Annotated in this window: 46 protein-coding genes and 2 pseudogenes (2 of these 48 cut by a window edge); 28 read left to right on the forward strand and 20 right to left on the reverse strand. The window is 73.5% G+C overall.

Features of this window, described 5'->3' with window-relative positions:
• From KBX06_RS15645 to KBX06_RS15665, 5 genes are all read right to left on the reverse strand, one after another.
• Window positions 1-562, reverse strand: partial view of an osmoprotectant NAGGN system M42 family peptidase gene (locus KBX06_RS15645; RefSeq protein WP_210835408.1) — the 5' end (the start) only. Its footprint begins 632 nt before the window's first position; 562 of the gene's 1,194 nt are visible here — the first part of the coding sequence; it begins with the start codon at window positions 560-562; its stop codon lies beyond the left edge, outside the window.
• Window positions 559-2,388, reverse strand: a complete 1,830-nt coding sequence (ngg, locus tag KBX06_RS15650) for an N-acetylglutaminylglutamine synthetase (RefSeq protein ID WP_210835409.1) — start codon at window positions 2,386-2,388, stop codon at window positions 559-561. The genes KBX06_RS15645 and ngg overlap by 4 nt, the downstream gene beginning before the upstream one ends.
• A 2-nt stretch (window positions 2,389-2,390) precedes the next feature.
• Complete coding sequence (locus KBX06_RS15655) at window positions 2,391-4,175, reverse strand: N-acetylglutaminylglutamine amidotransferase (protein WP_210835413.1); 1,785 nt, start codon at window positions 4,173-4,175, stop codon at window positions 2,391-2,393.
• A gap of 247 nt (window positions 4,176-4,422) precedes the next feature.
• Window positions 4,423-5,085 carry a peptide-methionine (S)-S-oxide reductase MsrA gene (msrA, locus tag KBX06_RS15660; RefSeq protein ID WP_210835415.1) on the reverse strand — a complete coding sequence of 221 codons (663 nt, stop codon included), beginning with the start codon at window positions 5,083-5,085 and terminating at the stop codon, window positions 4,423-4,425.
• 434 nt (window positions 5,086-5,519) lie between these two features.
• Window positions 5,520-5,930, reverse strand: a complete 411-nt coding sequence (locus KBX06_RS15665; RefSeq protein WP_210835417.1) for an HIT family protein — start codon at window positions 5,928-5,930, stop codon at window positions 5,520-5,522.
• Window positions 5,931-6,000: 70 nt separating this feature from the next.
• Between KBX06_RS15665 and KBX06_RS15670 the strand changes: the two genes are divergently transcribed.
• From KBX06_RS15670 to ilvA, 3 genes are read left to right on the forward strand one after another with little or no spacing between them, the layout of a single operon-like run.
• Entirely contained in the window at window positions 6,001-7,143 is a 1,143-nt protein-coding gene (locus tag KBX06_RS15670; RefSeq protein WP_210835419.1) for a cystathionine gamma-synthase, read from the forward strand.
• Between the two features lie 16 nt (window positions 7,144-7,159).
• Entirely contained in the window at window positions 7,160-8,557 is a 1,398-nt protein-coding gene (locus tag KBX06_RS15675) for an amidase (RefSeq protein WP_210835420.1), read from the forward strand.
• A 50-nt stretch (window positions 8,558-8,607) separates the two neighbouring features.
• Window positions 8,608-9,828, forward strand: a complete 1,221-nt coding sequence (gene ilvA, locus KBX06_RS15680; RefSeq protein ID WP_210835421.1) for a threonine ammonia-lyase — start codon at window positions 8,608-8,610, stop codon at window positions 9,826-9,828.
• Between the two features lie 110 nt (window positions 9,829-9,938).
• Here ilvA and greA read toward each other — a convergent pair whose 3' ends face one another.
• Window positions 9,939-10,436 (reverse strand): transcription elongation factor GreA, encoded by a 498-nt coding sequence (gene greA, locus KBX06_RS15685; protein ID WP_210835422.1) that lies wholly within the window; start codon window positions 10,434-10,436, stop codon window positions 9,939-9,941.
• 156 nt (window positions 10,437-10,592) lie between these two features.
• Complete coding sequence (locus KBX06_RS15690; RefSeq protein ID WP_210835423.1) at window positions 10,593-11,027, reverse strand: DUF4307 domain-containing protein; 435 nt, start codon at window positions 11,025-11,027, stop codon at window positions 10,593-10,595.
• Between the two features lie 191 nt (window positions 11,028-11,218).
• Between KBX06_RS15690 and mca the strand changes: the two genes are divergently transcribed.
• From mca to purE, 7 genes and pseudogenes are all read left to right on the forward strand, one after another.
• Window positions 11,219-12,100, forward strand: a complete 882-nt coding sequence (gene mca / locus KBX06_RS15695) for a mycothiol conjugate amidase Mca (protein ID WP_210835424.1) — start codon at window positions 11,219-11,221, stop codon at window positions 12,098-12,100.
• A gap of 48 nt (window positions 12,101-12,148) precedes the next feature.
• Window positions 12,149-12,442 (forward strand): hypothetical protein, encoded by a 294-nt coding sequence (locus tag KBX06_RS15700; RefSeq protein ID WP_210835426.1) that lies wholly within the window; start codon window positions 12,149-12,151, stop codon window positions 12,440-12,442.
• 179 nt (window positions 12,443-12,621) lie between these two features.
• Entirely contained in the window at window positions 12,622-15,153 is a 2,532-nt protein-coding gene (locus tag KBX06_RS15705) for a bifunctional diguanylate cyclase/phosphodiesterase (RefSeq protein WP_210835428.1), read from the forward strand.
• Window positions 15,154-15,229: 76 nt separating this feature from the next.
• Window positions 15,230-16,484: pseudogene (locus KBX06_RS28710) on the forward strand (thioredoxin domain-containing protein); the annotation flags it as partial.
• Window positions 16,485-16,549: 65 nt separating this feature from the next.
• Window positions 16,550-17,275: pseudogene (locus KBX06_RS28715) on the forward strand (hypothetical protein); the annotation flags it as partial.
• 87 nt (window positions 17,276-17,362) lie between these two features.
• Window positions 17,363-18,544 (forward strand): 5-(carboxyamino)imidazole ribonucleotide synthase, encoded by a 1,182-nt coding sequence (locus KBX06_RS15715; RefSeq protein ID WP_210835431.1) that lies wholly within the window; start codon window positions 17,363-17,365, stop codon window positions 18,542-18,544.
• Between the two features lie 105 nt (window positions 18,545-18,649).
• Window positions 18,650-19,141: a 5-(carboxyamino)imidazole ribonucleotide mutase gene (purE, locus tag KBX06_RS15720; RefSeq protein ID WP_089001934.1), complete on the forward strand. Its 492-nt coding sequence runs from the start codon at window positions 18,650-18,652 to the stop codon at window positions 19,139-19,141.
• Window positions 19,142-20,028: 887 nt separating this feature from the next.
• Here purE and KBX06_RS15725 read toward each other — a convergent pair.
• Window positions 20,029-24,936, reverse strand: a complete 4,908-nt coding sequence (locus KBX06_RS15725; RefSeq protein ID WP_210835432.1) for an SCO7613 C-terminal domain-containing membrane protein — start codon at window positions 24,934-24,936, stop codon at window positions 20,029-20,031.
• Between the two features lie 162 nt (window positions 24,937-25,098).
• Window positions 25,099-26,526: a UDP-glucose/GDP-mannose dehydrogenase family protein gene (locus KBX06_RS15730; protein WP_210835433.1), complete on the reverse strand. Its 1,428-nt coding sequence runs from the start codon at window positions 26,524-26,526 to the stop codon at window positions 25,099-25,101.
• Window positions 26,527-26,774: 248 nt separating this feature from the next.
• Between KBX06_RS15730 and KBX06_RS15735 the strand changes: the two genes are divergently transcribed.
• Window positions 26,775-27,938 carry an acyl-CoA dehydrogenase family protein gene (locus tag KBX06_RS15735; protein ID WP_210835434.1) on the forward strand — a complete coding sequence of 388 codons (1,164 nt, stop codon included), beginning with the start codon at window positions 26,775-26,777 and terminating at the stop codon, window positions 27,936-27,938.
• Between the two features lie 87 nt (window positions 27,939-28,025).
• On the opposite strand, the gene KBX06_RS15740 is transcribed toward KBX06_RS15735, so the two are convergent.
• Window positions 28,026-28,688 carry a hypothetical protein gene (locus KBX06_RS15740; RefSeq protein ID WP_210835435.1) on the reverse strand — a complete coding sequence of 221 codons (663 nt, stop codon included), beginning with the start codon at window positions 28,686-28,688 and terminating at the stop codon, window positions 28,026-28,028.
• A 23-nt stretch (window positions 28,689-28,711) separates the two neighbouring features.
• Between KBX06_RS15740 and KBX06_RS15745 the strand changes: the two genes are divergently transcribed.
• Window positions 28,712-29,230, forward strand: coding sequence for an acyl-CoA thioesterase (locus KBX06_RS15745; RefSeq protein WP_210835437.1), 519 nt, complete (start codon window positions 28,712-28,714; stop codon window positions 29,228-29,230).
• Window positions 29,231-29,437: 207 nt separating this feature from the next.
• Window positions 29,438-31,456: an acetoacetate--CoA ligase gene (locus tag KBX06_RS15750; RefSeq protein WP_210835438.1), complete on the forward strand. Its 2,019-nt coding sequence runs from the start codon at window positions 29,438-29,440 to the stop codon at window positions 31,454-31,456.
• Here the strand turns inward: KBX06_RS15750 and heR are convergent.
• On the reverse strand, window positions 31,432-32,199 hold the full coding sequence (gene heR, locus KBX06_RS15755) for a heliorhodopsin HeR (protein ID WP_210835439.1): 768 nt from the start codon (window positions 32,197-32,199) through the stop codon (window positions 31,432-31,434). The genes KBX06_RS15750 and heR overlap by 25 nt on opposite strands.
• Window positions 32,200-32,283: 84 nt before the next feature.
• Window positions 32,284-32,973: a TIGR03089 family protein gene (locus KBX06_RS15760; protein ID WP_210835441.1), complete on the reverse strand. Its 690-nt coding sequence runs from the start codon at window positions 32,971-32,973 to the stop codon at window positions 32,284-32,286.
• A 150-nt stretch (window positions 32,974-33,123) separates the two neighbouring features.
• On the opposite strand from KBX06_RS15760, the gene KBX06_RS15765 reads away from it, so the two are divergent.
• On the forward strand, window positions 33,124-34,269 hold the full coding sequence (locus KBX06_RS15765) for a glycosyltransferase family 1 protein (protein ID WP_210835443.1): 1,146 nt from the start codon (window positions 33,124-33,126) through the stop codon (window positions 34,267-34,269).
• A gap of 61 nt (window positions 34,270-34,330) precedes the next feature.
• Complete coding sequence (locus KBX06_RS15770; RefSeq protein WP_210835445.1) at window positions 34,331-35,422, forward strand: sugar phosphate nucleotidyltransferase; 1,092 nt, start codon at window positions 34,331-34,333, stop codon at window positions 35,420-35,422.
• Here KBX06_RS15770 and KBX06_RS15775 read toward each other — a convergent pair.
• Window positions 35,391-35,981, reverse strand: coding sequence for an NUDIX hydrolase (locus tag KBX06_RS15775; RefSeq protein WP_374225644.1), 591 nt, complete (start codon window positions 35,979-35,981; stop codon window positions 35,391-35,393). The two genes, KBX06_RS15770 and KBX06_RS15775, sit on opposite strands and share 32 nt — an antisense overlap.
• Before the next feature lie 159 nt (window positions 35,982-36,140).
• Between KBX06_RS15775 and KBX06_RS15780 the strand changes: the two genes are divergently transcribed.
• A complete protein-coding gene (locus KBX06_RS15780) occupies window positions 36,141-37,175 on the forward strand; it encodes a hypothetical protein (RefSeq protein WP_210835448.1) in 1,035 nt (344 codons plus the stop codon).
• Between the two features lie 277 nt (window positions 37,176-37,452).
• Window positions 37,453-38,457, forward strand: coding sequence for a helix-turn-helix transcriptional regulator (locus tag KBX06_RS28375; protein WP_210835450.1), 1,005 nt, complete (start codon window positions 37,453-37,455; stop codon window positions 38,455-38,457).
• A 105-nt stretch (window positions 38,458-38,562) separates the two neighbouring features.
• Here the strand turns inward: KBX06_RS28375 and KBX06_RS15790 are convergent, their stop codons facing one another.
• On the reverse strand, window positions 38,563-39,651 hold the full coding sequence (locus KBX06_RS15790; protein WP_210835452.1) for a coenzyme F420-0:L-glutamate ligase: 1,089 nt from the start codon (window positions 39,649-39,651) through the stop codon (window positions 38,563-38,565).
• Entirely contained in the window at window positions 39,648-40,595 is a 948-nt protein-coding gene (cofD, locus tag KBX06_RS15795) for a 2-phospho-L-lactate transferase (protein ID WP_210835453.1), read from the reverse strand. The genes KBX06_RS15790 and cofD overlap by 4 nt, the downstream gene beginning before the upstream one ends.
• Before the next feature lie 100 nt (window positions 40,596-40,695).
• Here cofD and KBX06_RS15800 point away from each other — a divergent pair, with 100 nt between their 5' ends.
• The 3 genes from KBX06_RS15800 to KBX06_RS15810 all read left to right on the forward strand — a co-directional run bounded on the left by KBX06_RS15800 (window position 40,696) and on the right by KBX06_RS15810 (window position 45,637).
• The gene (locus KBX06_RS15800; RefSeq protein WP_210835455.1) at window positions 40,696-41,745 is read left to right on the forward strand and encodes a hypothetical protein; all 1,050 of its coding nucleotides are present in this window, start codon (window positions 40,696-40,698) and stop codon (window positions 41,743-41,745) included.
• A gap of 419 nt (window positions 41,746-42,164) precedes the next feature.
• Complete coding sequence (locus tag KBX06_RS15805) at window positions 42,165-44,672, forward strand: bifunctional FO biosynthesis protein CofGH (protein WP_210835456.1); 2,508 nt, start codon at window positions 42,165-42,167, stop codon at window positions 44,670-44,672.
• Window positions 44,673-45,379: 707 nt separating this feature from the next.
• Window positions 45,380-45,637 (forward strand): WhiB family transcriptional regulator, encoded by a 258-nt coding sequence (locus tag KBX06_RS15810; protein WP_088980572.1) that lies wholly within the window; start codon window positions 45,380-45,382, stop codon window positions 45,635-45,637.
• A gap of 61 nt (window positions 45,638-45,698) precedes the next feature.
• On the opposite strand, the gene KBX06_RS15815 is transcribed toward KBX06_RS15810, so the two are convergent.
• Window positions 45,699-46,148, reverse strand: coding sequence for a metallopeptidase family protein (locus tag KBX06_RS15815; protein WP_089001916.1), 450 nt, complete (start codon window positions 46,146-46,148; stop codon window positions 45,699-45,701).
• A 152-nt stretch (window positions 46,149-46,300) separates the two neighbouring features.
• On the opposite strand from KBX06_RS15815, the gene KBX06_RS15820 reads away from it, so the two are divergent.
• From KBX06_RS15820 to KBX06_RS15850, 7 genes are all read left to right on the forward strand, one after another.
• Window positions 46,301-46,669, forward strand: a complete 369-nt coding sequence (locus tag KBX06_RS15820; protein ID WP_210835458.1) for a DUF3499 domain-containing protein — start codon at window positions 46,301-46,303, stop codon at window positions 46,667-46,669.
• A gap of 285 nt (window positions 46,670-46,954) precedes the next feature.
• Window positions 46,955-47,722: a helix-turn-helix transcriptional regulator gene (locus KBX06_RS15825; RefSeq protein WP_210835460.1), complete on the forward strand. Its 768-nt coding sequence runs from the start codon at window positions 46,955-46,957 to the stop codon at window positions 47,720-47,722.
• Window positions 47,713-47,913 (forward strand): DUF397 domain-containing protein, encoded by a 201-nt coding sequence (locus KBX06_RS15830; protein WP_210835462.1) that lies wholly within the window; start codon window positions 47,713-47,715, stop codon window positions 47,911-47,913. The genes KBX06_RS15825 and KBX06_RS15830 overlap by 10 nt, the downstream gene beginning before the upstream one ends.
• 395 nt (window positions 47,914-48,308) lie before the next feature.
• Window positions 48,309-49,493, forward strand: coding sequence for a spermidine/putrescine ABC transporter substrate-binding protein (locus KBX06_RS15835; RefSeq protein ID WP_210835464.1), 1,185 nt, complete (start codon window positions 48,309-48,311; stop codon window positions 49,491-49,493).
• On the forward strand, window positions 49,490-50,665 hold the full coding sequence (locus tag KBX06_RS15840) for an ABC transporter ATP-binding protein (RefSeq protein WP_210835469.1): 1,176 nt from the start codon (window positions 49,490-49,492) through the stop codon (window positions 50,663-50,665). The genes KBX06_RS15835 and KBX06_RS15840 overlap by 4 nt, the downstream gene beginning before the upstream one ends.
• Before the next feature lie 35 nt (window positions 50,666-50,700).
• Complete coding sequence (locus KBX06_RS15845) at window positions 50,701-51,618, forward strand: ABC transporter permease (RefSeq protein WP_210835635.1); 918 nt, start codon at window positions 50,701-50,703, stop codon at window positions 51,616-51,618.
• Window positions 51,615-52,409: an ABC transporter permease gene (locus KBX06_RS15850; protein ID WP_307854644.1), complete on the forward strand. Its 795-nt coding sequence runs from the start codon at window positions 51,615-51,617 to the stop codon at window positions 52,407-52,409. Before KBX06_RS15845 ends, KBX06_RS15850 begins: the two co-directional genes overlap by 4 nt.
• Before the next feature lie 114 nt (window positions 52,410-52,523).
• Here the strand turns inward: KBX06_RS15850 and KBX06_RS15855 are convergent, their stop codons facing one another.
• The 4 genes from KBX06_RS15855 to KBX06_RS15870 all read right to left on the reverse strand — a co-directional run bounded on the left by KBX06_RS15855 (window position 52,524) and on the right by KBX06_RS15870 (window position 56,648).
• The gene (locus KBX06_RS15855; RefSeq protein ID WP_210835471.1) at window positions 52,524-53,087 is read right to left on the reverse strand and encodes a TetR/AcrR family transcriptional regulator; all 564 of its coding nucleotides are present in this window, start codon (window positions 53,085-53,087) and stop codon (window positions 52,524-52,526) included.
• Between the two features lie 44 nt (window positions 53,088-53,131).
• Window positions 53,132-54,010: an NmrA family NAD(P)-binding protein gene (locus KBX06_RS15860; protein WP_210835478.1), complete on the reverse strand. Its 879-nt coding sequence runs from the start codon at window positions 54,008-54,010 to the stop codon at window positions 53,132-53,134.
• Entirely contained in the window at window positions 54,007-54,513 is a 507-nt protein-coding gene (locus tag KBX06_RS15865; protein WP_210835479.1) for a nitroreductase family deazaflavin-dependent oxidoreductase, read from the reverse strand. Before KBX06_RS15865 ends, KBX06_RS15860 begins: the two co-directional genes overlap by 4 nt.
• 191 nt (window positions 54,514-54,704) lie before the next feature.
• Complete coding sequence (locus KBX06_RS15870; RefSeq protein ID WP_210835480.1) at window positions 54,705-56,648, reverse strand: S8 family peptidase; 1,944 nt, start codon at window positions 56,646-56,648, stop codon at window positions 54,705-54,707.
• Between the two features lie 187 nt (window positions 56,649-56,835).
• Between KBX06_RS15870 and KBX06_RS15875 the strand changes: the two genes are divergently transcribed.
• Window positions 56,836-57,671 carry the 5' portion of an aldehyde dehydrogenase family protein gene (locus KBX06_RS15875; protein ID WP_210835484.1) on the forward strand. 604 nt of this gene lie beyond the right edge of the window, so 836 of the gene's 1,440 nt are visible here — the first part of the coding sequence; its start codon is at window positions 56,836-56,838; its stop codon lies beyond the right edge, outside the window.

Consider the following 57,671-nt stretch of genomic DNA (forward strand, 5'->3'; position numbering starts at 1 on the left):
TGGGGGTGATCGTCGGGTTCGGCAGGAACGCCACGAAGTCGCCCGCGTCGATGCCGAGGGCACGCAGCCCGGCGATGTCCTCGACCTGCTCGTCGACCCGCACCTCGACGTGCTGCCAGCCGACGCCCTGAAGGTCCACGTCGTCGTTGTAGCGGTGGCCGCTGGCCTTCAGCGGCAGCACCTGCCCGGTGATCACCCGCTCCAGGTCGTCGGTGAAGATCCGTACGTGGGCGCCCTCGGCGAACCGGGCGCTGTGCGTACCGATCGTCTTCAGCTCCAGCCGGCCGTTCTCCTTCAGCCGCTTCACCATGCCGCCGATGGTGTCGGTGTGCACCACGATCGCCCGGTCGGCGCCGGTGGAGCGGGGGCCGGGCAGACAGGCGCTGAGCGCGCCGCGCCGGGTCAGCGTGGAGGGGATGCCGAGCGCGGAGAGCCGCTCGCCGACGTACTGCTGCACGTGGTCCGTACGCCCCGACGGGCTCGGGATCTCCAGCAGCTCCAGCAGCACCTGGCGTAGATAGTCCATGTCGAGCGTGAGCGGAACGGGCTTGCGTGCGGTCATGTCCCTGAGCTTGCCGCACCGGGCGGGGACCACAGTCGCTGAGGTGCCCGGGTGCCCGGGAAGAGCAGGTCGACGAAGCGCTCGGCGGTCGGCTGCGGTTCGTGGTTGGCCAGACCGGGCCGCTCGTTCGCCTCGATGAAGACGTGCTCGGGCCGGTCCGGTGCGGGCACCAGCAGGTCCAGTCCGGTGATCGGGATGTCCAGCGCCCGGCTCGCCGTCACGCACGCCTCGGCGATGGTCGGGTGCAGCTCCGCGGTGACGTCGTGAATGGTGCCGCCGGTATGCAGGTTGGCGGTCCGGCGGACGACGAGCACCTGGCCCTCGGGGAGCACGTCGTCCATCCCGTACCCGGCCTCGGCGACCACCTCGCGGGTCATGTCGTCGACGGGGATGCGGGACTCGCCCCCGGTGGCGGCGGCGCGACGGCGGCTCTGCCGCTCGATCAGCTCGGCGACGTCGTGTACCCCGTCGCCGGTGATGGCGGCCGGCCGGCGGACCGCCGCGGCCACCACCTCGTGGTCGATGACGACGACCCGCAGGTCCTCGCCGGTGCACAGCTCCTCCAGCAGGACCTCCGGGCAGAACCGGGCGGCCAGGGCCACGGCGGCGGTCAGCGCCTCGGGCGTACGCACACCCACCGTGATGCCGTTGCCCTGCTCGCCCCGGGCCGGCTTGACCACCAGGTGGCCAACCTCGGCGAGGAACGCCGGGTCGGCACCGTCCCCCGTCGCGGTCCGGCCCCGCGGCACGCGCAGGCCCGCCTCGGCGAGGATCCGCCGGGTGACCCGCTTGTCGTCGCAGCGGCTCATCGCCACGGCCGAGGTCAGCTCGGACAGCGACTCGCGGGTGAGGATGGTCCGCCCGCCGCTGGTGAGCCGCAGCTCGCCCCAGGCCGGGTCGGTCACCTCGACGCGGATGCCGCGCCGCATCGCCTCGTCGGCGACGATCTTCGCGTACGGGTTGAGAAGGTCGTACCCCTCCGGCATGGCGGGCAGGAAGAGCCGTTCGTTGATCGGGTTCTTCCGCTTCACGCACAACGTGGAGGTGCGGTAGAAGCCCAGCCGCTCGTAGAGCCGGATCGCCCCGACGTTCTCGGCCAGCACGGACAGGTCCACGAAGGCCCGCCCCCGGTCGACCAGCCGGGCCGCCAGCTCGGTGATCAGGGCCTGGCCGGTGCCGGGCGGAGCGGCGTTGAAGTCCACGGTGAGGCACCAGAGGCTGGCGCCGCGGTTCGGGTCCTCGAAGACGGCGACGTGGTCCACGCCGGTGATGGTGCCGACGATCTCACCGGCGACGTTCTCCGCCACCAGGTGCAGGAAGCGGTCGGTGCCGGCGTTGTCGACGAGCACCTCGACCGGCGCGGTGACCATGCCGTTGGCCGCGTAGATCCGGTTGACGGCCTCCGCGTCGGCCGCGTCCCGCAGCGGCCGGATCGTCAGGCCCGGAACAGCGACGTTCTCGGGCAGCGCACCGTCCAGCGGCAGCCGGTACGTCAGCGACGGGTCGATGAACAACTCGTCGGGCAGCCGGGACACGAGCACGTGCGGGTCACGCAGGTAGATGCAGATGTCCCGGGCGCCGGCGGCCTCGGAGCGCAGCACGTCGGCGACGGCGGCCTGGTCGGCGAAGGTCTGGCCGAAGACCAGCCGGCCCCAGCCGCAGTCCAGCACCACGCCGGCGCTACCGCCGACCGCGCCGTCGGCTTCGGTGGTGGTGCCGACGGCCGCCGCGATCGGGTCGCCGCCCGGGCCGACGCGCTCGTAGCGCCGGGTCCGGCCGCGCACCTGATCCGCCCGGGCCACCCCGGTCGCGAGGGTGTCGCTCACGCTCAGTCGATTCCGTGGCTCTGGAGCCACATTTCCAGAAGTCCGAGTTGCCACAGCTTGTTTCCGTTCAACGGGGTCAGTTCGGCATTCGGGTCGGCGAGCAGGGCGTCGACGTAGTCGGCGCGGAACAGGTCACGGCGGCGGGCCTCGGGCGCGGAGAGCGCGTCGCGTACCCGGTCGAGGAGCTTGCCCTCCAGGTGGGTGAGGCCCGGCACGGGGAAGTAGCCCTTCGGTCGGTCGATGACCTCGTGCGGCAGCACCCGGCGGCCGATCTCCTTGAGCACCCCCTTGCCGCCCTGCGCCAGCTTCAGCTCCGGCGGGCAGCTCGCGGCCAGCTCGACGAACTCGTGGTCGAGGAACGGCACCCGGGCCTCCAGCCCGTGCGCCATCGTCATGTTGTCCACCCGCTTGACCGGGTCGTCGGTCAGCATGACCTGGGTGTCGATCCGCAGGCCGGCGTCGACCGCGGTCTGCGCGCCCGCGCGGCCCAGGTGGGCCGCCACGAACTCCCGCGCCGGGTCGCCGCCGGTCAGCCAGGCCGGGTTCAGCACCCGGGCCAGCCCGGCCGCGTCCCGGTCGAAGAAGGCCCCGGCGTACGTGTCGAGGGCCTGGTCGCGGCCGACGCGGGCGAGCGGCGGGTACCAGTGGTAGCCGCCGAGGATCTCGTCCGCGCCCTGGCCGGACTGGACCACCTTGACGTGCTGCGCGACCACCTCGCTGAGCAGGTAGAAGGCCACGCAGTCGTGGCTGACCATCGGCTCGGACATGGCGGCGACGGCCGCCTCCAGTGGCGGCACCAGGTCGGCGGCGGCCACCCGGATCTGGTGGTGGTCGGTGTCGAACGTCTTCGCCACGAGGTCGGAGTAGCGGAACTCGTCGCCCTCCCGGCCACCGACGGCGTCGAAGCCGATGGAGAAGGTGGACAGCCCGCGCTGGCCCTCGCCGGCGAGCAGGGCGACCACCAGGCTGGAGTCCAGGCCGCCGGAGAGGAGCACGCCGACCGGCACGTCGGCCACCATCCGCCGGCGTACGGCGGTGGTCAGCGACTCCAGCAGGGCGTCCTGCCAGTCCTTCTCGGACCAGCCGGCCCGCTCGGCGGAGCGGGTGAAGGCCGGGTCCCAGTAGACCCGCTCCGAGGTGCGGCCGTCCGCCTCGTAGACCCGTACGGTCGCGGGGGGCAGCTTCTTGACGCCGCGCAGGATGGTGCGTGGCGGCGGCACGATGCTGTGGAAGCTCAGGTAGTGCGCGAGCGCGACGGGGTCGATGTCCGTGTCGACGCCGCCCCCGGCCAGCAGCGCGGGCAGGGTGCTGGCGAAGCGCACCGCGCCGGGCGTCTCGGCCAGGTAGAGCGGTTTGATGCCGAGCCGGTCCCGGGCCAGCACCAGTCGGCCCGTGTCCCGCTCGCTGATCGCCACGGCGAACATGCCGATCAGGTGGTCGACGAAGTCGAGCCCCCACTCGGCGTACGCCTTGAGCACTACCTCGCTGTCGCCCGAGGAGAAGAACCGGTGGCCCTTTGCCTGGAGCTCCGCACGCAGTTCGCGGTAGTTGTAGATGCAGCCGTTGAAAACGCCCGTCAGCCCAGCGCCGGGGTCGACCAGCGGTTGCCCGCTCGCGGCCGAGAGGTCGATGATCTTCAGGCGTCGGTGCCCGAGGGCCGTCGGGCCCTGGGCCCAGACGCCGCTGTCGTCGGGCCCCCGGTCGCTCATCGTGGCCGCCATGCGCTCCACCGTCGCCACGTCGGCGCGTGAGCCGTCACGGCGGAACTCTCCCGCAAGTCCGCACATGCCAGGCAATGCTGCCAGAGGGCAGCGAGCATTGCCCGTTGGGATGATAACGGTTTCTTGAAGATTTGCTACACTGCCTGATTTGGCCACGGCACGTGTTGCTCATGGTGGCAGACGACGTCAAGAGTGGCCACCGGGGCGGTTTTGGTGTCGAGCAGATGTGATCGACCGCTCAGTTCGGGTGACCCGGGGCCGGCGCGGCTGACGCCGCGCCGGCCCCGTGGTGTGCCGACGGCCAGCCCCGGGCTCAGCCCGAGGTGCGGGCGACGCCCACCGGGCAGCTCAGCCCGTTCGGGCCGTGGTTGCAGTACCCGTTCGGGTTCTTCGTGGGTGCCAGGTACTGCTGGTGGTGGTCCTCGGCGAAGTGGTACTCGCCGAGCCGCTCGATCTCGGTGGTGATCTCGCCCTTGCCGGCCCGCGCCACGATCGGCGCGAACGCGTCCCGGGACGCCTGGGCGGTGGCGAGCTGCTCGTCCGTGGTGACGTAGATCGTCGACCGGTACTGGGTGCCCACGTCGTTGCCCTGGCGCATGCCCTGGGTCGGGTCGTGGTTCTCCCAGAAGACCTTCAGCAGGTCCTCGTAGCTGATCCTGGTCGGGTCGTAGACCACCTGGACGACCTCGGCGTGCCCCGTCATGCCGGAGCACACCTCCTCGTACGTCGGGTTCGGCGTGATGCCGCCCGCGTAGCCGACGGACGTGGTGATCACGCCCGGCAGGGTCCAGAACAGCCGCTCGGCGCCCCAGAAACAACCCATGCCGAACACGGCCACCTGCGAGCCCTCCGGGAAGGGCCCCTTCAGCGGGGCGCCCAGGACCTCGTGCCGGTCCGCGATCGGCATCGCGATCGGGCGACCTGGCAGGGCCTGGTCGGGGGTGGGTAGCTCGGCCTTCACACGGCGCAGGAACACGGTGGGACTCCTCTCGTACCTCTCCCAGCCTGCAACACCGCCGGACCCGCCTTCCTTACCCGCTCCGCCCGCACTCAGGCGGGTCGCCGCCGAGACCGGCACGAGGCGCCGGGCGGGTCACGATACCAATACTGTCCGTGACCTCACCTATCGGCGGGCCCGACCCCTCCGCGCGCTTTGCTCTGCATCTTCATACGCACCGGTCACGCTCGGTGGCGGTGGGCTGCACCGCAGCCGCGTTCTCACTTCGTGTCGCCGCAGGTCAGGGGCGTGGTGCGGATGTGGATGCAGAGCAAAGGGGAAGCAGCGGCATCGCGGCTGCCACGCACGGCGGTCGCAGAGCGTGAGGGAGTGCGATCGTTGCTCTCGGTGACGGCGGCGGGTGTCAGGAGGCGGCGCGGACAAGGCTCGGCCGCGCCCGCTCCCACCGCCCGTCAGAGGACCGCGGTGATGCGGGCGGCGTACGTCTCGGCCTCGACGTCGTCGGCGTAGCGGGTGCGCGGCCAGAAGAAGCCGCGCAGGCCGTCGCCCTTCGTCCGCGGCACCACGTGGGTGTGCAGGTGCGGGACGGACTGGGACACCCTGTTGTTCATCGCCACGAACGTCCCACCGGCCTGGGTGCCACGCTCCACGGCGACCGCGAGCCGCCGAACCAGGCCGAAGTAGCCGGCCAGCGCCTCGGCGGGCAGGTCGGCCAGGGTGACCAGGTGCGTGTGCGGCACCACCAGCACGTGCCCCTTGAAGACCGGCCGGGTGTCCAGGAACGCCACCCCGTCGGGCTCGTCGGCGACCCGGAAGGCTGGGACCTCGCCCGCCACGATCCCGCAGAACACACACCCGCTCATCCGCCCAGGCTATGCCGGCAGCCCCGACCGTTCCGTTCCAGCCTTCGGGACGGGGCATTAGCCTCACGGGATGAGTCACGGCTTCGACACGCTCGCCATCCACGCCGGCCAGGACCCCGAGGCCCGCACCGGCGCGGTGATCCCACCGATCTACCAGACCAGCACCTACGCCCAGGACGCCGTTGGCGCGCCCCGGCTCGGCTACGAGTACAGCCGCTCCGGTAACCCGACCCGCGACGCCCTCCAGGAGTGCCTCGCCGCGCTGGAGGGCGGCCCGGTCGGGCTCGCCTTCGCCAGCGGTCTGGCCGCCGAGGACGCCCTGCTGCGTGCCGTCTGCAAGCCGGGCGACCACGTGGTGATCCCCGACGACGCGTACGGCGGCACCTACCGGCTCTTCGCCCGGGTGGCCGAGCGCTGGGGGCTGGACTACACCCCGGCGAAGGTGTCGGACCCCGACGCGGTCCGGGCCGCCGTCGAGCCGGGCCGGACCCGGATCGTCTGGGTGGAGACGCCCACCAACCCGCTGCTCGGCATCGCCGACATCGCCGCGCTCGCCGGCGTCGCGCACGACGCGGGCGCCCTGCTGGTCGTCGACAACACGTTCGCCTCGCCGTACCTGCAGCAGCCGATCGCACACGGCGCCGACGTGGTCGTGCACTCCACCACCAAGTACATCGGCGGCCACTCCGACGTGGTCGGCGGCGCGCTGGTCGCCGCCGACGCCGCGCTCGGCGAGGAACTGCGCTACCACCAGAACGCCATGGGCGCGATCAACGGCCCCTTCGACGCTTGGCTCACCCTGCGCGGCATCAAGACCCTGGGCGTACGCATGGACCGGCACTGCGACAACGCCGAGCGGATCGCGGCCTACCTGGACGGGCACGCCAAGGTCGGTCAGGTCATCTACCCGGGCCTGCCCGCGCACCCGGGCCACGAGGTGGCCGCGAAGCAGATGAGCCGCTTCGGCGGGATGATCTCGTTCCGGGCGGCCGGCGGCGAGGAGCACGCCGTCGAGATCTGCAACCGGAGCAAGCTGTTCATCCTCGCCGAGTCGCTCGGCGGCGTGGAATCCCTGATCGAGCACCCGGGCCGGATGACACACGCAAGTGCTGCCGGCTCGCCGCTTGAAGTTCCCGGCGATCTCGTGCGACTGTCTGTCGGCATCGAGACGGTCGACGACCTGCTCGCCGATCTGGAGCAGGCGCTGGGCTGACCGCTGGTGAGGGAGGGTGGCCGTGCAGGACATCATGCCGACCTGGGTGGGGGCGACCGCCAAGCAGATCGCCCGGGGCGTACGCCGGGGCGACGTCACGGCCACCCAGGTCGTCGCGGACCACCTGGACCACATCGCCCGGGTCGACGCCGACCTCGCCGCGTTCCGCACGGTACGCGGCGGGGAGGCGATCACCGAGGCGGAGAAGGTCGACGAGCAGGAGGACCTGGCCAACCTGCCACTGGCCGGGGTGCCGGTGGCGGTCAAGGAGAACACCGCCGTCGCCGGGCTGCCCACCTGGAACGGGTCGGCCGCGGTGCGTACGCCGGTGGCAGAGGCCGACCACGAGGTGGTCCGCCGGCTGCGCGGGGCCGGCGCGGTGATCCTCGGGGTGACCCGGATGCCGGAACTCGGCCTGTGGGCCATCACCGACGACGAGACGGCCGTGACCCGCAACCCCTGGGACATCCGGCGTACCCCCGGCGGCTCCTCCGGTGGGGCCGCCGCCGCCGTCGCCGCCGGCCTGGTGCCGATCGCCCACGGCAACGACGGCCTCGGCTCGATCCGCATCCCGGCGGCCTGCTGCGGCCTGGTCGGGCTCAAGCCGGGCCGGGGGGTGGTCCCGTGCCAGCTCGGCGCGGACGACTGGCTGGGCCTCACCGAGCACGGCATGCTGACCAGCACCGTCGCCGACGCGGCCGTGGGCTTCTCGGTGCTGGCCGGCCGCCGGCCGGACAAGCTGGTGCCGCCGCAGCGGCTGCGGGTGGGCGTCTCGCTGCGCTCGCCGGTGCGGGGGGTGTACGCGGACGCGCCCAACCGGGACGCGGTCGCCGCCGCCGGCCGGCTGCTCGCGGGCGCGGGCCACGACACCGTGCCGGCCGATCCGGTCTACCCGACGGCGCTGGGCCTGCAGGGCATCGCCACCTGGTTCGCCGCGGCGGCCGCCGACGTCCGCGCCGCCGGGCTGGACCGGCGCGGCCTCCAACGGCGCAGCCGCCGCCACGTCGCCCTCGGCGAGTGGGCGCAGCGGCGCGGATTCGTCCGGGAGGCCGACCGGGCCGCCTGGCGCGAGCGCTCGATCGGCTTCTTCGCCGACCACTCGGTCGACCTGCTGCTCACCCCGGCCCTGTCGACCGTGCCGCCGGAGGCCACGGGCTGGTCCGGCCGGTCCTGGCGGGCCAACATGCTGGCCAACATCAGGTACGCCCCGTTCGCCGCGCCGTGGAACATCGCCGGCCTGCCCGCGCTGGTGGTGCCGGTGGGCCGCCGCCCGGACGGGCTGCCGGTCGCCGTGCAGCTGATCGGCCCGCCCGGCAGCGAGCTGCTGCTGCTCGGGGTCGCCGGCCAGTTCGAGATGCAGGCCCCCTGGCCCCGCCACGCCCCCGGCTACCCCCGCGTCCCCGCCGCCGTCTGAGAGGTGGCGTGCGCGCGTCGGCGCGGGTGGCGGGTGGCACGATCAGGGGCATGACGGAACTGGTCGGTCTCGCCGACGTACGGGCCGCGCGGGAACTGCTCGCCGGCGTCGTCCGCACCACCCCGCTGGAGCCCTGCCGGCCGCTCAGTGCGGCGCTGGGCGGGCCGACGTGGCTCAAGTGCGAGAACCTGCAACGCGCCGGCTCGTACAAGGTACGGGGCGCGTACGTGCGGATCTCCCGGCTGTCGGAGGCGGAGCGGGCCGACGGCGTGGTCGCGGCGAGCGCCGGCAACCACGCCCAGGGGGTGGCGCTCGCCGCCGGCCTCGTCGGTACGCACGCCACCGTCTTCATGCCGGTGAACGCGCCGCTGCCGAAGGTGGCCGCCACCAAGGGGTACGGCGCCCAGGTCGAGCTGGTCGGCAACACCGTCGACGAGTCCCTGGTCGCGGCGCAGACCTACGCCGAGCGGACCGGGGCGACGCTGATCCACCCGTTCGACCACCCGGACGTGATCGCCGGCCAGGGCACGGTGGCCCTGGAGATCCTCGAACAGTGTCCCGAGGTCAGGACGATCGTCACCGGGGTGGGTGGCGGCGGGCTGGTGTCCGGCATGGCGGTGGCGGCCAAGGCGCTGCGGCCCGACGTGCGGATCATCGGGGTGCAGGCGGCCGGCGCCGCCGCCTTCCCACCCTCCCTGGTGGCCGGTGAGCCGGTACGCCTACCGGCCTTCGGCACCATCGCGGACGGCATCGCGGTCGGCCGACCGGGAGAGATCACGTTCACCCACGTGCGCAAGCTGGTGGACGAGATCGTCACGGTCTCCGAGGAGGACATCTCCCGCGCGCTGCTGATGCTGCTGGAGCGGGGCAAGCAGGTGGTCGAGCCGGCCGGCGCGGTGGGCGTGGCCGCGCTGCTGGCGGGGGTCGTCGAGGTGCAGGCGCCGGTGGTGGCGGTGCTCTCGGGCGGCAACATCGACCCGCTGCTGATGCTGCGGGTGATCGAGCACGGGCTCGCCGCCGCGGGGCGCTACCTGCGGGTGACGGTGCGCTGCTCGGACCGGCCGGGCCAGCTCGCGTCGCTGCTCGGCGAGATCGCCGAGCACCGGGCGAACGTGGTGGACGTGGAGCACCAGCGGGCCAATCCGCACCTGCGCCTGGGCGAGGTGGAGGTGGCCCTGTCGGTGGAGACGCGGGGGGTCGAGCACTCCGACACGCTGATCAGCGCCTTGCGGGCCAGCGGCTACCAGGTGGTCTTCGCCGGCGAGGCGTGACACCGGAGCCGGTGCCACACCTCGCCTCGTCGTTCGTCGTTGCCGCCGGCCCGGTGCCCGAGCGGGCGTCACGCCCGCCCCGGCGCGTGGCCGGGCCGGGCGGCGGAGGCTCAGCCGGAGAACGGCTCGAAGCTGACCACGGTCACCTTGATGTCGGCCCCGCTGGGGGCGGTGTAGGTGCAGGTCTGCCCGGCCCGACCGCCCAGGATCGCCTGGCCCAGCGCCGACTCGGGGCTGTAGACCGTCAGCTCGGTGGTCGACGCGATCTCCCGGGAGCCGAGCAGGAAGGTCTCGGTGTCGTCCTTGTCGTCGTCGAAGTAGATCGTCACGACCATGCCGGGCGACACCACGTCGGCGGCCTGTGCCCCGCCCACCTTGGCGGTGCGGAGCAGCTCCTTGAGGTAGAGGATGCGCCCCTCGGCCTTGCCCTGCTCCTCGCGGGCGGCGTGGTAGCCACCGTTCTCCCGCAGGTCGCCTTCCTCGCGCCGGGCGTTGATCTCGGCGGCGATGACCGGCCGGTTGGCGATCAACTCGTCGAGCTCGCCCTGGAGCCGGTCGAACGCGTCCTGGGACAGCCAGGTGGCGGGCGCCTCGTTGCCAGTGGACACAGGCGTTCTCCTCGTTCGTGCGTGCTGGCTGACAGGTGAACTTCCAAGTTACCAGTGCGGTACGACACAGGGCGCGCTCGAACACCGGGAGCACCCTGCGCACCGGGGGCGGCCGACGGCGTCAGTGCCGGCTGGTCCGGCCCGTGTCGTTGCTGCTCAGCCCGGGGGCCGGCAGCGCACCACCTCGCCGATGAAGGGCCGGGCGGTGGTGGCCAGCCGGTGTTGCGTGGTCACCTGCCGCGCGCCGGGCCCGGCGGCCACCGTCACCTCTTCCCGACCCACCTCGGCACCGTCCCGGTCCCGGGCGCGCACCAGGCAGACCGCCGAGCCACCCTCCGGCACCGTGACTCGGAAGTCGACCAGCACCTGACTGTCGGTGATCCCGGTGTAGGTGATCACCTGGGCGTCGTAGTTCGGGTCGCCGTACTGCCGGTAGAGCCGCACCGCGACCAGGGTCATGACGGCGACCAGGGCGACCACGAGCAGCACCGTCAGCAGCGGCCGGCGGCGACCCGGCTCCCGGCGGCGGCCGTACCGGCCCGGCGGGAAGGCGGGCGCGCCCGACGGAAGTGTGGCGTGCGTCTCGGTCACCGCTGGGTATCTCCTGGCGTCGTTGTCGGAGGCATCGGCAAGAATGGCAGGGTTCCATCCTCCCAGCCCGTCCCGTCGTCAAATATGACAGGTCGGCACCGGCAGGTCCCGGCGCGGGGGAGGATTCCGGCAGGTCAGCCGGGCGGTCCTGCGGGGGGTCCGCCGGCCGGCAGAGACGAGGAGCGCCGACGTTGGCAGAGCAACTGCGACTGATGGCTGTCCACGCGCACCCTGACGACGAGTCGAGCAAGGGCGCCGCGACCATGGCGAAGTACGTCGCCGAGGGCGTGGACGTCCTGGTGGTCACGTGCACCGGCGGTGAGCGTGGCAGCGTGCTCAACCCGAAGATGGACCGACCGGACGTCTGGGCCAACATCGCCGACGTCCGCCGGGCCGAGATGGACGCCGCGCGGGCGGTCCTCGGCGTCGAGCAGGCGTGGCTGGGCTTCGTCGACTCCGGCCTGCCCGAGGGTGACCCGCTCCCGCCGCTGCCCGAGGGCTGCTTCGCCCTCCAGGAGGTCGAGGTGGCGGCCGGCCCACTGGTGCGGCTGATGCGCCAGTTCCGTCCGCACGTCGTCACGACCTACGACGAGGAGGGCGGCTACCCGCACCCCGACCACATCATGACCCACAAGGTCAGCGTGGCCGCGTTCGAGGCCGCCGGCGACCCGGAGCGCTACCCGGAGCTGGGCGAGCCGTGGCAGCCGCTCAAGCTCTACTACGACATCGGCTTCTCCAAGGGCAAGATCGTGGCGCTGCACGAGGCGCTGCTCGCCGCCGGCCTGAACTCGCCCTACGAGGAGTGGATCAAGCGCTGGGAGGACCGCCCCGACAAGGGCCCGCGGATCACCACCCGGGTCGAGTGCGCCGACTACTTCCCGGTCCGCGACGACGCGCTGCGCGCCCACGCCACCCAGATCGACCCGGACGGCTTCTGGTTCCAGGTGCCGATGGAACTGCAGCGGCGGGCCTGGCCGACGGAGGACTTCGAGCTGGTGCGCTCGATGGTCGACAGCCCACTGCCCGAGTCGGACCTCTTCGCCGGGGTGCGCGAGACGGCCCATGCCCGCTGATCCGGGGCCGGGCTACCCTGGTCACCAACCGCAATCCGGAGGAACGCCATGCTGACCGCCGCACAGGTGCTCGCCCAGAACAACTTCGGGGACACCCGCACGGGTGGCCTGGCCGGCCCGATGGGCCTCTTCCTCATCCTCGTTCTGGCGGCGGCCACCGTCCTGCTGATCCGCAACATGAACTCCCGGCTGCGTCGGCTGCCCGACCGGTTCCCCCAGCAGGGCCCGCCGACGACTCTCGACCGGGCGGACGCGGAAGTCGCCGATCCGACAGATGGCGCGCAGTGGCAGGATTCATCCACGCCCGCTCCCACCGGGCGTCAGCAGCGTCGCAACGGCTAGTCCGCCCATGATTCACGTCGAACCCGGTCCCCGCCCCCTGTTGCGGCCACCGGGTTTGCCTTAGCCTCTCGCCGGGGGGACCAAGAGTTCCCGAGCCGTGCGCGGGAGGGGGCGCCGATGACCACCACACCAGCGGCTGCCCGTCGTGACGCCCGGCGGCCCATGGCCGGGGCGGCGCGGTGACCTCCGGCAGTGCCGGCGAGTCGACCGACCGGCTCGAAGCCCGAGGCACTCCCGCACGGCTACTCCTGTTCACCGTCGCCGTTGCGCTGACCGCGCTGGTCTCGGCCGGGCTCGGCTGGACGGCGTCGACCCGGCTGCCCGCCGACGACCCGCTCGGCGGGGCGGCCCGCTTCGGCCTCGCCGTCGTCGTGTTCGCCGTCGCCCAACTGGCCCGGCTGCGGTTCCGCACCGCCGCCGGGATGGTGAGCATCACCTGGGGCGAGGCGGCGCTGATCATCTGCCTCTACCTGACGCCCACCGGTTGGCTACCCTCCGCCGCGCTGCTCGGCGCCGCCCTCGCCTGGTCGGCCATGTCGCTGCTCGGCGACCGGCGGCCGGTGCTGGAGGTCGTCCGGATCACGGCCTCGCTGACCGCCGCCACCGCCCTGGCCGTCTCGGTCACCACCGCGCTCGGTGAGCCGCTGCTGGCGACACCCACCCCGGCGCTGGCCCTGGCCGTGCTCGCGGGCTCGGTCACCTACCTCCTCGCCACCGCCTGGCTCGGCGGCGCCACCCTGGCGCTGCGGCACGGCATCCCCGTCGGGCCGCCGCTGCTCGCCGCGCTGCGGGGCAAGCTGCTGATGTTCGTCGGGAACGTGGCCGTCGGCCTGGTCGTGGTGGCGCTGCTGGAGCTCGACGCGCGCTGGCTGCTGCTGCTCCCGCCGCCGCTCTGGCTGCTCCAGCAGACCTACCGGCACCGGCTCCGCGCCGACCAGGAGCGCCGCACCTGGCGGGCCTTCGCCGAGGCCACCGCCGCACTCAACCAGCTCGACGAGCGGGGCGTCGCCACGGCCGCCGTCACCGGCGCGCTGGCCCTGTTCAACGCCGAACTCGTCGACGTCGACGTGGCCCGGGGCGACGGGCGGTGGCGGCGCTACCGGGGCGACCCGGGCGGCCAGCTCGTCGACCGCGAGGTCGCCCCGCCCGGCCGGACCGAGCCCGAGGGGCACGAGCTGGTGCGTACCCTCACCGTGGGTGCCGCCCGGGTGGGCGAACTGCGGATCCGGTTCCCGCGCTCCGCGCCGCCGAACGCCCGGGAGCGCGACGCCGTGGCCGCGTTCGGCGACGCGCTCGCCGCCGCGCTGCACGACGCCGCGACCCACCGGGAGCTGCGACTGGTCACGGCCCGTTCGTCGTACGAGGCGGTGCACGACCAGCTCACCGGGCTGGTGAACCGGTCGGCCCTGCTCACCAAGGGCGACCAGGCGCTGCGCCAGCTCGCCCACGACCATCCGGTGGCGCTGCTGCTGCTCGACATAGACCAGTTCAAGGAGGTCAACGACACCCTCGGGCACGCCGCCGGCGACCAGCTGCTGCGGTTGACCGCCAACCGGCTGGGCACCCTCGCCCGCCCCGGGGACCTGCTGGCCCGGCTCGGCGGCGACGAGTACGCGCTGCTGCTGACGTCGGTACCGGTGATCGGCGACCGGGCCGCCCCGATGGCGTACGCGCTGCGGCAGGCCCGCGACATCGCCGAGCGGCTCGCCGCGCCGACCGAGGTGGCCGGGGTGCGGATGTCCGTCGAGGTCTCCGTCGGGGTGGTGGTGGCCGACGCCGGCACCGCCGACCTGACCGAGCTGCTGCGCCGGGCCGACATCGCCATGTACCAGGCCAAGGAGGGCGGCGGCAGTGTCGCCGCGTACGACTCCGCCCGGGACGCCGCGAGCACCGACCAGCTGGCCCTGCTGGCCGAGCTGCGCGAGGCGCTGAAGGCCGACGACCAGCTCGTGCTGGCGTTGCAACCGGCAGTCGACCTGACCACCGGAGCGCCGACCGGGGTGGAGGCGCTGATCCGCTGGCGGCATCCGCGCCGGGGCTGGCTCGGGCCGCACGACTTCATCCGCCCGGTGGAGAACAGCGAGCAGCTCGGCACCTTCACCCGCTACGTGCTGGACAAGGCGCTCGCCGTCGCCGCCGGCTGGGCCGGGGACGGGCTCGACGTGCCGATCTCGGTCAACCTGTCGGCGCGCAGCCTGCTCGACCCGCGCCTGCCCGCCGACATCGGCGATGCCCTGCGCCGGCACCAGGTGCCGCCGGACCGGCTGGTCCTGGAGATCACCGAGACGGTGGTGATGAGCGAGCTGGAGGTCATCGACGAGGTGCTCGCCACCCTGCGGTCGATGGGCGTGCAGCTCGCCGTCGACGACTTCGGCACGGGCTTCTCCTCGCTGACGTTCCTCACCCGGATCGCGGTCGACGAGCTGAAGGTGGACCGTTCCTTCGTGATCCGGATGGCCGACTCCCCGGAGGCGGCGGCGATCGTGCGTACCACCGTCGGTCTCGCCCACGAGCTGGGGCTGCGGGTGGTCGCCGAGGGCGTGGAGACCGCCGAGCAGCGCCTCGCGTTGGCCGAGCTGGGCTGCACGGCCGCCCAGGGCTACCACTTCTTCAAGCCCATGCCGGCCGACAAGATCGGCGCGGTCCTGGGCACCCTCCTCGACGAGGCCCGCCCCAACGTCCTCCCGCTGCGCGCCGACGGCGCTTCCTGACCCCACCCCACCGTAAGCGGGGAGGTCGGGTGCCGGAGCGCGGGCGGGCGCGCCGTGGGGTGGTTATGGTCGTCGGGTGAACCGACTCGCTGACGCCACGAGCCCGTACCTGCTCCAGCACGCCGACAACCCGGTCGACTGGTGGCCCTGGTGCGACGAGGCGTTCGCCGAGGCGAAGCGCCGGGACGTCCCGGTGCTCATCTCGGTCGGCTACGCAGCCTGCCACTGGTGCCACGTGATGGCCCACGAGTCGTTCGAGAACGAGCAGGTCGGCGCCCTGATGAACGACGACTTCGTCTCGATCAAGGTGGATCGCGAGGAGCGGCCCGACGTCGACGCCGTCTACATGACCGCCACCCAGGCGATGACCGGGCAGGGCGGCTGGCCGATGACCGTCTTCGCCACCCCGGACGGCACGCCCTTCTTCTGCGGCACCTACTTCCCCCGGGCGAACTTCGTCCGGCTGCTCCAGTCGGTCGCCGCCGCCTGGCGGGACCAGCGCGACGCCGTCGTACAGCAGGGCGCCGCCGTGGTCGAGGCGATCGGCGGCGCCCAGGCCGTGGGCGGGCCCACCGCGCCGCTGGACGCCGTGCTGCTCGACGCCGCGGCCGACCAGCTCGCCAAGGAGTACGACGCCACGAACGGCGGCTTCGGCGACGCGCCGAAGTTCCCGCCGCACATGAACCTGCTCTTCCTGCTGCGACACCACCAGCGCACCGGCTCCCCGCGCAGCCTGGAGATCGCCCGGCACACCTGCGAGGCGATGGCCCGGGGCGGCATCTACGACCAGCTCGCCGGCGGCTTCGCCCGCTACTCCGTCGACGGGCACTGGACGGTGCCGCACTTCGAGAAGATGCTCTACGACAACGCGCTGCTGCTGCGGGCGTACACCCAGCTCTGGCGGCTGACCGGCGACCCGCTGGCCCGCCGGGTCGCGCAGGACACCGCCTGGTTCCTCGCCGACGAGCTGGCCACCGCGTCCGGCGGATTCGCCTCGGCGCTGGACGCCGACACCGAGGGCGTCGAGGGATCGACCTACGTCTGGACGCCGACCCAGCTGGTCGAGGTGCTGGGGGAGGAGGACGGCCGCTGGGCCGCCGACCTGTTCGCCGTCACCGAGGCCGGCAGCTTCGAACACGGCACCAGCGTGCTGCGGCTCGCCCGGGACGTGGACGACACGGACCCGGCGGTGCGGGAGCGCTGGCAGGACGTCGTCGGCCGGCTGCTCGCGGCCCGGCGCGAACGGCCGCAACCGGCCCTGGACGACAAGGTGGTGGCCGCCTGGAACGGGCTGGCCATCACCGCCATCGCCGAGTTCAACCGGGTGGCCGACACGTTCGGCCCGGCCGGCCCGGACGAGGGGTCGCAGACGCTGGAGGGCGTCGCCGAGGGCACCTGGGGCGCGATGCGCGACGCCGCCGAGTACCTGGCGAGGGTGCACATCGTCGACGGCCGGCTGCGCCGCGTCTCCCGCGACGGGGTCGTCGGTGATCCTGCCGGCGTGCTGGAGGACTACGGCTGCGTCGCCGAGGCGTTCTGCGCGATGCACCAGGTCACCGGCGAGGGCCGCTGGCTGGAGCTGGCCGGCGGGCTGCTGGACACCGCGTTGGAGCGGTTCGCCGCGCCGGGCGGCGCCTTCTACGACACCGCCGACGACGCCGAGCGGCTGGTGAGCCGGCCGGCCGACCCGACCGACAACGCCACCCCGTCCGGACGATCGGCGATCGTCGCGGCGCTGGTCGCGTACGCGGCGCTGACCGGCGAGACCCGCTACCGGGAGGCCGCCGAGGGGGCCCTGTCGACCGTGGCGCCCATCGTCGGCCGGCACGCCCGCTTCACCGGCTACGCGGCCACCGTCGGGGAGGCGCTGCTCTCCGGGCCGTACGAGATCGCGGTGGTCACCGACGATCCGATGGGGGACCCGCTGGTCGCGGCGGCACACCGGCACGCCCCGCCCGGCGCGGTGATCGTGGCGGGCCGCCCGGGCCAGGACGGCGTACCCCTGCTCGTGGACCGGCCGATGGTCGACGGGCGGGCCACCGCGTACGCCTGCCGGGGTTTCGTCTGCGAGCGTCCCGTGACGGCGGTGGACGACCTGGTGGCCCAGCTCGCCCGGCGGTGAGCCGCACGACCAGGGCGGTCGCGCCCGGTGTGCGATGCGCCAGCCGGCGACGCAGGTGACGGGGCGTCCCGATAGGCTGGCGCCGTTATGGATTCCCGTACCGGTCTGCCCGTCGTCGGCATGGTGGGCGGTGGCCAGTTGGCCCGGATGACCCACCAGTCCGCGATCGCCCTCGGCCAGTCGCTGCGCGTGCTCGCGCTGGCCCCCGACGACGGCGCCGCGCTGGTCGCCGCCGACGTCCAGTACGGCGACCACACCGACCTCGCCGCGCTGCGCACCTTCGCCAAGGCCTGCGACGTGGTCACCTTCGACCACGAGCACGTCCCAACCGAGCACATCCGGACGCTGGCGGACGAGGGCGTGAAGCTCTTCCCGCCGGCCGACGCGCTGTTGCACGCCCAGGACAAGCGGGCCATGCGGGAGCGGCTGGGCGAGTTGGGTGCGCCGAACCCGGCGTGGCGACCCGTGGCGGAGCCCGCCGACCTCATGGCGTTCGGCGACGAGGTCGGCTGGCCGGTGGTGCTCAAGGCGGCCCGCGGCGGGTACGACGGCCGGGGCGTCTGGCTGGTCGACGACGCGGCGCAGGCCGCCGAGCTGGCGACGACCCTGCTGGCCGGCGGCACCCGGCTGATCGTCGAGGAGCGCGTACCGCTGCGTCGCGAACTCGCCGTTCAGGTGGCGCGCTCGCCGTTCGGGCAGGTCGCCGCGTACCCGGTGGTCGAGACGGTGCAGCGCGACGGCATCTGCGTCGAGGTGCTCGCCCCCGCGCCGGGCCTGCCGGAGGAACTGGCGGTGGCCGCCCAACAGCTCGCCATCGACCTGGCCACCGCGCTCGGCGTGGTCGGCCTGCTCGCCGTGGAGCTGTTCGAGGTGGCCGACCGGACGGCGCCCGCCGGCAGCCGGATCGTGGTGAACGAGCTGGCGATGCGGCCACACAACTCCGGGCACTGGACCATCGAGGGCGCGCGTACGTCGCAGTTCGAGCAGCACCTGCGGGCGGTGCTCGACTACCCGATGGGTGACACCTCGCTGACCGCTCCCGTGGCGGTGATGGCGAACGTGCTCGGTGGCGAGCCGGGTGGGATGTCGATCGACGAGCGGCTGCACCACCTCTTCGCGGCCGAGCCGGGCGCCAAGGTGCACCTCTACGGCAAGCAGGTGCGACCCGGCCGCAAGATCGGGCACGTCACGGTGCTCGGTGACGACCTGGACGACGTACGGACGCGGGCCGCCCGGGCCGCCCGCTGGCTGCGTGAGGGGCGCGAGTGAGCGCGAGTGAGCTTGCGAGCCCGGCAGCCGCGAACGAAAGGCACACCGGTGAGCGCGAGGAGTGAGCTTGCGAGCCCCGCAGTCGCGAACGAAAGGCACACCGCAGTGAGCGTCGTTGGGCTGATCATGGGCAGTGACTCGGACTGGCCGACGATGAGGGCCGCCGCCGAGGCGCTGGACGAGTTCGAGGTGCCGTACGAGGTCGAGGTCGTCTCGGCACACCGTACGCCGATCAAGATGATCGACTACGGACGCGCCGCGGCCGACCGGGGCCTGAAGGTCATCATCGCCGGGGCGGGTGGCGCCGCCGCCCTGCCCGGGATGGTCGCCTCGGTCACCCCGTTGCCGGTGATCGGCGTGCCGGTGCCGTTGAAGCACCTCGACGGGATGGATTCACTGCTCTCGATCGTGCAGATGCCGGCCGGCGTGCCGGTGGCCACGGTGTCGATCGGCAACGCGCGCAACGCCGGGCTGCTCGCCGTCCGAATCCTGGCCGCCGCCGACCGCACCCTGCTCGACCGCATGTCGGCATACCAGGCGGACCTGGAGCAGTTGGTCGCCGAGAAGGATGCCGCCCTGCGCGCGTCCCTCGCCTGATCTCCTGGCCCCGCCCAGCATCGCCCCCGCGCCGCCCGTCGCCCCCGCGCCGCCGCGCCGCCCGCGCCGCCGTGCGGCCTGCGGCCGGTCCTTGCCGCCTGCGCCCCGCCCAGGTTCCTGCCGTGGCCGGCTCCGCCTTCGGCCCACCCCTTCGACGGCTCCACCAGGTCGACGGCTCATCCAAGGCTGCTGTTGCTGCGGCCCACCGGCGCTCGGTTTCAACGGCCACCGGCCGGTAGCCCGGCGTGAGAAGCGATGAGGGCGGAAGGACCCGGAGGGTCGTCGCTTTCAGTAGCAGACGCCTGTGTTACGCAGAGTTGCTGCACCTGTCCGCTGGGAGTTCGTCTCGTCGGTCCCTTTGCTTTGCAGCCATATACGCGCCGGCCGTCTGAACTGGGAGTTCCCTCCGGCGTGACTAATCGAAGCTGCAAGTGATCGCAACACATTGTGACTGGTGCGTCGATGGCTGCAGAGCAAAGCGCGCATCGGGTTGGTGGCCATCCGGCCCGTTCGGTCACTCAGTGTGGTCGCCTGCGCCGGTAATCGCATGGCCAGCAGTCGGCGGGGTTGTCGGGCGGGTGGGCCGGGCGTGCGGCGTGCGGGTGCTGGGCGTGCGGCGTGCCGACCGTGCGAAAAAAGCGGCGGATGCCACCCGCGCAAAGGCGGCGACACGTGTCGTCGCGTCCGGCGTCGTACGCGTTCCGCCCCTGTGGCGGCGGCCCTGCCACGGTCGAGCCCGACGGCCCGCGTCCGCCGGACCACCCAGGCCCGCCTGCGCCGGGCCGCCCCCACAACGCGAGTCAGGCCCGCCTGCGCCAGACCACCCGCCACGATCCCGCCACGATCCTGCCCGCCACGATCCTGCCCGCCACGAGGGCGGCCGGGTCTCAGCGCATGCCGCGCAGGGCCGTCTGTAGGCGTTCCTGGGCGCGGCGTCGGCGCTCGTTGCTCGCGCCGAGCGCCAGCAGCAGGATGCCGACGGGAATCAGGGCCAGCCACGGCCCCAGGCTGAACAGCGCGTGCACCGCCGCGATCGCGGTGACGGCGGCGCCGACGATCACCGGTGCCTGTTGCTGGCTCATCGACCCGAAGACGAGCACGGCCACGGCACCGAGCAGCAGCAGCACCTGGCGCAGGGTGCTGGAGTCGGTGGCCAGCACGATCGCCAGGGTCGGCACGAACGCGGCGACGAGCGCGGGCCCGTACGCGACCCAGCTGCTCAGGTCGGGCCGGTGCCGCAGCTCCAGCACGCCGACGAGCAGGGCCAGCGCCGCGAAGGGCAGCGTGTAGGCCTCCGGCAGCGCCACGTCGGCGACCCGCATCAGGATCCACCAGGCGGTGATCTCGCAGGCCACCACCGCCCAGAACAGGATGTGCCGCTCCACCGGCCGGCGGCCCGGTCGGGTCGCCGCCACACCGAGCACCGCACCCCACGCGGCCAGCAGCGCCGCGATGTGCCGGGGCGAGTCGAAGGCCAGCGCCAGGGCGATCAGGGCGGCGGCGTACCCGCTCCACTCGACTGTCGCGGCCTCCGGTTGGGCCTCGGGGCGACGCAGTCGGGGCAGGGTCGCGGCGAACACCTGTAGGGCCGCGCCGACCGCCAGTACGCCGAATGCGGACCAGACGGCCGCGAGGCCGGCCACCAGGCCGGCGGTGAGCACGAAGAGCTGCGCCGTCAGCGAGGCGAACAGCCAGCCCAGGATGCGCGCCCGCCGGGTGGTGCCGAAGAGCGCGGCCACCGCGCCGACGCCGACCGCGCCGCCGAGGGTGAACAGGGTCAGCTCCCGCGTCGCCAGGCCGCCCACCAGGCCCGCGCTCCCGGCTGCCAGCCCGATGGCGAAGACGAGCACCCGGGCCAGGCGCAGCGACCGGGCCCGCTCGACCAGGGGTGGGGGCGGGGTGAGCGCTAGGCCCAGCATCGAGATGGTGAACACGGCCAGCGCCGCCAGGGTGCTGGCCGGCCAGCCGTTGCCGAGCGACGCCGGGGTGATCAGCAGGGTCACGGCGGCGCCCGGCAGCACGACCGGTACCGCCCGGGAACGTCGCCCGCCGCTGAAACCGGTGGCGGCCAGCGCGGCGGTCGCGGTGAGCAGCAGTGCGGTCAGCACGTGGGTCGGGTCGACCGCGTCGGGTGGCGGGGTGAGCAGCTCCGGCGGTGGCCCCTGCCAGACCCGGCCGAGGCTGCGGTGCGGGTCGACCAGGGCGACGACCAGGGGCGGCGCGATCGACACCAGCGCCAGGACGGTGGGCAGCGTGCCGGCGGCGAGCGCCCCGGCGGCGGGGCTGACCCGCCAGCGGCGCTGCGTCCCGTCGTCCGGCAGTCGGCGCAGTGCGCCGTCGAGCAGCACCGACCAGCGCCGCACCGGCTGGGCCGCGCCCACCGGCGGTTCGGTCGCGCCCCGGACCAGTTCGGCGAGCACCCCGAGCAGGGCCGCGGCGGCGGCGTAGACGCCGAGGGGCTGGCCGGCGGGAACGGCGGCCAGGGCGCTCACCGTGGCGCCGCCGGCCACCGCCGCGCTCGCCCAGGGCAGGTACTGCGGGATCCGCCGCCGGACGGCGGCCACGGCCGCCAGGCCCAGGCTCGACGCGGCCAACGCGGCGGTGAGCACCACCTCCGGTGCTCGCTCGAACTCGGCGGCCAACGCCGCGACGGCGCCCGGGAACGCGAGCAGGGCGGCCCCGGCCGCGGCGCCCCCGATCTGGGCGAGGTGCGGCGGCATCCCCTCGTTCTCGATGTCGTCCACCAGCGGCACGGCCAGCGACCGGGCCAGCGCCGCCACCACGATGCCGATCAGCGCGATGCTGCCCAGCGCCAGCGCGGTGCTCCAGGGCCGGACCAGGCCCGCCCCGGCGGCGTGCAGGGCGACGACGCCGGCCACGACCGCCCGGGACAGGCCGGCGCGGGGGTCGACCGCGGCCACGGCGGCAGCCCCGAAGACGGTGGCGACCATGCCGCCGACCAGGACGGGCGACCACCACGGCAGGTCGAACGCGGCCGGTGCGCCGATCGTGGCGAGCACGGCCGCCGCGCCCGACACGTCGTACTTCCACGGTGGTGGCAACAGCACCGCGGCGGCGACGCCGAGCAGCGCCAGGGCCACCGGGGCCTGCCACGTCGACCCGCCGGTCGGCCCGGCCGGCCAACCGGTCAGGTCACCGTCCCAGATCGGGCCCGGCGTGGCGAGCACGCCCAGCCCGCCCCGCAGCGCGCTCCAGCCGGCCAGCAGCCCGATCAGCACGCCGCCGACGGCGAGGCCGACGATCGGCCCGCGCCGCCACTCCTGCGGCATGGCCCGGGCGGCCACGGCCACCACCAGGACCAGCCCGGCGGCGACGACGAGCTGCCCGCCGGGGGCGAGGACGGCCGTGATCCGGGCCAGGGTGGCGATCAGGGCGGCGGTGACCGCCGCAGCGGCCAGGTCGGAGCCGTCCAGGCTGAGGTCGGAGCGCCGGCCGGCGTCGATGGGGCCGGCGAACACCACCATGGCGGCGGCGACGAGCAGCAGGCCACCGACCCAGGCGTCGGCGGCGGTGGCGCCCGGGGCACCGAACGCGGCGGCGGTGACCGTGACCGCGCCCAGAGCGGTGCCGACCGCCAGCGGCGTCGGGATGCGTCGCTGGGAGACCTGCACGATGGCGGCGTACCCGAGGGTGACGCAGACCGCCAGGAAGCTGGCCGCGAGCACCGGGACGGTGGCCTCGCGCAGGCTCGCCGGGGTGGGCGTCGGGTCGACCGGTACGGTCGCGGCGACGAAGGCGGCCACCGCGCCGGGCAGCGCGAACGCCGCGCCCCCGGCGGCCCAGGCCGAGACGGTGTCGGCCGCCGCCGGAGCGAGTCGCACCCGGGGCGCCACGGCGACCAGGACCCCGGCGGTGAACAGGGTGAGCAGGACCGCGGCGGTCAGCGCCGGCCGGGCCAGTCCGGCGCCCGCGCCGAACAGGCCGACGCCGGCGGCGGCCGTCGCGTGTGCCAGCGCCGCGCGTTCGGTGCGGGCGGAGAGCCCGACCACCCCGATGCCGACCGCCGTCAGCACCATCGGCCAGGGCGCGACCGCCCATCCGAGGCCGAACGACGCGGGTACGGCGAGCGCGGTCAGCGCCGCTCCGACGACGGCGAACTCCCGGCGGATCTCGGGCGGCAGGGCCAGCACCGCGGCCACGGTCAGCAGGAAGGCGCTCGCGGCGAGCTGCCAGGCGGCCGGGCCCACGGCCGCCGACAGCTCGGCCGGGTAGCGGTCCAGGTCGGCCGCCCAGGCCGGTAGCGCGGCCCGGACGGGGGCGACGCCGGCGCGCAGGGCGCCACCGGCGACCACCACCCCGCTGACGGTGAGCGCGACCGCCGAGGCGAGCTGCGGCCCGCGCCGGGCCGCCTCCGGCACCGCCCGGACGGCCAGCCCGGTGAGCGTGATGACCGCCGCGATCAGCAGCAGGGCCCGCCCGGGGAAGGCCACCGAGGCGATCCGGCTCAGCGCGCCGAGCACGGCGAGGGTGAAGATCCCGGCGCCGAGGTCCGGCAGCGGCGGCCGGCGCAGCACCAGCGTCCCGGCCAGCCCCACCGCGGCGGCCAGCAACAGCGCCACCCCGGCCCCGGTCGCGGCCGGTACGGTGCTCGCGCGGAGCAGGGCGGAGACGGCGTACGCGAGGGCGAGGGCGACCGCCATCCCGTGCAGCACCCAGGTCAGCTCGCGCAGCCACGGCACCGGCCGGGCGGCCGGGATCCGCTCCTGCGCCGGCAGCCCGCCGTCGAGCACCTCGCCGGCCTCCTCGGGCGCCCCCTCGGGCCGGCCGTCGGCGCGGCGCTGCCGGGGCGCGGTCGCGGGCTCGGCCGGGGGTTCGGGCAGGTCCCGGCGGACCGGCCGCTCCACGGTGACGGGGGAACGTGCCAGCCAGAGGTCGAGCAGGGCCACCGCCGTCAGCACCAGCGCCCAGCCGCCCGGGCCGCTGAGCCGGTCGTACGCCAGCAGCGGCAGCACCGGCTGGGCGGCCAGTACGGTGGCGAACCGGGGTACGCGCAGCCCCGTCCAGCCCGCGTAGCCGAAGGAGACGCCGGCGGTGACGGCGAAGACGATGGCGCCGAAGACCGCACCCGAGGCACCGCCGCCGCCGATCCGGTCCACCGCCCACAGGGCGTAGCCGGCCAGCGGCACCAGGAGCAGGCCGACGGCGGAGATGGTCTCGGCGGTCGAGGTGAGCCCGCGTCGGGCCAGCACCGGCGGGGCGAGCAGCATCAGCACGGTCGCGAGCAGCAGGATGCCCAACCGGGCCAGCGCGTCCATCGAGCTGGTGGCCACGGCGGCGAAGACCACGGCGGCGACCCCGAGCAGCAGCGCGCCGAGCCCGAGGGGGATGTTCTGCACCTCGCGGGAGGACGCCTCCGGCGGGTGCTCCGGGTCGTCGGCGTCGAGCCAGGTGGCGGTCGTCGGCGGGGGCGGGGGCGGATCCTCCGGGCCGGCCGGGGTGCCCTGCCGGGGCACCCGGGGCGGGGCGCCGGTGGCGGCCGTGGGCGGCCGGCGGCCCGGCCTGCGGCGCAGCACCCGGCGGGGGCGGGTGGCCTGCTTGAGACGTTCCTCACCGGCGTGGGCGAGGATGTCCCGCTGGAAGAGCGCGGCCTGCATCTTGGCGGCGATCTGCCGCTGCTCGCTGGCGATGGCGGCCTCGCGGGCCTTCATCTCCGCGATGGACCGCTCGATCTCCGCCAGGTGCTCGACCCACTGCGGCTGGTGCGCGCCGCAGTGCGGGCAGCTGGCGGCCGGTTTGATCTCCCGGCCGCACGAGGAGCACTGAAAGGTCGCCACGACACCCCTCCACCCGCACTGTGGACTCCCACTCTCGCAGCATGCCCAATGTGGGCGCGGATTTCGACAGTTGTCGGCGGGTCCGGGGCAAAGATCGTCCACGCGGACGGCGAACGGCCGGTCGCGGAGCGTGCTCCGCGACCGGCCGCCGGTGGTCGAACGTCAGGGGCGGCCCATGCCGCGGTACTCCCAGCCGGCCTGCGTCCACAGTGCCGAGTCCAGGCAGTTGCGGCCGTCGACGACCTTGCGGCCGGCGACCAGCTCGCCGAGGGCCACCGGGTCGGCGTTGCGGAAGTCGGCCCACTCGGTGAGGACGCAGACCAGGTCCGCCCCGGTCACGGCCTCGTTGATGCCGGGCTCGTAGACCAGCTCGGGCGCCACCGCGCGCGCCCGTTCCATGCCCTGCGGGTCGTAGACGTGCACGTCGGCGCCGGCCTTGCGCAGCAGCGAGGCGACGGAGAGCGCCGGCGCGTCGCGTACGTCGTCGGTGTTGGGCTTGAAGGTCGCGCCGAGCACGGCCACGCGCATGCCGGAGAGGTCCGGCCCGGCAGGCCCGGAGCGGCGGCCGAGCAGTTCGGCGGCGAGCTGGACGACCCGGGTCCGGCGGCGCAGGTTGATCAGGTCGACCTCGTGCAGGAAACGCAGCGCCTCCCCGGCGCCCAGCTCCTGGGCGCGGGCCTGGAAGGCGCGGATGTCCTTGGGCAGGCAGGCGCCGCCGAAGCCGAGCCCGGCCTGGAGGAACCGGTTGCCGATGCGCGGGTCGAAGCCGATGGCCCGGGCGAGGTGGGTGACGTCGCCGCCGGAGGCCTCGCAGACCTCGGCCATCGCGTTGATGAAGGAGATCTTGGTGGCGAGGAAGGCGTTCGCGGCGACCTTGACCAGCTCGGCGGTGGCGAAGTCGGTGGCCACCAGGGGCACCTCGCGGTCCTCGGTGGCGGCCAGGTCGAAGACGCCCTTGTGGGCGGCGTAGAGCATGCCGTTGGCCCACTCGCTCTTGACGCCGACGACGATCCGGTTGGGTCGTAGCACGTCGTCGACGGCGAAGCCCTCCTGGAGGAACTCCGGGCTCCACGCCACCTCGACGCCCAGGTCGGCGGGGGTGTGCTTGCTGACGAGCTGCTCCACCCACTCGGCGGTGCCGACCGGCACGGTCGACTTGCCGACGATGAGCGCCTTGCGGGTCAGGTGCTGGGCCAGGCTGGTGACCGAGGCTTCGACGTACGACAGGTCGGCGCCCATCCCGTCGGCGCGCTGCGGCGTGCCCACGCAGATGAAGTGCACGTCACCGAACTCGGCGACCTCGGCGATGTCCGTGCTGAACCGCAGCCGCCCGGCGCCCAGGTTGCGCTTGAGCAGTTCGTCGAGGCCGGGCTCGTGGATCGGCACCTCGCCGGCGTTGAGCATGGCGATCTTGTCGGCGTCGACGTCGAAGCCCAGGACCTCGTAGCCGAGTTCGGCATAGCAGATGGCGTAGGTCGCGCCGAGATAGCCGGTGCCCAGGAAGGTCACCCGCGGTCGCTGCGCGCCGGAGGGGGGCGTCACCGCGGCGATGGCGGGCATCGGCTGGGTGTTCGGGTACGGGATCGTCACGCCTGTCTTCTCCGCTCGCGCTGGCGTCGCGTCGTCGCGTCGCGTTCTGCTGCGGCGCCTGGGCGGGCACCGGAGGGACTCTAACGTCTGGCTGTTCCATCATCGCCGGGCGGCGTCGGCGCTCCGCCACGTCAAGGCTACGCGGCGGTAACATCGCCGGAGTCGTGTCGCTATCCTTCAGTCTGCGCCGTCGGCGGTCAGGAGACGCTACAGACTGCGCATGATAGCGGTGAAGGGGAGGGGCCGACATGGCCGCAGAGCAGTCGTTCGACGTCTACCGGTTGCCCGAGGAACACGAGGCGATCCGGGAGGCGGTCCGTGAGGTCTGTACGGCCAAGGTGGCACCGAACGCCGCCGAGGCCGACGAGACCGGCGAGTTCCCGAAGGCGTCCCACGACGCGTTGCGGGCCGCCGACTTCCACGCCCCGCACATTCCCGTCGAGTACGGCGGTGCGGGCGCGGACGCCCTGGCCACGGCCATCGTGATCGAGGAGGTGGCGCGGGCCTGCGCCTCGTCCTCGCTCATCCCGGCGGTCAACAAGCTCGGCACCATGCCGCTGCTGTTGGCCGGCTCCGAGGAGCTGAAGCGGAAGTACCTGACCCCGGTCGCGGCGGGCGACGCGATGTTCTCGTACTGCCTGTCCGAGCCGGAGGCCGGCAGTGACGCGGCGTCGATGACCACCCGCGCGGTGCGTGACGGCGATCACTGGGTGCTCAACGGCGTGAAGCGCTGGATCACCAACGCGGGGGTCTCCGAGTACTACACGGTCTTCGCGGTGACCGATCCGTCGGCCCGGTCCCGGGGCATCTCCGCCTTCGTGGTCGAGAAGTCCGACGCCGGGGTGAGCTTCGGCGCCCCGGAGAAGAAGCTCGGCGTCAAGGGCTCGCCGACCCGCGAGGTCTACCTGGACAACGTCCGGATCCCCGCGGACCGCATGATCGGCGCCGAGGGCACCGGCTTCGGCACCGCGATGCAGACCCTGGACCACACCCGGGTCACCATCGCCGCGCAGGCCGTCGGCATCGCCCAGGGCGCGCTCGACTACGCCAAGGGGTACGTCCAGGAGCGCAAGCAGTTCGGCAAGGCGGTCGCCGAGTTCCAGGGCGTCCAGTTCATGCTCGCCGACATGGGCATGAAGCTGGAGGCGGCGCGGCAGCTGACGTACGCCGCGGCCGGCAAGTCCGAGCGGGGCGACGCGGACCTGACCTACTTCGGCGCGGCGGCCAAGTGCTTCGCCTCCGACGCGGCCATGGAGATCACCACCGACGCGGTGCAGCTGCTCGGTGGCTACGGCTACACCCGGGACTACCCGGTCGAGCGGATGATGCGGGACGCCAAGATCACCCAGATCTACGAGGGCACCAACCAGGTGCAGCGCATCGTGATGGCCCGTCAGCTCCTGAAGGGCTGACCGGTCGGCGGGTGGGCCGGACGCCCGGCCCACCCGCATCCGCACCGCTTCCCGGTCCCGCCGCACGACACGCGTACGGCCGGGGCGTCAGCGGATCTCGGTCGTGGTGTCCTCTTCCGGCCGGTTGGTGCCGCGCGGCGGCGCCGACCACGGCGACTCCCCGCCGGTGCGGCGCGGCAGCGGCTCGGTCGGCGTCGGGTCCGGGTAGCCGAGGCTCGGCGGGGTGGTGTCCCGGTCGGTCGGCTCGGCCGGCGGCCAGTCGGTCAGCGTGAAGTCGTTGCGCTCCGGCCCCTCGGCGGGCGCCGGTGTCGGCTCGGCCACCGGTCGGGGCCAGCGCCGCCAGCGCTGCCCGCTGAAGGTCGCCACGACCAGCAGCAGACCGATCAGGAAGAGCGTGCCGTTCTCCACCGGCAGGTGCAGCGGCAGGGGGTCGCCGAAGACCCGCCAACCGTCCGGGATGCGGTCCCGCACCTCGAAGGGCGCGACGAACATCCCCACGTACGGGGCGGCGAGCAGCAACCCGGCCACGAGCGGGCCGAGCGGTGAGGTACGCAGCGTGCCGAGCAGGCCGAGCAGGATCCCGCCGACGGCGAGATATACGGCGGGCTCGATGAGATTGGCCGAGTTCGACGTGCCGAGCTCGACCCAACGGTCGACGGTGCCCGCCGACCCGTCCTGCCCGAGGGTGACCAGCACCCACGTGACGGGCGCCACCACCAACCCCGCGAGGAAGCTCCAGAGATGTCGCATCCGCGCACCGTACCGTCTTCGACATGACCGAGCACCCCGCCACCGCGCCGGCCGGCAAGCCGACCTCCTACTCCCGGGTCACCCTGAGCCGGATCATGACCGCGGTCGACGTCAACCTCTACGGCACCGTGCACGGCGGGGTGCTGATGAAGTTCATCGACGACGTCGCGGGGGCCGCCGCGGCCCGGCACAGCGGCGGCACGGCGGTCACCGCGGCCATCGACGAGATCGTCTTCACCGAGGCGGTCCGGGTCGGTGACCTGCTGCACGCGCACGCGCAGGTGAACTGGACGGGGCAGACCTCCATGGAGGTCGGGGTCCGGGTGGTGGCGGAGCGGTGGGACTCGGCCGAGGACGAGCCGGTGCGGGTGGCCACCGCGTACCTCGTCTTCGTGGGCGTCGACCTCGGCGGCGCGCCGCGGGCGGTCCGACCCGTGCTGCCGGAGGGCCCGGAGGACGAGCGCCGGTTCCGGGAGGCGGAGATCCGCCGCGCCCACCGGCTGTCCCGCCGCCGCGCCATCCAGGCCCACCGCGCCGGCTGACGTTGTTAGGAAGGGCCCCTTCCTCTACCGAAGACGTTAGGAAGGGGCCCTTCCTTGCACCGCGGCCCACACAGGGTGGGGCCGGGGCATGTGGCTTCCACACGTGCGCCGACGGAGGTCGGCTGCGGAGAATGGCGCTCTGAGGTAGGGCAAGATGGCGCCACGGCCCATTTCACAGTGTCGTGCGGGCCAGGGGAGGGTGGAACAGTGGGTGACGTGCTGTGGGCGCCGCCGGCGGACGTACGCGAGCGGTCCCGGATCGGGAGCTTCCTGCGCTGGCTGCGTGAGCACCGGGGGCTGGACTTCGCCGACTACGACGAGCTGTGGCGCTGGTCCGTGACGGACCTCGACGCGTTCTGGCGGTCGGTCTGGGACCACTTCGAGGTGGTCGCGCACACCCCGCCGACCGCCACGCTGAGCGACCGCGGGATGCCCGGGGCCAGGTGGTTCCCCGGCGCCACCCTCAACTACGCCGAGAACGTGCTGCGGATGCCGGGCCGGGCCGACGACGACCCGGTGGTCGTCGCGCACGGCCAGACCCGGGCGCCGGTCACCCTCACCGCCGCCGAGCTGCGCGAGCAGGTGCGCCGGGTGGCCGCCGGGCTGCGCCGGCTCGGCGTCACCGCCGGCGACCGGGTCGCAGCCTACGCGCCCAACATCCCCGAGACGTACGTGTTGCTGCTCGCCACCAGCAGCCTGGGCGCGGTCTTCTCCTCCTGCGCGCCGGAGTTCGGCACCCGCAGCGTCACCGACCGGTGGCAGCAGATCGAGCCGAAGGTCCTGGTCGCCGTGGACGGCTACCGCTACGGCGGGAAGCCGGTCGACCGGCGGGCCGAGGTGGCCGCGATCCGGGCCGCCCTGCCGTCGCTGGAGCACACCGTCGGCATCGCCTACCTCGACCAGGCCGCGGATCCGGCGGGTGACGCCACGGACGGCACGCCGGCCGCGTTCGAGGGCGCGCTGGCCTGGTCGGAGCTGGCCGCCGGCACCGACGAGCCGCTCACGTTCACCCCGGTCGCCTTCGACCACCCGCTCTACGTGCTCTACTCCTCCGGCACCACCGGGCTGCCGAAGCCGATCGTGCACGGCCACGGCGGCATCCTGCTGGAGCACCTGAAGATGCTGGCCCTGCACCACGACCTGGGCCCGGCGGACCGGTTCTTCTGGTTCACCACCACCGGCTGGATGATGTGGAACTTCCTGGTCTCCGGGCCGGCGGTGGGTGCGGCGATCGTGCTCTTCGACGGCAACCCGGGCCACCCCGACCTGGGCGCGCTGTGGCGGCTGGCGGAGGAGACCGGCACCACGTACTTCGGCACGTCCGCGCCGTTCCTGCTGGCCTGCCGCAAGGCCGGGCTGGTGCCGAGGGAGATCGCCGACCTCTCCGCGCTGCGCGGGGTCGGCTCGACCGGCGCGCCGCTGCCCGCCGAGGGCTTCACCTGGGTGTACGAGACGGTCGGCGACGACCTCCAGCTCCAGTCGCTCTCCGGCGGCACGGACGTCTGCACCGGCTTCGTCGGGGGTGTGCCGCTGCTGGCGGTGCACGCCGGGGAGATCACCTGCCGGGCGCTCGGCGCCAAGGTGGAGGCCCGGTCGGCCGACGGCACCCCGGTCGTCGGCGAGCTGGGCGAGCTGGTGATCACCGAGCCGATGCCGAGCATGCCGGTGGGCTTCTGGAACGACGCCGACGGCAGCCGCTACCGGGAGGCGTACTTCGACCTCTACCCGGGCGTCTGGCGGCACGGCGACTGGATCACCATCAACGAACGGGGCGGCTGCGTGATCACGGGCCGCTCCGACGCCACCCTGAACCGGGGCGGCGTACGGCTGGGCACCGCCGAGTTCTACTCGGTGGTCGAAGGGCTCGACGAGGTCGTCGACTCGGTGGTCGTGCACCTGGAGGACGACGAGGGCGGCGCCGGGGAGCTGCTGCTGTTCGTGGTGCTCGCCGAAGGCCTGGAGCTGGACGACGCGATGCGGAAGAAGATCTGCCGCGAGCTGCGTACCGCCCTGTCGCCCCGGCACGTGCCGGACGAGATCCACCAGGTGCGGGCCGTCCCGCGCACCCTGTCGGCCAAGAAGCTGGAGGTCCCGGTGAAGAAGATCCTCACCGGCACCCCGGTGGACTCGGCGGCGGCCCGGGGCGCCCTGGCCAACCCGGAGTCCCTGACGGCCTTCGCCACCCTCGCCGAGCACCGTGGTCAGGTGCGCAGCACGTTGGCGTAGATGAGCCAGGCCAGCGCGGACTTGGCCACGAGACTGAGCAGGATGTACGAGACCTCGCCGTAGCGGTAGTCACGCCATCGACCGCGCTGGGCGTACTGCAGTGCCATGTTGAGCGCGAAGCTCGCGAAGAGGAGGAACTGGATGACGATGATCGCCCAGACGAAGCCGGGGATCTCCGGCGGCTGGGCGACGTAGACGGCGATCGCCGCCCAGGGGGCCAGGCCGACCAGCGAACCGAACCAGAAGGCGCTCCAGTCGGCGCGTCCCGGCACCTGCTGCCGCTCCATCAGCAGGCCGAACAGGATCATCGCGGTGTTCGCGCCGAAGATCCCGATGACCGCCGCGAGATCGCGGATACCCACGAACAGCCCGATCAGGACGATCATGATCGAGGCGCTGACCGAGTACTCGATCCAGCGGGCGTAGTTGCTGCGGCGATCCAGGTTGCGTGCGTACCAGGGGTGCACGCCCGGGGCCGCGGTGACGAGATGGTCGAGCGCGGCGAGGAGCAGGAAGACCGCCACCGCCGGGCCGATGGCGAGTCGGAAGGCCACCTCCGGGAGCGTGGCGTCGCGCAGCGTCGTCGGGTCGGCCGTCAGGTACGACGCGGTGATCGGCAGGGACAGGTCGTTGCTGGCGGCCCACATCCAACCGCCCTCGACGGCCAGGATCAGACCGACGAGCACGTTGAATCCGCGCAGCCGACGGTAGCGATCGCGGCCTGCCGCTGTTGGGCGTCCCATGTGCGCCACCATAGAGCCCGGAATGTCCGTTCGTTGCCAGATGGCGGCTCTGCTCACGGGTTCGAGGTGCCCGCGAGAGCGGGGTCAGCGAAGAGAGCGGGTCACGCGTTCCGTGGTGGCCCGCGAGGGCAGGCGGGCCGGGTCGGCGTTGGCGCAGAGGACCGCGGTGGCGCCGACCGTCAGCGGGGCGAGCAGCCAGTCGACCGGGTCGGGGTAGGCGCCGGTGTCGATCAGGACCCGGTCGCCGGGCGCGATGCCCAGCTCCGTCGCGCGGGCGGTCGCGCGGCCCAGCAGCTTCGCCTCGCCCGGGCCGCCGGCGGCGTACGGGCTGAAGTGGTCGCCGTGGGCGCGTACCTCCGACACGTAGTCGGCGAGGCCGGCCGGCACCTGGCGCATCGGCAGGGCGAACGGGTCGAGGGCGAGGACGTAGCGTTCGCCGGCCGACCAGGCGTCCGCCTCGTCGAGCCGCGCCGCGGCGACGAAGAGCACGTCCACGTCGCCCGGCGTGTCGGCGACGGTGAGCCCGGCCGACCAGCAGCCGAGCAGCACCGCGGCGGTCTGCCAGTGCGGGGGCAGCACCACCCCGGCGACGTCGCCGGGGCCCACGCGCACCTCGTCGACGAGCAGGTTCGCCGTCTTGGCCACCCAGTTCGCCAGCGTGGCGCCGGAGAGCTCGGTGCGCTCTCCCGTGGCGTCGTCGTACCAGGTCAGCAGCGGTCTGGTCGGGTCGGTCGCGATCGCGTCGGCGAAGACCCGGGCAATGTTGTCGGCCATCGGCGCGAACGATACGCCCCCGGCGGCCGTACTCGATGACGGCGACAAGTCGGCGTACCGTCGGGTCGCAGTCAGCGTCGGCGCCGGGCTCCGGCGTAGGCTTGCCGGAGTGTCGTTCCCCACAGGCCCGTCAGTTCAAGGAGTCGCCCCGTGACCGCCGGCCGCCCGCCCCGCGTGCTCATCGACGCCACGAGTGTCCCCGTCGACCGTGGCGGTGTCGGTCGATACGTCGACGGCCTGCTCGGCGCCCTCGGCAAGGTGTGCGGTTCGGGGGTGGAACTGGCCGTCGTCTGCCTCCGCACCGACCTGGAGCGCTACGCCCGGATGCTGCCCGGCGCGGAGATCGTCCCGGCCCCGGCCGCCGTGGCGCACCGCCCCGCCCGGCTCGCCTGGGAGCAGACCGGCCTGCCGCTGCTCGCCCAGCAGGTGGGCGCGCAGGTGCTGCACTCGCCGTTCTACACCTGCCCGCTGCGCGCCGGCTGCCCGGTCACGGTGACCGTGCACGACGCGACGTTCTTCACCGAGCCGGAGCACTACGACAAGTCGCGGCGCACCTTCTTCCGCAGCGCGATCAAGACGTCCCTGCGCCGCGCCAGCCGGGTGATCGTGCCGAGCAAGGCCACCCGCGACGAGCTGATCCGGCTGCTCGACGCCGACCCCACCCGGATCGACGTCGCCTACCACGGCGTCGACCACGCCGCCTTCCACGCGCCCAGCGACGAGGAGAAGGCCCGGGTCCGGGCCCGGCTGGGGCTCGGCGGCACCAACTACGTGGCCTTCCTGGGTGCCAAGGAGCCGCGTAAGAACGTGCCGAACCTGATCCGCGGCTGGGCCCGCGCCGTGGCTGAGCGGGAGGATCCGCCGGCCCTGGTGATCGCCGGCGGCCAGGGGCACGACGACGACATCGACCGCGCGGTGGCGGAGGTACCGTCGCACCTGCGGCTGCTGCGCCCGGGCTACCTCCGCTACGCGGACCTGCCCGGCTTCCTCGGCGGCGCCCTGGTGGCCGCCTACCCGTCCTACGGGGAGGGTTTCGGCCTGCCCATCCTGGAGGCGATGGCGTGCGCCGCCCCGGTGCTCACCACGCCCCGGCTGTCGCTGCCGGAGGTGGGCGGCGACGCGGTCGCGTACACCAGCGAGGCGCCCGATCAGATCGCCACCGACCTGGCCGCGCTGCTCGACGACGAGCAGCGGCGGTTGTCCCTGGCCAAGGCCGGTTTCGACCGGGCCAAGGAGTTCACCTGGGAGTCCAGCGCCGAGGTGCACATCGCCGCCTGGAGCCGGGCCCGGTCCTGACCGCCGCGACCGGCGGCGCGAGAATGCGTCCCCGTTCAGGCGAATCGGGCATGATGTGCGGGTGATCTACGCCGTCATCCCGGCGGGTGGCAGTGGCACGAGGTTGTGGCCGCTGTCCCGCGCCGGCCATCCCAAGTTCCTCCACCCGCTGACCGGCTCCGCCGCCTCGCTGCTCCAGGCGACGGTGGACCGGCTGGGCCCGCTGACCACCGCCGAGCGCACCCTGGTGGTCACCGGGACCGCGCACGTGGCGGCGGTCGCGCGCCAGCTCGGCGGAGTGCCGGAGGAGAACATCCTGGTCGAGCCGTCGCCCCGGGACTCGTGCGCGGCGATCGCCCTGGCCGCCGCGGTCATCGCGCGGCGCGAGCCGGAGGCGGTGATGGGCTCCTTCGCCGCCGACCACCTGATCGGTGACCCGCAACGCTGGCGGCAGGTGGTCCGGGAGGCGGTACGCGGCGCCGAGCAGGGTCTGCTCATGACGGTCGGCATCACCCCGACGCGGGCCGAGACCGGCTACGGCTACCTCCAGACCGGCGACCCGGTCGACGGCGGCCCGCTGCGACCGGTCGCCGAGTTCAAAGAGAAGCCGAGCGCGGAGGTGGCCGAGGCGTACCTGCGCTCCGGGCGGCACCTCTGGAACGCCAGCATGTTCGTCTGGCGGGTCGACGTGTTCCTCGCCGAGCTGGCCCGCCAGCAGCCCGCCCTGCACGCCGGGATCGTCGCGATCGCCGACGCGTGGGGCACCGAGGAGCAGGACGGCGTGCTCGGCACCATCTGGCCGACGCTGCCGAAGATCTCCGTCGACTACGCGGTGATGGAGGGCGCGGCGACCGCCGGCCGGGTGGCGACCGTGCCGGGCGACTTCGGCTGGAACGACGTCGGCGACTTCCACACCCTGGGCGAGGTGCTGCCCGCCGACGCGGACGGCAACGTGGTGCTCGGCGCCGACGCCAAGCCGGGGGTGCTGCTGCGCGACAGCGGCGGACTCGTGGTGGTGTCCCACTCCGGCCGGCTGGTGGCCGCCGTCGGCGTACACGACCTGATCATCGTCGACACGCCGGACGCGCTGCTGGTCTGCCCCCGGGACCGGGCGCAGGACGTCAAGAAGGTCGTCGACGAACTCAAGGAACGGGGCGAAGAGGGGCTCGTCTGAGCGTCGCCAGGGCCGGGGCGACCAGGTGCGCCGTCCCGCCGGCCAGCGGCTCCGGCAGCCGGTCCGGCGGGAACCAGCCCAGCGCCTCGGACTCCTCGCTGACCCGCTCCACCGCCCCGGGCGGGGCGAGCACGGCGAAGCGTACGTCGTGGTGCAGCGAGCCGCCCTGGCAGCTCACGGGGTGGATGTCGACGTCGATCGGCACCGGGTCGATCCGCAGGCCGGCGATGCCGGACTCCTCGCCCGCCTCCCGCAGGGCGGCGGCGGCGAGGGTCCGGTCGGCCGGCTCGCAGTGCCCGCCGAGCTGCACCCAGCGCCGGAACTTGCCGTGCAGGCAGAGCAGCACCCGTGACCCGGTGGCGTCGAGCACCAGCGCGCTCGCCGTGACGTGCCCGGGCCGGTGCGCCCGGCTCATCGCCACCGGCCCGGCGGCCAGCAACGCCAGGGTGCGGTCCCGGGCCTCGGCGGCGGCCGGGCCGGTCGGCTCCCAGCGGCTCAGCGTCACGACGGCGTCGGCGTGCAGCGCCGTGTGCACCCCGGCGTGCCGCGCCTGATCCACCCCGGCCTGCGGCGCCGGGTGCGCCTCGGCGTGCCGCGCCTGATCCGCCTCGGCGTCCGGCGCGGTCTGCGCCTTCGCGTCGGGGGACGGTCGGGTGCCGGTGGTGGGGGAGTCGGCCATGCCGACACTGTACGAGCCGACGCTTCGTACCCTGGCCGGGTGACCCTGCGACTGTTGGAGTTCGTCGTGGCCGGCAACGAGGCCAGCGACCTGCTGCCGGTGCGCTCCGCGCCGCTGCTGCGGGCGCACGGTGCCCGGCGCGGCTTCTGGACCGTGCTGGACGAGGGGCCGGTGGAGCACTGCCTGGCCCTGCTGCTGGAGCTGGACGACGGCCGCTGGGTCGCCCACCACGTGGCCGCCGACGCCGGGGCGGAGAACGGCCGTACGGAGGACGGCGAGGCGCTCGCCCACCACGACGGCTGGGTGTACGTCTTCGGTTCCCACTTCGGCTCGAAGGCGGGGCCGCTGCGCCCGCGACGCGCCTTCGTGGCCCGGTTCCGCGAGGACGACGCGGCGGCGGGCCCGGTGCCGGTGCAGGTGGTCCGCAACCGGTTCCGGCTGCACCGGGCGGTCAACGACGCCCTGCTCAAGGCGGCGTTCACTCCGCTGCCGCCCGGCGAGCGGGTGCGGGCCCGGTTCATCGGGGAGACCGTCGCCCGGGGCACCGCCCGGTCCAAGGGCTGGGTCAGCCGGCTCGTCGCCGACGACCTGCCGATGAACGTCGAGGCGGCGGCCTTCACGCCGACCGGCGGGGTCCTGCTCGGGTTGCGCTTCCCGGTCACCGCCGACGGTGAGCCGATCCTGGTCGAGCTGACCGGTGTGCCGAACATGTTCGATCCCGTGCCGAGCTGGCCGCAGGCGTCGGGGGCGTACGTCCTGACCGGGGTGACGCCGCCCGGCGCGCTGGCCGGCTTCCGGGCGATCACGCCCACGGACGACGGCGGCTACGCGGCGATCGTCGGGTCCATCGACGCGCTGGGCAAGGGCTCGGTGCTGCTCGACGACCACCCGGCCGGCGGCGAGGTCACCTCCCGGCACGTCCGGTTTTCCGCACCCGGCGACGGGCACCTGGTCCCCGGTGAGCTGGTGGCCGACCTGGCGCCGTTCCACCACGTGGAGGGGGTGGCCGAGTGGGGTGGTCAGAGCTTCTACGTCACCGACGAGGACCATCGGGTGGCGCTCTGGGTCGGTTGACCGGCGGTGGAACCGGCGAACGGGCGACACCTCCGCGGAGCAAGGCCGCAGACCCTCGTGATGTCGCCCGGCCGCCGGTCTTCCCCGCCCCCCGGGCGCCCGGTTCGGAGCGGGGTTACGCACCCGCCCCCGTGCGCGGGCATGTGGAAGCATGCCCAACGGCCCCGGGGGGCGTCGAGGTCTTTCAGCCCACGCTTAAAGACGGAGATAAGTGCCGGCCGGGTACAGTGCAAACGGTTGCCAGGCATCCCCCTGCCGGGCGACGCGGGAGCCGTCCATGCTGAAGATCTACTTTTCCGCCGAGGACATCCTCCGGACCCGGGTGGCCCCGGCGGCGGATCCGGTGTGGGAGCTGGTTCTAAGCCTGCACCTGCTGCCCGGCCGTGGCCGGGACCCGCTGCTGGCGGGTTGGCGGCGTAGCGTGACACGCGGGCTGCGCGAGGGCAGCGACTCGGCGGGGCTGCGGCTCCTCCTGACGCTCAACCCGCCCCGCGGCTACTTCCCCGACTTCCTCACCCCGTACGAGAGCGTGTCGGGGTTCGAGGCCGGCATGGAGGCGGTCCGCAACACCCCCGTGGCGCTGCTGCAACGCGACCTGGCACTGCTCGCCGCCGGCAGCCCGCTGCCGGTCGGCGCCGGGGCGCTGGCCCGGGGGGAGCCGGACACGCTGCGCGGCCTGACCGGCGCGATGGAGCGCTACCGCGGCCTGGCGATCGACCCGTACTGGACCCGGATCCAGGCGGCGGTGGAGGCCGACCGTGCCCGACGGGCCCGGGCGCTGCTCGACGGTGGGGTGGAGGGGCTGCTGGGCAGCCTGCGGCCCGCCATGCGCTGGGAGTCCGGAGTGCTGGAGATCCGCGACTACCCGCACAGCCGGGAGCTGCACCTGGGCGGGCGTGGGCTGCTGCTGGTGCCGTCGTTCTTCTGCGCGGCCACCCCGGTCGCCCTGCTCGACCCGGAGCTGCCCCCGGTCCTGGTCTACCCGGTGGACCGGCTCGGCGGCCTGCTGCCGGCCCCCGGCGAGGGCGGCGGCCCCGGCGCGTCGGATCCCGGGCGGGAGGCGCTGGCCGCGCTGCTCGGCCGCACCCGGGCCGCCGTGCTGGCGGCCAGCGACGACGGCTGCACCACCGGCGAGGTGGCCCGTCGGCTCAACATCTCGGCTGCCGCCGCGAGCCAGCACACCACCGTGCTGCGCAACGCCGGCCTCCTGGTCAGCCAGCGCGACCGCAACACCGTCCTGCACACCCTGACCCCGTTGGGGCGGGCGATGCTCAACTCCTGAGCGCCGCCGCCCGCGCCCACCCGGGCACCGTCACGCGGCCAGGGCGCCGTCCGCGGTCAGGGCGCCGTCACGCGGCCAGGGCGCCCGTCACTGGGCCGGACTCCGTCACAGGGCCAGGGCGGCGCTGGCGGTGGTGCCGGGGGGCGGGGGAAGCAGCAGGGAGGCGACGCCCTCGGCCGCCAGGGCGGTGCGGAGGCGTTGCATGTCGGCGCCGAAGCGGACCAGGTCGGTCGGGCCGGCCGGGGTCGCCGGGGAGCCGAGCACCAGCGTCGTCGCCTCCGCCGGCCAGCCGGGCACCCGGTCGGTCAGTCCGGCGCGGGCCTCCTCGTCGGCGACCAGGCTGAAGACCGTGCCGGGCGTGACCACGCCCGCGACCGCGTCGATCGCCCGGCGTACGGCCTCGGGGTCGGGCGGGGTCGCGTCGGGGCCGTCCGGCAGGGTGGCGGCGGCGGCCAGCCCGGCGGCCCTCGCCTCGGCGGTGCCCAGCGAGAAGAGGTCCATCGAGGCGTCCCGGACCAGCGCCGACGCGCCGACGCCGTCGTCCGGCCGGGGGGCGGTCAGGTAGCCGCGCACCACCGCCACCGGCATCTGGTCACACTTGCCCTTGATCAGCTCGCCCGCTCCGGCCAGCTCGTCCACCACCGCCATCTGGGTGAGCTGGAGCTCGTTGCCGTACGGGTCGACCTCGCCCCGGTGGTCGCGGATCGCGTCCATCCCGGCGACGCCGAGCGCCACGTCGGTCAGCCCGTTGCGCCACGGCCGGCCCATCGTGTCGCTGACGATCACCGCGACGTCCACGCCGTGGCGCTCGCGCAGGGCGGCACGCAGCGCCCGGGCCGAGGCGTCCGGGTCCTCGGGGAGCAGCACCAGCCGGGTCTTGTCGACGTTCGAGGCGTCGATGCCGGCCGACGCCATCACGAAGCCGTGGTGGGTCTGCACGATGCGGGTGGCGCCCCGGGTGGCCACCACCCGTGCCGTCTCGGCGGCCAGCACCTCGTCGCGCGCGGCGAGCCGCTCCGGCCCGTCCGCCGGGACGTCGACGAGACGCCCCTCCGCCTTCGAAACGATCTTGCTGGTCACCACCAGCACGTCGCCGTCGCGCAGCCAGGGCGCGGCGGTGGCGATCAGCGCCGCCAGGTCGTCGCCCTCGGACACGTGGCCGATGCCCGGCACCGGCAGGATCTCCAGCCTCACGTCAGCTCCAGCGCGGCGCGGACCATGGCCGCCGTCGCCGCCTCGTCGGTCATCCGCAGCGGCGCCGCGCGGACGGTCACCTCCGGCACCACGCTGCCGGCGTCCTCCTCGGCGACCAGCCAGCCGTCGAGCAGCCCGCCGGCCGGCCGGCCTCCGTAGAGCCGGCCCACGCCGGCCGCGCTGCACTCCACCCCCAGCACCGCCAGGCAGCGGTCGGCCATGCCGCGCACCGGTGCGCCGCCGATGATCGGCGACACGCCCACCACCGGGGCGGGACCGTCGGCGACCGCCTCGCGCAGCCCGGGCACGGCCAGGACCGGGGCGATGCTCACCACCGGGTTGCTCGGCGCGACGAGCACCACGTCGGCCCCGGCGATCGCCTCCGCCACGCCGGGCGCGGGCCGGGCGGTCTCCGCGCCGACGAAGACGAACCGGTGGGTGGGGACGTCGCCGCGGTGGCGCACCCACCACTCCTGGAAGTGGATCGCCCGCTGGCCGCCGTCGAGCTCCACCACCACGTGCGTCTCCAGCCGGTCGTCGGTCGCCGGCAGCAGGCGTACGCCGGGCTGCCAGCGATCGGCGAGCGCCTCGGTGACCGCGTGCAGCGGGTAACCGGCGTTGACCATCGTGGTGCGCACCAGGTGGGTGGCGATGTCCTTGTCGCCGAGCCCGAACCAGGTGGGCTGGGCGCCGTACGCGGCCAGCTCCTGCTTGACCGTCCAGCTCTCGCCGACGCGCCCCCAGCCCCGCTCCGGGTCGGCGCCGCCACCCAGCGTGTACATCACGCTGTCCAGGTCGGGACAGACCTTGAGCCCGTGCAGGAGCAGGTCGTCACCGACGTTGACCACGGCGGTCACCTCGGCGCCGACCTCGCGGGCGTACGCCCGCACGCCGACCAGGAAACGAGCGCCTCCGATGCCACCCGTCAGAACCACGATGCGCATGCCGACCATCCTCGCGCACGGGCCGCCTCCGGTCGGCCCGTGGGCCGGGAGACTAGGCTCACGTCGGCAACCGTCCGCATTCGCCCCGAGGGGGATCCCGTTGACCAGCCCCGCCGAGCCCGCGTCCACCGACGCGACGCAGGCCAGCCAGCTGACCAGGCCGCTACGTGAACTCGCCGCGTTCGTGCTCCTCGGCGCCAACGCCGTGTTCCTCTTCGTCGGCCTGATCCGGCTGGTGACGCCGACCGAGTACAGCACGTTCGGCGGTCGGGCGGGCAACGCCTTCTACGCCTTCATCGGCCTCGAGTCGGTGTTCCTGCCCCTGCTGGCCGTACTGCTCGTCACGCACGTGAAGCCCCCGGTGCCGAAGGCGAAGCTGATCACCCAGGTCGCCCTGGGCGAGTACGCCGTCAGTGCGCTGTTCGGCGGGCTGACCTTCCTCTTCTGGACGGTCGACCGGCTGGCCGAGGGCGAGATCCTCGACGCCTTCCTGGGCCTGCTCAGCCGCGTGGCCTGGCTGGCGCTCTTCGCGGTCGCCGCGTACGTCGTGTTCAAGATCTGGCGCACCCTCTACCACGTGCCCAAGCCGAAGCCCCAGCCCGGCATGTACGGCCAGCCGCAGCCCGGGTGGCCCCAGCAGCAGGGCGGCTACCCCGCCCCCGGTCAGCAGGTCCCGGGTCAGCACGTCCCCGGTCAGCAGATGCCCGGTCAGCAGGGTGGCTGGCAGGCGCCGGGCCCCTACGGCGCTCCGTACGGTCAGCAGCCCGCGCCGTTCGCCGGTGGCCCGCAGCAGGGCTCGCCGTTCGCTCCGGCGCCGCAGTCGGCGCCCCCGGCCGCTCCCGCGCCGCAGTCCGCGCCGCCGTTCGGCCAGCCGCAGTCCGCGCCCCCGGCGCCGCGGTCGGCGCCGCCGGCCGCTCCCGCGCCGCAGTCCGCGCCGCCGTTCGGTCAGCCGCAGTCCGCGCCGCCGTTCGGCCAGCCGCAGCCCGCGCCGCCGTTCGGTCCGCCGCCCTCGGCCGACCCGACCCAGGCGATCCCGCGCCAGCCCGTCGAGCACACCGAGCACACCGAGGCGATCCCGCGTCCCACCGGCGACGAGACCGACCGCACCCAGCGCATCAACCCTGGCGACACCCCCGACGCCCCCCGCTGATCGAGGCCACGTCCCACCCGAGCGCCCCGCACGCCGTGCGGGGCGCTCGCCGTTCCACCCGCCGCGCCCAGCCCGCCGCGCCCAGCCACTCCATCCCACCGTTCGCCGTGCCCACCCACTCCACCCCGAGCGCCCGCCTCCGCTTGCCGTACCCCGGTGATCAGGACGCCATGGACGTATCCCGGCCCGTTTCAGGTACATGACGTCCTGATCACCGCTGGTTCGTCGGGCAGCGCCGGCGAGGGGCTGGCCGGAACGGCGAGGAGAGGGTCAGCGTCGCGAGGGGCTGGTTGGCGGGACGGGGGCGGGACGGGGGTGCGCTCAGCACGGTGGCGAGGGTGGGTGCGGGGCGCCCATGTTCACGTGGTGGGCCGGGTGGGTGGGGCGGAACGGGGCGGATGAGCGCCTAGGCTGGGCGGATGGTTGATCGCACCGTGCCCGGCCCGACCGACGCGAGCGTGCGGCGGGCACTGCACCGGGCCGCGACCGGGCGGACGCTCGACGTCGACGAGGCCAGCGCGTTGCTGGCCGCCCGGAGCGCGGCGCTGGACGAACTGCTCGACGTGGCGGGTGCCGTCCGCGACGCCGGCCTGCGCGAGGCGGGGCGGCCGGGCGTGGTCACGTACTCGAAGAAGGTCTTCATCCCCCTCACCCGGCTGTGCCGGGACCGCTGCCACTACTGCACCTTCGCGACGGTGCCGCACCGGCTGCCGGCGGCCTTCCTCGACCGGGACGAGGTCCTCGCCATCGCGCGGGCGGGCGCGGCGCAGGGCTGCAAGGAGGCCCTTTTCACGCTGGGTGACCGGCCGGAGGAGCGCTGGCCGGCGGCCCGGCAGTGGCTGGACGAGCGTGGCTACGACTCCACTCTGGACTATCTGCGCGCCTGTGCGGTGGCGGTGCTGGAGGAGACCGGGCTGCTGCCCCACCTTAATCCGGGCGTGCTGTCCTGGTCGGAGTTGCAGCGGCTCAAGCCCGTCGCGCCCAGCATGGGGATGATGCTGGAGACCACGGCGACGCGGCTCTGGTCGGAGCCCGGCGGCCCGCACTTCGGCTCGCCCGACAAGGAGCCGGCGGTCCGGCTGCGGGTGCTCGACGACGCGGGCCGCGTGGGCGTGCCGTTCACCACGGGCATCCTGATCGGCATCGGCGAGACGCCCGGGGAGCGGGTCGACGCGATCTTCGCGATCCGCCGGGCGCACCGCGAGTACGGCCACCTCCAGGAGGTGATCGTGCAGAACTTCCGCGCGAAGCCGGACACGGCGATGCGCGGGATGCCCGACGCCGAGTTGCACGACCTGGCCGCCACGGTGGCGGTGACCCGGGTGCTGCTCGGGCCGAAGGCCCGGATCCAGGCCCCGCCGAACCTCATCGCCGGCGAGTACGACCTGCTGCTGCGCGCCGGCATCGACGACTGGGGCGGGGTCTCCCCGCTGACCCCGGACCACGTGAACCCGGAACGCCCCTGGCCGCAGATCGACGAGTTGGCCGAGCACACGGAGAAGTCCGGCTTCACCCTGCGCGAGCGGCTGACGATCTACCCCGAGTACGTGCGGGCCGGCGACCCGTGGCTGGACCCGCGCCTGCTGCCGCACGTCGGCGCGCTGGCCGACCCGGCGACGGGGCTGGCCGTCGAGGAGGCCCGGCCGGTGGGCCGCCCCTGGCAGGAGCCCGACGAGACGTACGGCGGGCGGACCGACCTGTACGCCACCATCGACACCACCGGGCGGACGGGTGACCGGCGCGGCGACTTCGACCACGTCTACGGCGACTGGGCCGAGGTGGCCGGCAAGGTCACCGCCGGCGGCGGGGGCGGGACCGACGGCGACCTGCGGGCCGGGCTGCGGCTGGCGGCCGACGATCCGGCCGCGCTGCTGGAGCCGAGGCACGCCGACGCGGCGCTGGCGCTGTTCGCCGCCGACGGGCCGGCGCTCGACGAGCTGTGCCGGCTCGCCGACGACGTGCGCCGGGCGGCGGTCGGCGACGACGTGACGTACGTCGTGAACCGCAACATCAACTTCAGCAACGTCTGCTATGTCGGCTGCCGTTTCTGCGCCTTCGCGCAGCGGGAGCGGGACGCCGACGCGTACCGGCTCTCGGTGGAGCAGGTCGCCGACCGGGCCGAGGAGGCATGGGCGGCCGGCGCCAGCGAGGTCTGCCTCCAGGGCGGGATCGATCCGAAGCTGCCGGTGACCGTCTATGCCGACCTGGTCCGGGCGATCAAGGCGCGGGTGCCGGGGATGCACGTGCACGCGTTCTCGCCGATGGAGATCGTCACCGCCGCCGCCAAGGCCGGCGTGTCGGTGCGGGAGTGGCTGACCGGGCTGCGCGAGGCCGGGCTGGACACCATCCCGGGCACCGCCGCCGAGATCCTCGACGACGACGTGCGCTGGGTGCTCACCAAGGGCAAGCTGCCGGCCGCCGCCTGGGTCGACGTGGTCGGCACGGCCCACGAGCTGGGCATCCGGTCCAGCTCCACCATGATGTACGGCCACGTGGACCACCCGGCACAGTGGCTCGCGCACTTCCGGGTGCTGGCCGGGTTGCAGGACCGTACGGGCGGGTTCACCGAGTTCGTGGCGCTGCCGTTCGTGCACACGAACGCGCCGATCTACCTGGCCGGCATCGCCCGCCCGGGGCCGACGTGGCGGGAGAACCGGGTCGTGCACGCGATGGCGCGGCTGCTGCTGCACAACCGGATCGACAACATCCAGTGCTCGTGGGTGAAGCTCGGCGACGAGGGCACGGCGGAGATGCTCCGGGGCGGCTGCAACGACCTGGGCGGCACGCTGATGGAGGAGACGATCTCCCGGATGGCCGGCTCCGGCAACGGCTCGGCGCGCACCGAGGAGCAGTTGATCGCCATGGCGGCGGCCGCCGGTCGACCGGCCCGCAGGCGCACGACCGCGTACGGCAGCCCGCGACCCTAGCCCGGCCGACGTCCGGGGGCCGCAGTTGCGGACCGCCCTGGCCGGTCGGGGTGGACATCGACGGGTGTGCCACCGTCCACAACAGAGCGGGTGTGCCGCGCGGCCGGTGGGCCGGGCCCGCCGGCCACCCCCGTACCGCCTGGTGGGACGTACCCTGCCGATCGACGGGTTTTTCGTCGCGAGTGGACCGATCGCCGGGAACCTCCGGCGCAGCAGCGTGTCGGCGGCTGCCGGGGAGCGTGGTGGCGAGGCGCGCTGCCGCGCCGCGTCCACATCGTGGGCACGGCGCCGTCGGTGCCCCGGGCTCGGCGGGCGGTCCGCGCCAACTCGGGTTAACCTGTGCCCCACCAAGATCAACCTATCGTGGTGGGTGACTTTCGAGGCTCCTCATCGACCTGTCCCGTGGGGTCCGCGGGAAGGCGCCACCGGAGAAAACTCGGGCAACTCGCCGGAGAGGGCGTTACTCGGCCGGGGTCTGAATCGATAGGGCAGGTTGCGGGGCCGGGCGGTCGGGTGGCCGTCCGGAGTGTTGTCGGGAGGGCGACTCCATTATCAAGTCCGGCTTGACGGCGCACGCATTACACGCGTGTAATTTGAATGGGGTTGTTCGCGCGGAACGCAACAAATCGTGACCGTACGGACAAGCACGCCTTCCGCGTGGGGGGTTGCAGCGGCGATGACGCCGGTGCGCGACAAGGAGGCATCTGATGGACGGCCAGCTTGAGGTGGCCGACCTGCTCGGAAACGCGCCGGAGTGGCAGGAGCGGGCGCTTTGCTCCCAGACCGACCCGGAGGCGTTCTTTCCCGAGAAGGGCGGCTCGACCCGCGAGGCGAAGCGGATCTGCTCGCGCTGCGAGGTGAAGACGGAATGCCTCGAATACGCTCTCGGCCACGACGAGCGATTCGGGATCTGGGGCGGGCTCTCGGAGCGGGAGCGGCGCAAGCTCAAGCGGCGGGTCGCCTGAGCGCTGCCGGGCCAGGGCGGTGGGGGCCGCCCGGCTCAGGCAAAGGTGGGGGCAGCCCGGCTCAGGCCAACTCGTCGGGGTCCACCCCGAGCAGATTGGCCACCTGCTCGATGATCACGTCGTGCACGAGATCTGCGAGGTCCTCGCGGTCCATCGCACGGAACTCCAACGGCCGGCGGTAGAGCACGATCCGCGGGGGCACCTCCTGCCGGCCCGGCCGGCCGGGCAGCAGCCGGGCGAGCGGCACCTCGCCGTCCTCCAGCACGTCGGAGTCGTAGACGTTGAGGTCCGGCGGGACGTCCTCCACCGCGAACTCGACCCCGGCCAGTTCCTTGGCGAACCGCCGTTCGAGGGTCTCGACCGTGTCCAGCACCAGGTCGTCGAAGATCTCCGCCTTCGTGCGCGCCAACGGCACCGTCGCCGGCACCAGCCGCCCGCGCAGGCCGCGGCCGTGCCGGTCGCGGTGAGCGCGCCGGCCGGGGCCGGGGCGGCGGTGTTCCGGGCTCGTCATGAGGAAAGGTTAGCGCCCGCACCGACCCCGCCTGCGGCAGCGGCAGCGGCGCGGCGCGGCGCGGACACCCCGGCCGAATTGTGATCACCGTGACGGGCGTGTCGCAACGCGAAGCAGTGCGCCGAACCCGGTAATGGGGATACCCTGCCGCCGTGAGGTCACCACGGCGCTGCTCCCGTAACGGCTGCCCCCGGCAAGCGGTCGCCACGCTGACCTATGTCTACAACGAGTCGACAGCGGTGGTCGGCCCGTTGGCGGCGTTCGCCGAGCCGCACACGTACGACCTGTGCGAACCGCACGCCCGGAGCCTGACGGCTCCGCGCGGCTGGGACGTGGTCCGGCACGAGGGCGAGTTCGAGCCCCCGCCGCCCACCACCGACGACCTGGTCGCCCTCGCCGAGGCCGTTCGCGAGGCCGCCCGCCCGGTGGCCCCGCGCCCGCCCGAGGACGACCAGGCCACCAAATCGACCCCCCAGACGGGCCGTCGAGGTCACCTGCGCGTCATCCCCCCGAACCACTGATCCGCTGAGGCGCACGGCTGCGCCGGGGCATGGGGCGAGTGCGGCCCGCTGGGCCTGCCGCCGCGACCACACCATCTGCGCGCTGTCGAGCTGCCCCATCCATGCGCCCAGGGCGGAGTGGCCTGTTCGGACACTTCCGGGGCCCTTCCCGGACCCTCCCGGCACACCTGAGGTGAGCGAAACACGTCCCGCCCCGACAAGCCGACAGGCCGCAGGCGGCAGCACGAAGCGTGGTTATCGTGCGCCACAGCGTGACGGAGCGGCAGGGTGCGGAGGGGCTGGCGGGTGAGCGAGGTGCTGCGGGTGGCGATGGCCGAGAAGGGTGAGACGGCCGAGTCGTTGGCGGAGAAGGTGGGCGTCGACCCGAAGACGGCGGGGCGATGGCTCGCCTCGGGTCGGATACCGCATCCCAGGACGCGCCTCGCCGTCGCCGAGATCCTGGGGTGCGACGCCGCCGAGCTGTGGCCCGAGCCGTTCCGCCGCCGCGACCTGCCGTGGTTCCGGCCGTGGGCGGAACTGGAACAGGACGCCGTCACCATCCGGTCGTACCAGCCCTCGCTCGTGCCGGGCCTGCTCCAGACCGAGGCGTACGCCCGCGCGGTCTTGGCGACCGGCGGCCTGCTCCCGGCGGCCGAGGTGGACGAGATCGTCGGCGGCCGGCTGGCCCGGCAGGCCGTCCTGGCCCGGGACGCCCCGCCCCAGCTCGTCGTCGTGATCGACGAGGTGGTGCTGCGTCGGCGGGTGGGGGACCGGGCGGTGATGGCCGGGCAGTTGGCCCACCTGCTGGCGGTCGCCGCGCAGGAGCACGTGCAGGTCCGGGTGATCCCCGCCGAGGTGCCGTGGCACACCGGTCTCGCCGGGGCGTTCGTGCTGATCCGCCTGCCCGACGGCGCCGAGACGGCCTATGTGGACAACCAGCTTCGCGGTCAGGTGGTGACGGAGAGTGCCGACATTGCTAGCCTGGGCGCCAGATGGGAGAGCGTCGCGGGCGAGGCACTGCCGCGACGCCGGTCGATCGAGCTGATCAGGGAGGTGGCGACGGGATGGACCTGACCGACGCCCGCTGGCGCACCGCGTCCCGCAGCAGCAACAACGGTGGCGACTGCGTCGAGGTGGCCGACAACCTGCCCGGTCGGGTGCTCGTGCGGGACAGCAAGGACCGCGCTGGCGGTGTCCTCACCTTCGCGCCGGACGCCTGGCGGGCGTTCGTCGGATCGACCGGCCGCCACGGGCGCGCCGGCTGATCGGGCGGTGCCGCAGGCTGCACGTCTGTCCGCGCAGCTTCAGCTCAGGCGACTGTGGTCTCGTCTGATCGACGTCACGGTGTAGCGGTGACCAGGTGGCCCTTGACCGTTGGGCTCGCGGGGGCGTCCTGGCGATGGAAGACGTGGAAGGCGCCTGGAGCGGCCGGACCATGCCGCCGGAGCGCTGATACCGGTGTGGCATAAAAATACCCGTGGGGTATCGGGACAAGCAGACAACACCGCCGTCGCCGCCGTGATCCGGCGGCGTTGTCGGACACGGACCCGCCGTCCGTCGTCGCCGTCGGCGCATGCCAAGATCTGTCGTTCACCGCACCTGACCCCTCGCCGGCAGGTCACCCCGCCCGACCGCCGACGAACGCGCAAGGAGTCGTCACATGCGAACTCCCGTCCGGCCCCTCACCCGGCGCGGGCTGCTGACCGGCGCACTCGGCTCGGCGGCGCTGCTGGCGGCGGGTGGCTCGCTGGCCGGCTGCGGCACCAGGGCCGCCACCCAGACGGCGGCCGGCTGCGTCAGCGAGGACCTGTCCGGCACCGAGAGGACGCTGACGTTCTCGAACTGGCCGCAGTACATGGACGTGGACGACGCCGACGGGTCCAAGCGGCCGACCCTGGACGCGTTCGTCGCCGAGAGCGGCATCCGGGTCACGTACACCGAGGACATCAACGACAACAACGAGTTCTTCGGCAAGGTGCGGAACCAGCTCGCGGGGTGCCAGCCGACCGGGCGGGACATCATGGTCCTCAGCGACTGGATGGCGGCGCGGATGATCCGGCTCGGCTGGCTCCAGGAACTGGACAGGTCGAAGCTGCCCAACGTCGAGGCCAACCTGCTGCCCTCGCTGCGCGGCCGGTCCTTCGACCCCGAGAACCAGCTCGCCGTCCCGTGGCAGTCCGGCCTGGCCGGCCTCGCCTACAACGGCAGGGTGACCAGGGAGATCCGGACGGTCGACGAACTGCTCACCCGCCCCGACCTCAAGGGCAGGGTGACCGCGCTGTCCGAGATGCGGGACACCATGGGCCTGCTGCTCCAGTCGAACGGCCACGACCCGGCGAACTTCACCGGCGCCCAGTTCGACGACGCGCTCGCCAAGCTGAGGAAGGCCGTCGACGCCGGCCAGATCCGCAGGTTCACCGGCAACGACTACGCGCCGGAGCTGGCCAGGGGCGACATCGCCGCGTGCATCGGCTGGTCCGGCGACGCCATCCAGCTCGGCTTCGACGACGACAAGATCAGGTTCGTGGTGCCCGAGTCCGGCGCGATGATCTGGTCGGACAACGTGGTGGTGCCGAACAGGGCCAGCCACAAGGGCAACGCCGAGCGGCTCGTCGACCACTACTACGACCCGGCGGTCGCCGCCCGGCTCGCCGCGTTCGTCAACTACATCTGCCCCGTGCGGGGCGCCCGGGCCGAGATGGAGAAGATCGACCCGGCGCTGGCCGCCAACCCGCTGATCTTCCCCGACGACGCCATGCTCGCCAGGTCCACGGTCTTCATGGCGCTGGACGAGCAGCAGGAACGCGAGTACGAGGGCAAGTTCCAGCAGGTCATCGGGGCATGAGCGGGATGGTCGGGACGACTGCGGGACGCGAGGGCCCGGCCGGCGACCTGCGACTGGCCAACCTCACCAAGCGGTTCGGTGCCGTCACGGCGGTCGACGACCTCAGCCTGACCGTCCCGCAGGGCTCGTTCTTCGCCCTGCTCGGCCCGTCCGGCTGCGGCAAGACCACCACGCTGCGGATGATCGCCGGCCTGGAGGAGCCGACCGGCGGGCAGGTGCTGCTGGGCGAGCGGGACGTGACCCGGCTGCGCCCGTACAAGCGGCCCGTGAACACCGTCTTCCAGAGCTATGCGCTCTTCCCGCACCTGGACGTCTTCGAGAACGTCGCGTTCGGCCTGCGTCGACGGGGCATCCGCTCCGTCGACGACGAGGTGATGGGCATGCTCGCGCTGGTGCAACTCGACGACCACGGCCACCGCCGCCCCGCCCAGCTCTCCGGCGGGCAACAGCAGCGGGTCGCACTGGCCCGAGCCCTGGTCAACCGCCCGCAGGTGCTGCTGCTGGACGAGCCGCTCGGCGCGCTCGACCTGACGCTGCGCCGGCGGATGCAGCTCGAACTCAAGCGGATCCAGGCCGAGGTCGGCAGCACGTTCGTGCACGTCACCCACGACCAGGAAGAGGCCATGACGATGGCCGACACCGTCGCGGTGCTGAACGTCGGGCGGATCGAGCAGCTCGGCGCCCCCGCCGACCTCTACGAGTATCCGGCCACGGCGTTCGTGGCGAACTTCCTCGGCCAGTCCAATCTGCTAACCGGCGAGGCGTCCGGCGGGGGCGGGAACGAGGTGGCGGTGTCGGCGCACGGCCGTCGCTTCTCGGTGCCCGCCGGCCGGGCCCGCGTCGACCGGGGGCCGGTCCACCTGGGCGTACGCCCGGAGAAACTGCACCTGGTCGACTCCGCCGACCAGGTCCCCGCCGGGTGCCAGCACGTCGCCGGTGTCGTCACCGACGCCGCCTACGTGGGGGTGAGCACCCAGTACCTGCTCCGTACCGGCTGGGGCGGCGAGCTGACGGCCTTCGTCGCGAACAGCGGAGCGACCGGCCCGCTGCCGGTGGGCGCGCGGGCGGTGGCGTACTGGGACCCGCGGCACGCCTTCCTGCTGTCCCGGGAGCCCGGCGACGCCCACCTGAGCACACCGGCGCGGAACGAGCCGGTGGGCACACCCTCGTGATCGGGCACACCGGCCCGCCGGGCGGGCGCGACGACATGAGCCCGCCCGCGCACCTGCCCGGAGGGTCGGGCCGACGGACGGGACCCCAGCCGCCCAACCGGTCCGGGCGGCAGCGCCTCCTGCCGTACCTGCTGCTGCTGCCCGCGGCGGCGTGGCTGGTGCTCTTCTTCGCGGTGCCGCTGGTGCAGCTCGCCGCCGCCAGCCTCTACGACCCCGCCGGCTCGCTCGCCACCGGGTACGCGATGACCTGGGCGTTCGGCAACTACCCCGACGCGCTCGCCGCGTACTGGCCGCAGTTCGGGCGGTCCTTCGGCTACGCCGGCGCCGCGCTGGTGCTGGCGTTGCTGACCGGCTACCCGCTGGCGTACGTCATCGCACAGAAGGCCGGCCGGTGGAGGAACCTGCTGCTGGTCTGCGTGGTCGCGCCGATGTTCACCAGCTTCCTGGTGCGCACGCTGGCGTGGAAGACCATCCTGTCGGACAACGGCTGGTTCGTCGGGCTGCTGCGCGACGTGCACCTGCTCGGCCCCGACGGCCGGCTGCTCGCCACCCCGGTCGCGGTGGTGCTCGGCCTGACGTACAACTTCCTGCCCTTCCTGGTGCTGCCGCTGTACGCGAGCCTGGAGCGGCTGGACCCCCGGCTGCTGGAGGCGGCCGGCGACCTCTACGCCGGCCCGCTGCGGACGTTCCGCCGGGTCACGCTGCCGCTGTCCATGCCCGGCCTGGTCGCCGGCACGCTGCTGTTCTTCATCCCGGCCAGCGGCGACTACATCAACGCCGAACTGCTCGGCACCCCCAACGAGTACATGATCGGCAACGTCGTCGACTCGGCGTTCCTGGTCCGGCTGGACCACCCGCAGGGCGCGGCGCTGTCGTTCCTGCTGATGGCGGCGATCCTCGCGGTGGTCCTCGGCCACCTGCGCCGGACCGGCCCGGAGGAGATGCTCCGGTGATCTCCCGCTGGCTGGTCGACCGCTGGGTGACGGGCGTGGCGCTGCTGGTGCTCGGCTACCTCCTCCTGCCGATCGCGGTGGTGGCGGCCCTGTCCTTCAACCGCCCGTCCAGCCGCCTGTCGTACGACTTCGCCGAGTTCACCCTCGACAACTGGCGTAACCCGTGCGCCACCTCCGACATGTGCGACGCGGTGCTGCGCAGCGTCCAGATCGGCTTCATCGCCACCGTGCTCGCCACGGTGCTCGGCACCCTGATGGCGTTCGCGCTGGCACGGCACCGGTTCCGTGGCCGTTCCGCGATCAACGTGCTGATCTTCCTGCCGATGGCCACCCCCGAGCTGGTGATGGGCACCTCGCTGCTGGCCCTCTTCGTCTCCGCCGGGGTGCCGCAGGGCTTCTGGAGCATCGTCGTCGCGCACGTGACGTTCTGCGTGTCGTTCGTGGTGGTCACCGTCAGGGCGCGGCTGGCCGGGATGGACTCCCGGCTGGAGGAGGCCGCCATGGACCTCTACGCGAGCGAGTGGCAGACCTTCCGGCGGGTCACCCTGCCGCTGGCGCTGCCCGGCATCGTGGCCGCCGCGCTGCTCGCCTTCTCGCTGTCCTTCGACGACTTCATCGTCACGAACTTCAACGCCGGCACCACCGTCACGTTCCCCATGTACGTCTGGGGTGCCGCCCAGCGGGGCATCCCGCCGCAGGTCAACGTGGTCGGCACCGCCATGTTCGTACTCGCGCTCCTACTGGTCCTGGCCACCACCCTGCGGGGACGTCGAACGAGAAGAACTTCGTGACCCACCGCAGCCCCGGGCGGTCCGGGTCGAGCTGCGCCGACCCGGTGTCGGGCAGACGATCCCCGGACACGCCGACCAGCAGCCCGGCCGCCGCCAGCGAGGCACCGTGCCGCGCTACCGCAATGGCTGCGAGCCTCTGGAGACACCGGCCAGCACCAGGTCGACGACTCTCGTGGTGAAGACCGTGTCGACGGTGCCGGTCGAGACCCACCTGCGGTAGAAGACCGGTCCGGCGAGCAGGTCCAGGACCTCGTCGGGATCGGTGTCCGGCGGCAGTTCTCCTCGATCGATGCCGCGGACGATGACCGCGCGGACCGTGCGGTGGCGGTGGGTCGCCTCACGTCGGTGCAGGGCGGCGAAGGCGGGGTCTCGCTCGGCGGCGTCGATCAGTGCGGGCATCAGGCGCGCGGCGGGGCTGTCGCGTAGCGCGGTGGCGAGCCCGGCCAGCAATGCGTTCAAGTCGCCGCGGAGAGTGCCGGTGTCGGGGTCGGGTGGCTCCTGAAGCGTGCTGGCGATGGCGTCCAGGACGAGTGCGGGTTGGTCCTTCCAGTGCCGGTAGATGGTGGTCTTGGCCACTCCGGACCGCTCGGCTACCGCTTCGACGGTGGTCGCCGCGATCCCACGCTCGGTGAGCAGGTCCAGCGCTGCGGCGATGACGGTCGCGCGGGAGCGGAGCACCCGAGGATCGGTACGGACCGTGGCGGGAGGCGTCCCGGCACCCGTCATGCGGACCTCGCCCGGGACGGTGCCCACGTGTCGCGGTGGTCGTGGACGAAGTCCTGCAGGGTGCGCGGTGCGCGGCCCAGCAGCCGCGCCAGGGTCGGGTCGACCGTCTGCGCCTGCCCGCGCCGCAGCCCGGTGTGCAGGGTCGCCTGGACCAGCGCCCGCGGCCAGGGCAGGCCCTGGCGGCGCACGTGGCGCAGGTACCCGATGACGGAGGCCGGCTCGTACCTGACGGTGTGCCCTAGCTCGCGGCTGAGAATCGCCGCCACCTGGTGGAAGTCCAGGGCCGCGGGCCCGGTCAGCAGGTGACCGAGGCCCCGGTGTGCGGCGGGGTCGGCGAAGACGGCGGCGGCCGCGGCGCCGACGTCGCGCACGTCGACGAACGCTGCCCTGCCCCGGCCGGCCGGCAGGTGGATCCGATGGTCGTGGCGGATGTCCGTGCCGTAGGCGTCGGCGAGGTTCTGCGCGAAGAACCCCGGCCGCAGGATCGTCCACGACAACGCCGACGCGCGCAGCCGCGTCTCGACCCGGTGATGCGGAACCACCCGGTTGGTGTCCGCGCCCGCGACCGAGGAGAACACCACGTGACCTGTCCGGTGCTGCTCGGCCACGTCGAGCAGGGCGTTGAGGGTGGGACCGACCCTGGCGATGGCGGGCGGCCGCATCAGGAACAGCCCGCCGGCACCGTCGAGAGCGGGCGCGAACGTGGCGGGGTCGTGGAAGTCCAGGCGGACGGCGGCGATGCCCGGGTGCTGGCGTTCGAGCGCGGCCGGATCGGTGCCAGCGGCCCGAACGGGGACACCCGTCGAGGCCAGCGCCTGCAGCACGGCGGTGCCCAGGTTGCCGCCGGCGCCGGTGACCAGGATCGGGCCGGTCACGGTGTCGCCCGCACGGGCACGTCGAGATACACCAGGGCCAGCTTTTCACGAGCCGCCGCCTCGACCAGCTCCTCGTGGGTCGGTACCCGATCGACATTGATGCGTATGCCCATCCGCCGCCCCGCCTTGGCGTACCCGGCCTGCCGGATCAGGTCCCGGTAGACCCGGGCCACGCGCTCGGGGTCCTCGACCAACTCGGCGACGGCGGCACGGCGGGTGCCGCGCAGGGTGATCTCCACCTGCGGACGGTCGCGCAGGTTGACCCGCCACCGCGAGTTCGTCAGCACCAGCAACCGCCCGTCACCAGCGGACCGGTACGCCACCGGCACCTGTAGTGCGCGACCAGACTTGCGCCCGGTCACGTGCAACAACAGCAGATGCCTGCCCACACGAGCGGCCCGGCGCGGCGAGGACAACAGCCACCGCATCACTCGGTTGACCACCTTGTAGGGAGCTTCCGGCGGGCGGATCCGCTCTACCGCGGGTCGGGGATGAGCTGCCATGCAGCCAGTCTACGCTACGGTCGCGTAGCGGAGATGCGCTTCCAGGCGGTGGTCCCCGGGTGCGGCCCTACCGTGCGTGCAGCCCATGGCCCGAGCGGCAGGTCAGGACGGGAGAAGGGCCCCTCGCCAAACCGGAGCGTGGCGAGGGACCCCTCGGCCCGGGGTTCCCCGGACAGGTCGGAAGGCTCGGGCTAGAGGGTCAGGGTCCAGCCGTCGATGTAGCCGGTGTCGCCGCTGGCGGCGTCCTGGACGCGCAGCTTCCAGCTGCCGTTGCGGGTCTCCGAGGACAGGTTGACCGTGTAGGTCTGGTTGATGTTGTCGGCGGAGCCGCCGGTGCGGTTGTGCAGGGTGTAGGCGCTGCCGTCGGGAGCGACCAGGCTGACGACGAGGTCACCGACGTACGTGTGCACGATCTGCACGGCGACCTTGCTGGTCGACGAGGCGGTGCCGGTGCAACCGGCGATCGCGATGCTGCTGGTGACGGTCGCGTTGTCGCCGACCGTCACGTTGTTGGCGTTGCTGCCGGTGCAGTTCGTCGTGCCGGAGCCGCTCAGGTTGAGCGTCCAGCTGTTCAGGTAGCCGGTGTCGCCGCTGGCGGCGTCCTGGACGCGCAGCTTCCAGGTGCCGTTGGCGACCTCGGAGGAGAGGTTGACGGTGTAGGTCTGGTTGATGTTGTCGGCGGAGCCGCCGGTGCGGTTGTGCAGCGGGTAGGCGCTGCCGTCGGGAGCGACGAGGCTGACGACGAGGTCACCGACGTACGTGTGCACGATCTGCACGGCGACCGTGCTGGCCGAGCCGGCGTTGCCGGTGCAGCCCGCGATGGCGATGGTGCTCTCCACCGTGGCGTTGTCGCGGACGGTCACGTCGGTGCCGTTGGTCTGGGTGCAGCCGGCGGGCGGCGGGGGCGGCGGGGGCGTGGTGCCGCCGTCGCCGACGTACAGCAGCTTATTGGGCGAGCCGGTGCCGGGGCTGGTCACCGCGTTGCTGGTGGCGTCGGCGACGAGCTTGTCGCGCACCTGCTGCGGGGTGAACGTCGGGTTGGCGGCGACCACGAGCGCGGCGGCGCCGACCACGTGCGGGGTGGCCATCGAGGTGCCGCTGATGGTGTTCGTGGCCGTGTTGCCGGTGTGCCAGGCCGAGGTGATCGAGCTGCCGGGGGCGAAGATGTCCAGGCAGGTGCCGATGTTGGAGAACGACGAGCGGGCGTCGGTGTTGGTGGTCGAGCCGACGGTGATGCCGGCGAGGAGACTGGCCGGCGAGCTGTTGCAGGCGTTCGCGCCGTAGTCGTTGCCGGCCGCGAGGCCGTAGGTGACGCCGTCGGCGATGGAGCGGGCCACCGCGTCGTTGAGGGCCTGGCTGAACCCGCCGCCGAGGCTCATGTTGGCCACCGCGAGCTGACCGGCGGCGTGGTCGCCGGTCACCCAGTCGACGCCCTGGATGACGCCCGCGTCGGTGCCGCTGCCCTCGCAGTCGAGCACCCGTACGCCGACCAGCGTGACGCCCTTGGCCACGCCGTGGGCGGTGCCGCCGACGGTGCCGGCGACGTGCGTGCCGTGCCCGTTGCAGTCGTCGGCGCTGCCGCCGTCGATGGAGTCGAAGCCGGAGACCGCCCGGCCGCCGAAGTCGTTGTGGCCGAAGCGGATGCCGGTGTCGATGATGTACGCCTTCACGCCCGAGCCGTTGTTCGGGTAGGTGTACGAGTTGTTCAGCGGCAGCGCGCGCTGGTCGAGCCGGTCCAGGCCCCAGGACGGGGTGGGGCTCTGCGTACCGCTGATCCGCATGGTGTGGTTCTGCTGGACGTAGCGCACCGAGGGGTCGGCGGCGAGCCGCTTGGCCTGCTCCTCGGACAGCCGGGCCTCGAACCCGCGCAGCGCGTTCTGGTACGTCCGGTTCACCGTGCCGCGGTGCCGGCCGGCGAGGTCGCGTGCCTTCTTCGTGACGTCGGTCCGACCGACCGAGGTGTCCTTGAACACGACGATGTACGACTCGTCGACGGCGGTGGCGCCGCCCGCCAGGAGGATCTGCCCCTCGGCAGGGGCGGCCGTCGCGGGGGCGCCGAACGCCACGGCGGTGGCGACGGCGGCGGTCAGCACACCGACGCGCCAGCGGCGCGCGGCAGGGTAGGGGAGTGTCATCCCTCGGGTGTTCCTCTCGCTCCACGACGGCGGGTGCGCCATCGATCGCAATTGATCAAAGTGAGCAGAAGCGTAGAACTTCCACGGGCAAAAGTGGAGACGTGCAGGCACCTTGTATTCCGAGGGCGAAGTGCGGTAAGGGAATCAGTCGGGAGCACTGCGGTCCGGAGGGTCTACGCTGCTGCGTGTGGACTCCGTCGCCTTCCGTGTCGCCTCCCGCCCCGCACACGGCGAGGGTGAACTGACCGTCCACCACCCGTACGACGGGCGTGCCGTCGGCCGTACCACCCTCGCCACCGCCGACCAGGTCGAAGCGGCCGTCGCGGCAGCCGCCGAGGTGGCCGCGCAGGCCGCGGCCCTGCCCGCGCACGCCCGCGCGGCGGCCCTGGACCACGTGGCCCGGCGGCTCGCCGAGCGGGCCGAGGAGTTCGCGCGGCTGATCACCGCCGAGAACGGCAAGCCGCTGAAGTGGGCCCGCGCCGAGGTCGCGCGGGCCGTCTCCACCTTCCGCTGGGCGGCCGAGGAGGCCCGGCGGTTCTCCGGCGAGCTGCAACGCCTCGACACCGACCCGGCCGCCACCGGGCGGATCGCCCTGGTCCGGCGGGCGCCGAAGGGGCCGGTGCTCGGCATCGCGCCGTTCAACTTCCCACTGAACCTCGTCGCGCACAAGGTCGCCCCGGCCATCGCGGTCGGCGCACCGATCATCGTCAAGCCCGCTCCCGCCACCCCGCTGTCGGCGCTGCTGCTGGGCGAACTGCTCGCCGAGACCGACCTGCCGGCGGGGATGTTCTCGGTCCTGCCGCTGCCGAACGAGCGCGCCGCCGAGCTGGTCGTCGACCCCCGGCTGCCGGTGGTCTCGTTCACCGGCTCCGGGCCGGTCGGCGCGGCGATCCGCCGCCGCGTGCCCGAGAAGCACGTCACCCTCGAACTGGGCGGCAACGCCGCCGCCGTGATCTGCGAGGACTGGAACACCGACGAGGACCTGACGTTCGCCGCGCACCGCGTCGCGACGTTCTCCAACTA

This window comes from Micromonospora sp. C31 (genome assembly GCF_018070575.1).
GTDB lineage: Bacteria > Actinomycetota > Actinomycetes > Mycobacteriales > Micromonosporaceae > Micromonospora.

Coding starts and splice junctions, on each gene's coding strand:
- KBX06_RS15655 (WP_210835413.1), bottom strand. CDS start 4,175: ATGTGCGGACTTGCGGGAGAGTTCCGCCGTGACGGCTCACGCGCCGAC.
- KBX06_RS15665 (WP_210835417.1), bottom strand. CDS start 5,930: ATGAGCGGGTGTGTGTTCTGCGGGATCGTGGCGGGCGAGGTCCCAGCC.
- KBX06_RS15670 (WP_210835419.1), top strand. CDS start 6,001: ATGAGTCACGGCTTCGACACGCTCGCCATCCACGCCGGCCAGGACCCC.
- ilvA (WP_210835421.1), top strand. CDS start 8,608: ATGACGGAACTGGTCGGTCTCGCCGACGTACGGGCCGCGCGGGAACTG.
- KBX06_RS15700 (WP_210835426.1), top strand. CDS start 12,149: ATGCTGACCGCCGCACAGGTGCTCGCCCAGAACAACTTCGGGGACACC.
- KBX06_RS15715 (WP_210835431.1), top strand. CDS start 17,363: ATGGATTCCCGTACCGGTCTGCCCGTCGTCGGCATGGTGGGCGGTGGC.
- KBX06_RS15735 (WP_210835434.1), top strand. CDS start 26,775: ATGGCCGCAGAGCAGTCGTTCGACGTCTACCGGTTGCCCGAGGAACAC.
- KBX06_RS15740 (WP_210835435.1), bottom strand. CDS start 28,688: ATGCGACATCTCTGGAGCTTCCTCGCGGGGTTGGTGGTGGCGCCCGTC.
- KBX06_RS15745 (WP_210835437.1), top strand. CDS start 28,712: ATGACCGAGCACCCCGCCACCGCGCCGGCCGGCAAGCCGACCTCCTAC.
- heR (WP_210835439.1), bottom strand. CDS start 32,199: ATGGGACGCCCAACAGCGGCAGGCCGCGATCGCTACCGTCGGCTGCGC.
- KBX06_RS15760 (WP_210835441.1), bottom strand. CDS start 32,973: ATGGCCGACAACATTGCCCGGGTCTTCGCCGACGCGATCGCGACCGAC.
- KBX06_RS28375 (WP_210835450.1), top strand. CDS start 37,453: ATGCTGAAGATCTACTTTTCCGCCGAGGACATCCTCCGGACCCGGGTG.
- cofD (WP_210835453.1), bottom strand. CDS start 40,595: ATGCGCATCGTGGTTCTGACGGGTGGCATCGGAGGCGCTCGTTTCCTG.
- KBX06_RS15805 (WP_210835456.1), top strand. CDS start 42,165: ATGGTTGATCGCACCGTGCCCGGCCCGACCGACGCGAGCGTGCGGCGG.
- KBX06_RS15810 (WP_088980572.1), top strand. CDS start 45,380: ATGGACGGCCAGCTTGAGGTGGCCGACCTGCTCGGAAACGCGCCGGAG.
- KBX06_RS15815 (WP_089001916.1), bottom strand. CDS start 46,148: ATGACGAGCCCGGAACACCGCCGCCCCGGCCCCGGCCGGCGCGCTCAC.
- KBX06_RS15830 (WP_210835462.1), top strand. CDS start 47,713: ATGGACCTGACCGACGCCCGCTGGCGCACCGCGTCCCGCAGCAGCAAC.
- KBX06_RS15835 (WP_210835464.1), top strand. CDS start 48,309: ATGCGAACTCCCGTCCGGCCCCTCACCCGGCGCGGGCTGCTGACCGGC.
- KBX06_RS15840 (WP_210835469.1), top strand. CDS start 49,490: ATGAGCGGGATGGTCGGGACGACTGCGGGACGCGAGGGCCCGGCCGGC.
- KBX06_RS15845 (WP_210835635.1), top strand. CDS start 50,701: ATGAGCCCGCCCGCGCACCTGCCCGGAGGGTCGGGCCGACGGACGGGA.
- KBX06_RS15865 (WP_210835479.1), bottom strand. CDS start 54,513: ATGGCAGCTCATCCCCGACCCGCGGTAGAGCGGATCCGCCCGCCGGAA.
- KBX06_RS15870 (WP_210835480.1), bottom strand. CDS start 56,648: ATGACACTCCCCTACCCTGCCGCGCGCCGCTGGCGCGTCGGTGTGCTG.